We start from the raw sequence: 57,671 nt of genomic DNA, 5'->3' as shown, positions 1-57,671 counted from the left end.
TTGTCAGCTTAATGTCATCATTTACCTGCTGAATTAAGATCTTAGTTTTTCCTTTTCCTTTCGCACCTGCAATAATATCAATCATGTGAATATCCTCCTTTAGATATATTATTGGACTGTAGTCCTTTCTTTTGTAATGAGAAAGACTCGTGCCAACTCCCTTATATGTTATATTATAATTTATATCATATAAAAGCACAACCTTTAATTTGTTGTTTTTTCTAATAGTCTGGTCATTGACGAATACAAAGCCTCCTTTGTTTCTGCTCCAAGTACAACGGAGAAAAAACGCTCTCCTTTTTTATTCTTTGTCATCAATATCAGACAGGACTTCGCCATAGAGGTCGTTCCCGTCTTGCCACCATACATCACTACACCTTCCGGTACAGGGAATTCATTCAGAAGATAGTAGTTTGTACTCTGCATATACTCATTAATCTGTGTTTTCTTTGCTGTAGTATATGTCATTGTATAGTCCTTTGAAGATACTGTATCAACAAATTCTTCATGCTTCACTGCCTCTTTAAAGATTAGATAAAGATCGTACGCAGTCGTATAATGATCGTTATTGTGAAGTCCGTTTGGATTGACAAAATGTGTATGTGTCGCTCCTAATTCTTTGGCCCGCTCATTCATCATATCTATAAACTTGGCTTCAGAACCTGCTACATACTCAGCAAGTATTACTGCACAGTCATTTGCAGATTTGATCAGCATCGTATGGAAAACCTGGCTTACAGTGACGGTATCTCCCTTTGTAAGGGTACTGATCACTGCTCCGTCTTCTGTTAAATTAATGTCATGCTTTAACGTAATCTCGTCATCCATATTTCCATGCTCTAATGTCAGCAATGCAGTCATTACCTTTGTAATACTGGCCGGATATAACTTATCAAAACAATGATATGATTGTACAATCTCGTTCGCACTGTCATTAATCAATAAATCCGCATAATCATTGCTCTGATAATTCGGGTCTGTCGCTTCTGAATCAGACACTACTGCAAGTTCTGCTGCCATCCCCTCTAAATCTGAACCTGCCTCTTCTTTATTCTCTGCATAGTAAGATGCAAAAGAATCTGTGATCTTAAAAGGATTCCCACTGCATCCACTACACAACGCTGCTACTAACACAAAAATACTGATTGTGCATATTATTCTCTTTTTCATAGTCACTCTTTCTCTTTGTCTGTACTATCTGTACATTTCTCTCCACTCAAGGTCTCCTCTTTCAAGAGCCTTAACTAATAACTCTGCTGTTGCAAGATTCGTTGCAAGTGGAATATTGTGTACATCACATAAATGCATTACATTAAATATATCCGGCTCATGAAGCTGCTGATTCTGTGGGTCTCTCAGGAAAATAACCATATCGATGAGATTATGTTCAATCTGAGAAGCCATCTGCTGTTCTCCACCAAGTGGTCCTGCCAGATATTTGTGTATCGTGAGGTTCGTTACTTCCTCAATAAGTCTTCCTGTTGTTGCGGTTGCAAACAGTTCATGCTTATTAAGAATTCCTCGATAAGCAATACAAAAATTCTGCATTAATTTCTTCTTTCCATCATGTGCGATTAATCCAATATTCATATATTTTCCCCTCCTAGTAGTGTCTTTGTAATCCTATATTTAGCACAATCCCTATACCTGCCATATAACTTAACAATGATGTTAATCCATAACTTACAAATGGCAACGGCAATCCTGTATTCGGAAGTAATTCTGTTGCCACTCCGATATTAATAAATGACTGGAAACCAATCAGTGCAGCCATTCCTACTGCAATGAGCCGTCCACTCATATTCTTCGCGACATATGCCGTCTTAAAACATTCTATCATTATTATAGCCAATAATGCAATAACAATAACACTTCCGATAAACCCTGTTTCTTCTCCGACTACAGAAAAGATAAAGTCGGTCTGCTGTTCTGACACAAATCCCGTATCAGATACTGTAACATCTGCGATCGTATTATTATTCAGTCCCTTTCCATATAGTTTGCCTGAGCCGATTGCCATAACAGAATTATCCTGCTGATATGCGGTCGTAGACGAATATTTTGAAGGCTCTAAAAATGTCATAATTCTGGTAACCTGATAATCATGAAGTAATACCTGATTCGGTGTCTGTATGTACCAGATAAAAAGGAAGCCCAGCGGTATGATGATCGGTATGATTATTTTGAGACATTTTTTAATCAGTGTACCGGAAAGACCTCCTACAAAAATTACAGACATCAATATGAATGTAATATCTAACGTAGTTGAAAGGTTCGGTTCTATCACTACCAGGAAAAGAGGCAGCGCACACAATAGAGCAAGTTTAAAAAGTACTTTCCATTCCATGAAATCTTCTTCATGTTCCTGTATGTACACCGCCACAAATATTATCATAATAATTTTGGTCAATTCTGACGGCTGAAGTCTTGTAAAGCCAAGATTAATCCATCTCTGGGCACCATTTACTTTAACACCAACAAGTTTTACGAGAACAAGGAGCACAATATTAATCAGGTACAAAATCCTGCTGAAGCCACATACAAAATTAAAATTCACAACAGACAACAATAACATGATTCCTGCACAAAATATTAGTCCAATCAACTGTTTACTCGTATAGCTGCTGTCCGCACTATTGATAAACATCACTCCCATCCCGCTTAAAATAAGAACTGCGCTTATCAACACCCAATTATAATTTTTAAATTGGTATTTCTGTTTTAACATGTTTCTCCTCCTGCGTTCGCTATCTAGGAGATCTTAGTTCTTTGATCGGTATATTGGCATAAATTGCCGGAACATTTCCATGTCCTCCATCCGACTCTGTCTGGGTTATCTGAATATCCAGTCCTTCTGTATCAATCTCCATGTATTTTGAAATTACTTTTATTATGTCGTTTTTTATTAATTCCATCGTTTCCGGTGAACAGTTTGCTCTGTCAGATACCAGAACAAGCTTCAAACGGTCTTTCGCCGTACTGCCCGATGTTTTTTTTCTAAGAAAGCTATCCATGAACCCCATTAGATTCTCCCCCTTTAGTAACCACGTTTAAATAAATTTGCTATTTTTTTCAGTATGCCTTCTGTCTCAAACTCCATGATCGGAACTTCTTCTCCAAGCACCCTGTGACAAATATTAGCAAACGCTCTTCCAGCCTGTGTATCAGAACCAACAAGTGGTTCTCCTTCATTTGTTGCAATGACAATACTCTCATCATCCGGAACTACACCAATCAGATCAATAGCAAGAATATCAACGACATCTTCTACAGACATCATGTCTCCACGCTTCACCATATCCATGCGGATTCTATTGATAACTAATTCTATCTTTTTCAGCTCTTCCGCCTCTAAAAGTCCGATAATCCTGTCTGCATCACGAATGGCAGAAACTTCCGGAGTTGTTACGATGATAGCCCGGTCCGCACCTGCGATGGCATTCTTAAATCCCTGCTCAATACCAGCCGGACAATCAAGAAGAATATAATCAAACTCTGTTCTCAGCTCATCCACAAGCTTTTTCATCTGTTCTGGGCTTACAGAACTTTTATCTCTTGTCTGGGCAGAAGGCAAGAGGAAAAGATTAGAATATCTTTTATCTTTAATCAGTGCCTGTTTTAAGCGGCAGTTTCCCTCTACAACATCTACAAGATTATATACTATACGATTCTCTAATCCCATAACAACATCAAGATTACGAAGTCCTATATCTGTGTCGATCATAACCACTTTCTTATCCAGTTTTGCAAGTCCCGTTCCAATATTCGCTGTTGTCGTGGTCTTTCCAACTCCACCTTTTCCAGATGTAATAACAATTACCTCACTCATCTTTGTTCTCCTTTATCTCACTTAACTAATACTAATTTCACTGATCAACGACCTCGTAATCGTTTCAATAAAAATATTGTCATTCTCTACAAATGCCAGCTTCGCAAGCAATTCCTGCTGATTCTTTCTTCTGACATTCTTTTTTGTACTCTTCCCCCTCTGATCTGGTGAGCGGGCAATATAACTGCCAATCTGTATCTGCATTGGCTCCATCATAAGCGCTGCCACAAATGCGCTCTTATCATCCGGATATCCGGCATGTACTGTTCCTTTCAGACATCCTAACACCACAACATTGCCCCCCGCAATAATCTGTGCGCCTGGATTGATATCGCCAAGAATTACTATACTTCCATCTACTTCTATCTTCTGACCTGAACGCAATGTTCCACGATAAAACTGGCCATTCTTTCCCAGACGATTCTCCGGAAAAGATTCTTCCGTTTTATGTTCCTCTTTCTTTTCCTCTTCTTTAAGTTCCGATAACACTTTAGCAAACTGTGTCTCATATACTTTTGCGCCATCGATCACACAGCTTATATTAAGCCCACTGTTCTCAGCTATCGTATCTACCAGAAGATTCTGTTCTCCGGACGTGAGTTCCCGTCCTGTAAAACTTACCGCGATTGGCTTTTTTAAATCGAAAAAATGAGTAGATTCCTTAAACTTGTCCCCCACTTCCCGAAGAAGTTCTTCAAAAGGAAGTGTAGGATTCAGCACAATCTGAAATCCATATTTATTCCCTTTAATTATAACGGAACTTTTCATATCTCCTCCTGTTTGCTAGCATATACTCCGGGAATCTTTCGCGTCCGAACTTTTCAAGTCGAGCCGCCGCAGGAGTATATTAATCATTACTTCCATCTGAACCGCTAGGCAGTAATGCTGTAGTCGCCTTCTTTTCTGCCTTGCTGGCCTTTCCAAAATAGTACTTATAGATATCTCTGGCAATCTCTGCAGCATTGGCTGAAGTGTAACCATTTGGCACTACTACGGTCATGGTAATATCCGGATTGTCATACGGAGCATAAGATATGAATAATGCATGGTTCGGTCGCTTTTTGTTCTCCTGTGCTGTACCGGTCTTGCCAGCTACTTTCATTCCCTGTTTCTTATACAGGTACTTGATAGAGCTGTCCTTTCCGTTAACCACACCGATCATACCTTTCTTTATCAAATCAAATGTAGATGAGCTGATCTTCAGTTTTTCTTCTGTTTTCTTCTCATAAGAAGTCAATGTGTTTCCCTCTGCATCTGTGGTTTTCTCTAAAAGAGACAGATCCAACAGATTCTTGTGGTTTACAAGGGATGTCACATATCTTGAAATCTGACTTGGTGTATAACTGTGGGTACCCTGTCCTATTGCTGAACGAATCGCATCTTCATCTGAAATATGCGGCTCATATTCTGTGATTTCCACACCGGACTTTCGATTTAAGCCATACATTGATGCATACTTCTTTAACTTTGTTAAACCTCTCTGGCTGTTATAGGTTCCATTCACCGTACCAAGATTATATCCCATCTGATAAAAGAAGAAGTTACAGGATACAGCGATTGCTCCACTTACATTAAGTGAGCCATGCGCATTCGGATAAATCCAGCACTTCGCTGCCGGAGAAATCTTATCAAAAATCCCTGTACACTTTACATATGTAGAAGCTGTAGCTACGCCTTCCTCAAGAACTGCCGTAGATGAGATTGGTTTAAATGTTGAACCAGGCGCTGTCCTTGACTGCGTGGCCCTGTTTAACATCGGCGAAGATAAATCTGTATTAAGAGATGCATAGTATTCTGAATCAATTCCATTCGCAAGGCGATTATTATCATAGCTTGGATAGGAAACCATCGCCCTTACCTCTCCGGTATCAGGGTCTGTAATAATAACAGAACCGGAACATGGATCTAAGGCAAGCTGAGCTGGTGTAATTTCTATATTCTTTATCTTTTTGTACATGAAATTATAAGCAGACATTTTGCCTGTATACAAACTATTATAATCCTTATCTTTCTTTTTATCAAGAACTCCCTGATCATATAAAAGCAGACAAACTTTCCGTCCGCTCAGCGTTCCACTTTTGATCATATACTCATATAGAATTTTATCAAAGTCTTCCTCAGATTTCAATGCATCAACAATATAATTTATTAATTCGTCATATATTTCATCTGCATCATAATAATCTGACTTAATATTAAAGGAGCTGATATTAATCCACTCATTATTGATCGCATATTGAAGAAACTTTCGGAATGTGATTTTTTCCTCTTTCCAGTCAAGATAAACCTGATCATTCTCATCAATAGAAGAAGCAACAAGAATTCCGTCATTCTCTAACATTTTGTAAATATAATTTACATAATCCTGCTTCTCCTCGCTAAGATATTTACGAACTGTCGTTCCTGTTTTCAAATCTTTTCGAAGAGTGTTTAATACACTTTCCTGTTTCTTCTTATAAATTCTGTAAACATCTTTTTCATTACTTTTCGCATTTTTCTTTGCTAATCTGGAAATATTTATAATATTATTATCAAGAAGCGCATAATATACGTCCTTTATCGGAACTCGTTTGTCTGAGCCGGCAGTATCTGCTGTCGTTAGATGTGCAAGCAGAATTCCTGCAAGACGTCGTTCTAAAATATTATAGGCATACTTCTGCAAATCCGCATCGATCGTCAAATACACATTGTTACCTGCGGAAGCCTTTGTTGTCTTTACTGTCTTAATAATCTTACCAAGATTATCTACTAAAACATCTTTCTGTCCCTTCTTTCCCTGAAGAGTACTTTCCATCGTCTTTTCGATTCCAGTCTTACCGACAACATCGTTTGCCTCATACTTGCCATTGTCCGCATTCAATTCTTTTAATTCGCTTTCGGAAATCACTCCCGTATATCCCAAAATAGAAGAAAAATACTTTGCATCATTATATTTACGAAGAGAGTCTGCCTTAATGGAAACTCCCGGATATTCCTCCTCATGTTCCGAAATAGCAGCAATACTTTTATCGCTGATATTCGCTGCCACAGTAATCGGCGTTGTCTGTGAATAACGGTTCATAAATACATCATACCGCACCGACATGATCTTTAATGTATCCTCTGTAGAATAACTGTCCGAGATACCAAACATACTTCCCGTTCCCTGTGGACCACCTTTTCCGCTTCTCAGATATTCATACACTTCCTCCGGTGTAGAATTCAAATATTTCTCCGCTTTCTTTTTTTCATCACCGGACAAATTATCGATATTAGTAATTCCATAAATATCCTTTTTAAATCTTGTAAGCGCTGAACCAGACACTGTAAACTTCAGCTTTCCCTTGCTGTTTACTGTCATAGGAAGGCTGTAATTTATCGTATCACCATTCTGCTCTAAAACCTTCACCAGCTTATAGATTACCTCATTTCTAACTTCATTCTCTGTTACTTTCGGACCATTCTTTCCATTTTTAGCTGTTCTCTCCTGGGCAATCTTACTCGTTTTTTCTGAATTCTCCAACGTCACTGTATAAGCCAGCTGATTATAAGCCAGTATCTTTCCCTTGCAATCGTATATATTTCCTCTTGCACCACTGATTTCAATCGTCTTCTTTATCTTATAGTTAAAATTCGCCAGATGTTCATCACCCTGTATGATCTGTAATACGAAAAGTCGATAGATTAAAAGACAAAATAATGCTGTCAGCAGTACTCCCATAATGATAATACGGTTGGAAAGCAGCTCTATAATCTGATTCTTTGTTTTTGCCTTATCCGTCTCCTGCTTTTTTTTGAATTTAAACAAAATCTGCACCCCGCTTTTCATTCTTTTCCAACCAGTCGTTTATTCTCAATAAAATCTGATAAAATACAAGACCTACCGCTACGGTATAAACTATTTCCGGAAGAATAATATTTTTAAGATAATACACAATACGTAAATGATTATGTAACAATCCACAAAGAATATACATAATAACTCCATAGACCAGATCATTTACCCCGATCAGGACAAGTGGAAGAATATTGTCATCTGAATAATAGATTCGATGGAAAAATCCGTCTACAAAACCAAACATCATATATAAAAAAGCAAATCCACCGATTGTTGAGCCATAAAAAATATCCATCAAAAGCCCACTGAAAAATCCAACGATCATTCCCGGCTTCTGGCCTCGCATTACTGCTATTGAGGAAATAAAAATCAGTAATATATTCGGTGCGATTCCTGCTAGTTTAATCAACTCAAATACGGAAGTCTGCAATATAAAACAAATAAATACCAGTACTGCTGTCACTATTCCTCGTTTCATAATAAATCCCTTCTTACACAAATGGCGGAAAGAGAAATATCTGTACGATACCCTTATTTCCGCCTGATTTATCCTTTAATCTGCACTTTCACTATCTGCGGGAACTTCTTTTAGCTGTGTGATAACCAGCACATCTTCAAGATGCTGAAAATCTACAAACGGTGTCACTTTGGCAGACTGTGTCAAATTGGAGGAATCTGTAGAAATACTGCTGACTGTTCCTATCTTAATGCCTTCTAAATATTTTGAACTGATATGTGAAGTGATCAGTTCTTCCCCTTCTTTCATATCTGCATCTTTACTGATATAGGTCACATCGATCGTTCCATCTTTTTGAACAGATTCACTGTTTCCCTGTACGACACAGGTATCTCCAGTCTGAGATGACTTGGCACTTACGCTGCTGGTATCATTTATAATTGAACATACCTTTGCATAGGTCCGTCCGGTTTCCGTTACAATTCCGACCAGACCTCCATCTGCCAGTACATTCATATTTACCTTGATTCCATCTTTTGTACCTTTATTAATAATAAAAGTATTATACCAGTTGCCGCTTCCCTTGCTGATTACTCTCGCTCCCACTTTCTTATACTGGGAATATTCTTTATCCATCTTCAGAAGCTTTTGCAGACTATTCAATTCGTTTTCATTGGTACTTAAAGTTTCGTTTTCCTGCGTTAACTCTTTCACCTTCTGATTAAGCTTTGCATTCTCCTTTTTCAGTTCCTTCATACTCTTAAATGAGCCAACATGCTCTCCTACCCAGACTCCAAAAGAGTTAATCCCATCCTGCATTGGAATAACTACCGTTTCTGCGACTGCAGAAAGAGGTTTCACCACATCTTTTAATACTGTACTGACAGACAGAAGTAATATACAAAGAACTGTCAGCAAAATAAGCATCGTTTTAGGTGAAAACTCAAAATTATGACGATTTTTCATAGTACCACTCCCTGATTAATGGAAATCAGAATCCTGTAAATTATGAGCCAGTCTTTCATAATCCGGATTTTCCATAATCATTCCTAATCCTTTTACTACAGTAAGTTCCGGTTCTTCCATCTTCATAATGGAAAGTCCTGTCTCCTGCTGGATAAGAAGATCCAGATTCTTAATATGGGTAGATGCACCTGTCATACATATTCCATCATGCATGATGTCCATGGATAATTCCGGTGGTGTCTTCTCTAAAATGAACTTAATCGCATCAATAATAGATGAAAGGCTCTCTGACATTGCCTCAAAAATGAGATGATTTGTAACAGTTACCCTATTAGGAAGACCTGTGATCAGATTACGGCCCATTACGTCATACGTAATCTCTTCCTCTTCCTTGATACCGCTTGCCAGCTGCATCTTCAGGCGCTCTGCACTCTTCATACCAATTACAAGATTATGCTTTTTCTTAACAGTCTGCTGAATCGCCTCATCAAACTTGGTTCCTCCAATCTTCAACAGACGGCTCTGTACAATTCCACCAAGACTGATCAGACTGATTTCTGTTGTATCTGCACCGATATTAACAATCAGACGACCAGTCGCATCCATGACATCAAGACCTGCTCCAAGTGCATCCGCGATTGGTTTTTCAACAATACGAATCTTCTTTGTCTTTAAAGAAGAGCTTGCGATCAGATCAAAAAACGCTCTTTTCTCTACTTCTGTGATATCAGAAGGTACTGCAATGTAAAACTCTGCATTGCCGCCGGCAGCAAGTCCTTCTGCAAACTTCTTTCCATGCATTCCTTTAAAGTATAACTGAATCATGGTCTGCATAGCAGTAAAATCAGCAATAACACCGTTAACGATTGGCTGTTTTACTTCGATGTTCTTCGGAGCCTTCTCATACATTGAGTATGCTTCATCTCCCAAAGCTAATGGCTCTTTTTTCTTCACCATAGCGATCATGTTCTTCTGATGTAAAATTACTCCTGCAGCTTTCTGGTAAATCTTGATGGAATTTGTTCCCATATCAATTCCATATATTTTTTCAGACATTGGTATGTCTCCTTTCGTTAGCATTTATACATGAAACAAATGCGGTGTTGCCGCATTTATCTTTCCTCTTTGTCCGATATACCTGACATCAGGTACATTACATTAAGATCACGAGATTCAAGAATATGTCTATAATCTGTAATCCATGGTCACATCTATGACTCACATCATATTCTGTTCCCGCAAACTAGTATAGCACTTATCCCCTATAATGATGTGATCTGAAAGCGGAATTCCTAACAGTTCTCCCGCTTCTTTTATCTGTCTTGTGATAATGAGATCTTCCCGGCTCGGCTCCGGATATCCTGACGGATGATTATGAATCAGTATCATATATACTGCCTCACACCGAAGGGCTTCCACAAAAATATTTCTAACTGGAACCCAGGAACTGTTCGCCGTTCCCTTCGAAAGTAAAATCTCCTTCATCAGCCTGTGTCGTCCATCCAGAAGTAAAAGCATCACCTTTTCTACGGAAAGATGTCTCATATCTTCCATATAATAAGCTGCAATATAATCCGGCGAACTGAAATCACTTTCTTCTTTAATAGAAGCTCTCGCCAGTCTCTTAGACAACTCCAGTACACATAAAATCTCAATTGCCTTGACATTGCCTATACCGGGAATCTCTTTCAGCATCTCGATATCAAGATGATGCAGTCCTGCCAGTCCTTTATAAACCGGGTGTCTGTTCAAAAGCGAAAATGCAAGTTCCAGAGCAGTACAGCTTCGTGTTCCACAACGAATAATGACTGCTAACAGCTCTCCGTCTGTAAGACTCTCTGCGCCTGCTCTCAGACACTTCTCATACGGACGTTCTGTTTCCGGTCGTTCTTTCATCGTTACTTTCGCTGGTGATGACTGTATTGATGGCTGTCTTTCCATATTGGTCCCTCCTGTATTCTCTCCAGGCACGAACACACTGATTCGAAAAACATTTTACCATAAAAACAAACTTTTGTATATAGGGTACAAGGACAGCTTTCGTTAACTTTCTGTGTCATTTATTAAGATATCTTTAAGTTTTCCTGTCTCATATATTTTTTGTAAAGACATCATAATTCCATACTTTGCATGTTCCCAGGTAAGTCCCCCCTGAAAATAAACTGCATACGGCTCCTTCATTGGGCCATCTGCACTAAGTTCAATGGAAGAACCGGAAACAAAAGCGCCTGCCGCCATAATTACTTTGGCATCATATCCCGGCATATCCCATGGTTCCGGACGAACAAAGCTGTCTACTGGTGCAGCTGCCTGAATTCCTTCGCAGAACGCTACCATCAGCTCAGGATCATGGAACTCCACTTCCTGAATGATATCATGACGGCTTTCCTTACTGTCCGGAATCACTTTAAATCCAAGTTTCTCATAAATATTTGCTGCAAAAACCGCACCTTTTAACGCACCTTTTACAACGGTAGGAGCAAGGAAAAGTCCCTGTGTTAATGCAGGTGTCACGCCCAATGTAGCACCTACTTCCTTTCCAAGTCCCGGTGAAGTCAGACGGTATGCCGCTCTGTCAATACATTCTTTTGTTCCGCAAAGATATCCACCGATCGGTGCAAGTCCACCACCTGGATTTTTAATCAATGAACCAACAATAAGATCTGCTCCGACCTGAGATGGCTCACTAATTTCTACGAATTCTCCATAACAGTTATCAACCATGCAAAGTACATCCGGCTTTCTTTCTTTAATAAAATCAATCAATTCTCCGATTCTTTTTACAGAAAGTGTCGGACGGGATGCATACCCTTTTGAACGCTGTATTGTAACAAGCTTTGTCTTGTCATTTAATGCTTTTTCTATTCCTTCCCAGTCAAACTCTCCATCTGGAAGCAGATCTACCTGGCGATAACTAATGCCATATTCTGCAAGTGAACCATTGGATGGACGAATACCAATCACTTCTTCTAATGTATCATATGGCTTTCCTACCGGTGATAACAGCTCATCTCCCGGACGAAGCTGGCTCATGAGCGCAAGGGCAAGAGCATGTGTTCCACAGGTAATCTGTGGTCGCACCAAAGCATCCTCTGTTCCAAACACATCCGCATAAATCTTCTCTAGTGTTTCTCTTCCAATATCATTGTAACCATAACCGGTTGTCGGGGCAAAACAGGCTTCACTTAAATGATTCTTCTGCATGGCACGAAGCACCTTCATCTGGTTACATTCTGCTGTCTTATCTATCGATAAAAAGCGATCTTTTAATTCTTCTTCTACTTTCATGCAAAAGTCATATACTGGCTTCGCAATTCCCATCTGTGTATAATACTCTTCTAGTATTTTATCTCTTTGTTCCATTCCTGATTCCTTTCTCTTCTATTATATTTAAAACAGAATCAAGTAAATCTTTTTCCTGTTCATATTCTTTTTTATTCAGCCATATTACCTCTTTTTCTCTACGAAACCAGGTAAGCTGTCTCTTTGCAAAGTGTCTGGTATCTTTTTTAATCTTATCGACTGTATCCTCCAAAGTCATTCTGCCGTCAAAATAATCAAAAAACTCTTTATAACCGAGCCCCTGCATAGATACTAAATTCTTTGTATAACCTTCTTTTATGAGACTTTCAACTTCAAAAAGAAGACCCTCTTCCATCATGAGATCAACACGCCGGTTGATCCGATCATATAGTTCTTCCCTGTCATGATATAAAACAAAGTACGCAAAGTTATACGGAGATTCTTTCTGTCTTTGTTCCTCATTATGTTCTGACAATTTCTTTCCGGTTTCTTTATAATATTCTAATGCGCGGATCACTTTCTTTACATTGTTACAATGTGTGATCTTTGCATATTCCGGATCTTTTTTCTTAAGTATTTCGTAAAGATATTCTTTTCCTTTTTCCTTTGCAAGCTGTTCTAATTCTTTACGGTAACTTTCTTTGTCTTCATGCTGTGAAAAATCAATATCATACAGTAACGCCTGGATATAAAATCCTGTTCCACCAACAATGATCGGTATATGTCCTGCCGCATAAATCTTTTTCATGGCTTCTTTTGATTTTTCCACAAAAGCTACTACATTAAACTCCTCCGATGGATCCAATTCATCAATCAGATAATGTGGTACTCCCTGCATTTCTTCCGGACGAATCTTTGCCGTACCTATATCCATCCTCTTATATACCTGCATAGAATCTGCACTGATAATCTCCCCACCGATACTTTTGGCCAGTTCGATAGAAAGACTTGTTTTCCCGGCAGCTGTCGGTCCGGTTAATATAATAAGAGGTTTCTTTTCCTGTTGTTTCACGACCATCCCCCTCTACTGCACTCTCTTAAACTTCTTTTCCAGTTCATATTTTGTCATTGAAATAATTGTCGGACGACCATGTGGACACTGGTATGGATTATCCAGCTTCATAAGCTGTTCCATAAGACTGTCCATTTCCTCATAAGACATCGTTGTATTTCCTTTTACCGCTGCCTTACATGCCATTGATGCCAGCTTATCCGTAATCATTTCCATATTCATCTTACCACTGTTTTCTTCAATCTGATCAAAGATTTCAATAAACAGCTCCTGTGGATCAATTCCGAGCAGATTTGCCGGAACCCCACGAATACAATACTCGTTTCCGCCAAATTCTTCAATAAGAAATCCCAGTTTTTTAAAAGATTCTTCACACAGTTCAAATTTTTGCTGTTCTTTTATACTAAACGTAAGTATAATCGGCGGCGCAACCATCTGCTGGACAATTGTATTATTTTCGAGATCTTTTTTCAACTTTTCATACATCACTTTTTCATGAGCAGCATGCTGATCCACAAAAAACAATTTCTCATCATATTCTACCAGCCAGTACGTACGAAATACCTGCCCTATAATCCGGTGCTTTGGACGGGCTTCTTCAGAAAGAAGCGGAACATCCGCAAAACTCATCTGTGTACCTTTCGCATAGTTATCTGTTTCTTTTACAAGTTCAGCCTTTGTTTTTTCTACTTGAACCGGCTGCTGTAACTGTGGTTGTCCTGTATTAATTTCTGTATTGTTTTCAGATTTTTCAGGATCTATACTGCTTTTTTCCATTGTCTTTGGAATCACTTTATCAATTTCTTTTTGAATCGCAGTATTTTCTCCGACATGCAAACGGGCGATCCTTTCTTCAATCGAACTTCTTCGATTTGATATTTCTGATACATCCTCATCCTGAACACATCCCTGTCCATTCGGATTTAGCGCAGCATTTTGTACTCTGCCTTCTGCTTTTGAAAATGAGTCCTTTATTTTAGATTCATTATTTTCTTTTTTCTTTGCAATCTGCTTTATTTGTTCCGAAGAAAGAGAAGAAAACCGCTCTTCGATCGCTCTCCTCTTTTTTTCAAATGGTTCTGGAATCTTTCTCGCATTTTCCTTTACTTTTTGCTCATTACCAAGACCCACTTTGGGAATCAGCTCTTTTTTCACAAAACTACTCCGAACTGCACTCATAACAGAAGAATACAGTTCTTCTGCATTTCGAAAACGCATTTCCATCTTTGCCGGGTGAACATTCGCATCAAATGAATGAGGGTCCATTGAGATCATCAATGCTGTAAATGGAAATTTATGCACCATGGCATGTCCTTTATAGCCTTCTTCGATTGCTTTGCTGATAATATTATTTTTCAGATAACGTCCATTTACAAAATAGTTCTCATAATTTCGATTTCCGCGGGAAATAACCGGTTTTCCAATATAGCCATCAACTAGTATTCCATTTTCATTGCCTTTGACCGGCAAAAGATTCATTGCCACATCTCTTCCGAAAATATTATAGATAACATCTTTTAAATTTCCATTTCCTGATGTGGAAACTTTATTTTTATTATCACAGATAAACTTAAAAGAAATCGCTGGATGGCTTAAGGCAAGCCGCTGAATAAAAGATTCTACGTAACCTGCTTCTGTCATTTTTGACTTTAAAAACTTTCTTCTTGCCGGTGTATTAAAGAAAAGATCACGAATAATAAATGTTGTTCCTTCCGGACACCCAATCTCATCGCAGCTCTTTTCTTCGCCTCCTTCAATAACATAACGGATTCCGGAAATCCCTTCATCTGTTTTTGTGACAAGTTCCACCTTTGCAACCGCCGCAATACTTGATAATGCCTCGCCTCGAAATCCCAGTGAAGCCACCGTCTCAAGGTCATCTGCTGATCTGATCTTACTTGTTGCATGAGGAAGAAAAGCCTTACGAACCTGTTCTTTCTCAATGCCACATCCATTATCTGTTATTCGTATAAAATCAATGCCACCGCCTTTGATTTCCACTGTGACCGCTGTTGAACTGGCATCTACTGCATTCTCTACAAGCTCTTTTACAATAGAAGCAGGACGTTCTACTACTTCACCGGCTGCAATCTGATTAATCGTATCCTGATCAAGAACTTTTATTTCTGCCATGCTTTCTCCCTTCTGACAATTCTTCTCTCATGTCCTTTTAAAATGATATGTATGAAGTGATTTTATTTACATTTTTTCTGCAGTTCATAAAGCTGATTCATTGCCTCCATCGGAGTCATATTACTAATATCTAACTTTTTCAATGTTTCTTCCACTTCACTTTTCTTTGGCTGTTCTGCCACCATTCCCATCGTATCAAATAATGAAATCTGAACTGGCTCGGCTTCTTCTGTACGTTTCTTTCCAATATTTTTTGTATTCGCTGTAATATCAGATTCTTCTAATTCCGCCGCAATTTCTTTTGCTCTTTCTATAACAACTTCCGGCACACCGGCAAGCTTTGCCACCTGAATCCCGTAGCTTCTGTCCGCACTGCCTTTAATAATCTTTCGCAGGAAAATAATACTGTCTCCTTTTTCCTGCACTGCAATACAGTAATTATTTACGCCTGGAAGCTTGCCTTCTAATTCTGTCAGCTCGTGATAATGGGTCGCAAATAATGTCTTTGCTCCGGCTAAAGAAGAACCCGCTATATATTCCACAACCGCCCACGCAATAGAAAGACCGTCAAATGTACTCGTTCCTCTTCCAATTTCATCAAGAATCAACAGACTGTCTTTCGTTGCATGCCGTAAAATATTCGCAACTTCACTCATTTCCACCATAAATGTACTCTGTCCAGAAGCCAGATCATCCGATGCCCCTACTCTTGTAAAAATACGGTCTACCAGACCAATATTTGCAGACTTTGCCGGAACAAAAGAACCAATCTGTGCCATAAGAACAATCAAGGCTGTCTGTCTCATATACGTAGACTTTCCTGCCATATTTGGACCGGTAATAATATCGACACGATTCTTTTTATGATCAAGCAATGTATCATTCGCAACAAAAAGTTCACCGGACATCATTTTTTCCACAACTGGATGACGTCCATCTTTAATATCAATGACACCTCTTTGGTTAAGGGTCGGTCGTACATATTGATTTGCTTCCGCTACAAGTGCAAGAGAGGCAAAAACATCTGTCCATGCGATCACACTGGCTGTTTTCTGAATTCTCTCCATCTCAGATGCCAGTTTTTCACGAATTGCCACATATGTTTCATACTCCAAAGCATAAAGTTTATCCTCTGCCCCAAGAATTGTTCTTGCCAGTTCAGACAGTTCTTCTGTCGTATACCGTTCGGCATTCGCAAGAGTCTGACGGCGGATATAATAATCCGGCACCAGGTCTTTATAAGAATTCGTTACTTCTATATAATAGCCAAAAACTTTATTAAAACGCACTCGCAGATTTTTAATTCCTGTCTTTTCCCGCTCTCTCTCTTCTAATTCAGCAAGCCATGTCTTTCCATCCGTTTTCGCCTTCTTTAAATGGTCGATTTCTTCATCAAAACCTTCTTTGATAATTCCACCTTCCTTGATCGGAATCGGTGGGTCCTCCTCAATAGAAGACTCTAATAATTCATGAAGATCTTCTAATGTATCAAGGCTTTCTGCCATTTTTGCAAGAACACCTTTACTAAACTGCGCGAGAATATCTTTAATATATGGCAGATATTGAATAGAGGTCTTAAAAGAAATCAAATCTCTTGGGTTTGCCGTACGGTAGCTTACCTTCATTGTAAGACGTTCCAGATCATAAATAGAATTCATATACTCACGAAGTTCTTCTCTTGCCATAAGGTTATCTTTTAGCATTTCTACCGCATCTAACCTGTCCTGAATCGCCCCTTTATGAATTAATGGCTGCTCGATCATCTTACGAAGTGTTCTGGCACCCATCGCAGTCTTTGTTTTATCAAGCACCCATAAAAGACTTCCCTTTTTCCCTTTTTCTCTTAATGTCTCACACAGCTCTAAATTTCTTCTGGTAGAGCTGTCAATGACCATATAATTTTCTGTCGAATATACTTTTAATTCCATCAGATGAGCAAGAGAATTCTTCTGTGTTTCATGAAGATACTGTAATAATGCCCCACTCGCAATCATGCCAAATGGATAATCTGAGAGTCCGATTCCCTCTAAATTCACAAGAGCATACTGTTCTTTAATCAGCTTCTCGCACCGATCATTTTCAAAGTAATCACTGGAAACCGGTGAAATCACTGCGCCAACCTTATCTCTGATATAATCAAAATCCATACCGCAAATACAAAAGGCATCGTTACAAATAATCTCAGACGGCTGAAACTTATTCATTTCATCAAAAAGTGCGTCCTGATGTTCAACCTGTGTTGTCCGAAATTCTCCGGTAGATAAATCACACACACCAATTCCGAACAGGTCATCTTCACAGAACACACTCATAATGAAATTATTCTTTGATTCATCAAGGCTCTGCGTCATAACATTCGTTCCCGGTGTAACAACGCGGATAACATCTCTTTTTACGATTCCCTTCGCAGCCTTTGGATCTTCCACCTGCTCACAGATGGCAACACGAAATCCTTTCTCCACTAACTTGTTAATATAAGGCTCACAGGAATGGAAAGGCACCCCACACATAGGCGCCTTTTCTTCCTGACCACAGTTTTTCCCTGTCAGAGTAATCTCTAATTCTCTTGATGCAGTCAGTGCATCATCATAAAACATCTCATAGAAATCTCCTAAACGGTAAAACAATATACAGTCTTTATATTTATTCTTTATCTGGAAATACTGTTCCATCATCGGAGTCAGTTTAGCCATGGATGCTCAACCTCCCCAGATAATAAAATCCTTTCGACTCTTCCAGCACAACAGGAACAATCTTACCAATTAAAGAAGCATCTCCTTTAAAATGTACAACACTATTATTTGATAATCGTCCTGTAACCATAGAAGCATCCTTCTCGTCAATCTCTTCTACTAAAACAAGTTCTGTATTCCCAGCAAGCTTGCCATTCTGCTCTCTTGCTGTTTCATTTACCACTTTTAATAAGCGGTCAAATCTCTCATGCACCACTTCTTCTGAAACCTGATCCGGCATTTTTGCTGCCGGTGTTCCCGAACGCTTAGAATAAATAAAAGTAAATGCGCTGTCATACTTTGCTTTTCTTACAACATCAAGCGTCTCCTGAAAATCTTCCTCTGTCTCTCCCGGAAAACCTACAATAATATCTGTTGTAATCGCAATATCCGGAACAGCAGTACGAATCTTATCTACTAATGTAAGATAATGTTCCTTTGTGTACTTTCTGTTCATTAATTTTAAAATGCGGCTACTTCCAGACTGCACCGGCAAATGAAGATGTTTACAAATCTTCTTAGAATGTGCCATCACTTCAATAAGCTCATCTGATAAATCCTTTGGATGAGAAGTCATAAAACGAATCCTTTCGATTCCTTCTACTTCTTCTACCATAGTAAGAAGCTTGGCAAAACTAATCGGATTCTCAAGATTCTTTCCGTAAGAATTTACATTCTGTCCAAGAAGCATCACCTCTACAACACCTTCTGATGCCAGCTTCTTTACTTCTGCTACGATATCCTCTGGCTTTCTGCTTCGCTCTCTTCCTCTTACATAAGGAACAATACAGTAGCTGCAAAAATTATTACAGCCAAACATAATATTAACTCCAGCCTTAAATCCAAACTTACGGTCACTTGGCAGATCTTCGATAATCTGATCTGTTTTCTCCCAAACATCAAATACCCTCTTCCTTCCGGAAAGACATTCATATAAAAGTTCTGCAAGCTTAAAAATATTATGTGTCCCAAAAACAACATCAACAAACTTAAATGTTGTCTTCACCTTTTCCTGCTCCTCCGGTTCCTGCATCATGCATCCACACATGGCAATGACCATCTCCGGATTCTTCTTTTTATAATTTTTCAATGCTCCAAGTCTTCCATAAACACGTACATTCGCATTCTCACGCACAGTACATGTATTATAGTAAACAAAGTCCGCTTTTTCCGTATCCGCCTTCACGTAACCGATATCTTCAAGAATCCCGTTCAGCTTCTCTGAATCTTTAAAATTCATCTGGCATCCAAACGTCTGGTCATAAAATGTAAGCTTACGTCCAAGCTCCATTTCTTTTTCCTTTATGATTTCTCTACACTTTGCAATAAAATACCGCTGTCTCTCCGGTTCCTTTTCCGGTGCAGGCGCGGTTGTATCAATTAATTCATAGTTTATATTCATTATAACCTCCAAGGTGTGTAAAATTGATTTTTACGCAGATAAAATTATTATAGGATAACTCTTTTTATTTTTCAAGAAAAAAGTACTTGATTTTTATTTTTGTCTGTGTTATATTAGTCAAGTCGCAACGATATGGTCGATTGGTCAAGCGGCTAAGACGTCGCCCTCTCACGGCGAAAACAGGGGTTCGATTCCCCTATCGACTATTTATTAAAAATAAAATAAAAAAACACTTGATTTTCACTTTAAGATGTGATATACTAATTAAGTCGCAACGACATGGTCGATTGGTCAAGCGGCTAAGACGTCGCCCTCTCACGGCGAAAACAGGGGTTCGATTCCCCTATCGACTATTTATTTTAGAAAGGTTTGTCTGTTTAGACAGACCTTTTTTGTTTAATAAAAGAAAATGTCTACTTTTGTTGAATAGAATATTTTTCCTAGTTATCTTATGATACAGATTTTTTCCTGTATTATTTCTCAGAAACTATTATTTTTATCTCAGTCGAGAAGACTCCCACCTTTTTCAAGTGGTGAGTGGCTGCTCGACTTGAATTTCATAAAGGAGGGACTCTTCTATGGCTTTTTTCGACACTTTAAAACAAAATCTTATGACTACTGGCCAAACTACCGTAGACAAAGCAAAGACAACTGTTGAAATTTTAAAATTAAAAGATCAGATTCGCCAAGATAAACGAGAAATCCGCTCTGCCACTTATAAAATCGGGGAGATTTACCGGGAGTTACACTCGGAGGACTATGAAGAAGCTTATGAGGATTGTTTCCAAAAGATTGAGCGTTTAGAGCAGGCAATCGACTGGAAAGAGGATGCCCTAAAAAATCTAGAATAATAGACGAAACTATTCTTTACAAAGGATTTTTATTTATGAAAGAAAGACTGATTTTTCATGTTGACGTAAATAGTGCCTTTTTAAGCTGGGAAGCCGTTTACCAGCTTAAAAATGGTGCCAGTACAGATATACGAACAATCCCGGCAATCATTGGCGGAGATACTTCCCTACGAAAAGGTGTTGTCCTTGCCAAATCTCTTCCTGCCAAACATTTTGGCATCCACACAGGAGAACCGGTTACCGATGCATTAACAAAATGTCCTTCCTTGAAAAGCTTCCGTCCAAACTTTCCCCTCTATCGTGAATACTCTAATGCATTTATTACTATTTTAAAAAAATACGCCCCTGTGGTAGAACAGGTTTCTATCGATGAAGCTTATCTTGACATGAGCGGACTACATTACTTTTACTCTACCCCACTTGAAGCAGCCGCAAAAATCCAGACAGAAATCCGGGACACCCTGGGCTTTACTGTAAATATCGGCATTTCCTCCAATAAGCTTCTGGCAAAAATGGCATCTGATTTTGAAAAACCCGATAAAATCCACACACTGTTTCCACAGGAGATGGCAGAAAAAATGTGGCATCTGCCCGTTCGCACTCTTTTCTTCACAGGAAGAGCTGCCGCAAAAAAATTAAACCAACTTGGCATTTATACAATCGGTGACCTTGCGGGAAGTGATCCGAATTTTCTTCAGGCACATTTAAATTCTCAAGGCATCACTTTATGGAACTATGCAAACGGCCACGACGATTCTCCTGTAAAAGAAACTCCCGATGCGCCAAAAGGCTATGGAAACTCTATGACTCTAAGCAAAGATCTGACCTCTTTTTCTGAAGCCAGACCTGTTCTTTTAGAACTTTGCGAAACGGTTACTAAACGCCTTAGAGCAGATCACATTTATGCTCAGGTTATCGAAGTAGAGCTAAAAGACAAAAACTTCCGTCGAAAATCTCACCAGACCGTCCTTGACTATTCCACAAACACTACCGATGATTTCTACCAAATCAGTATAAAACTTTTTCAGGAATTATGGGACGGAACACCTATCCGTCTTCTCGGAGTTCGCGGAGGAAAGCTGACCTCTGATAAAATCGAACAGATTCAGCTCTTTACCGAGACTGCTTCCAGACAAAAAAGTCGTGAAAAAATGGCAAAATTAGATGCCGCACTCGACTCCATTCAGAAAAAATATGGCAAAGACTCTGTGAAACGAGGAAGCAGATGCTGAGTTGTAGATTTCGTGTAGACGAAAAAAGAAAAAATACTATATCCCATCTGCTCTGTAGTCGCTGTGCTTAAGATGCTCATCCGCTTCTTAAACACGCTCCCAAGCCGCATCTGGGATATAGTATTTTTTCTTTTTTCTGACTATCTAAATCCACAGTTGGTAAGAGTGGGAATTCTCCAGAAGGTTATGGCTTTCCGCTAAATTAAATTATCCCTTCTACTCTGTAGCCGCTGTATTTAAGATGTTTATCCGCTTCTTAAACACGCTCCCAAGCCGCATCTGGGATATATCATTTTTCTTTTTTCTGACTCTTCTCTACTATACCCAAAGTCCAGGAAGAACCGCATCTACTACTATAGATCCTTTATAATTGCTGTCTTTATCAAATCTTTTATCATTATAAATTATTTTTTCTGTACTCTTCCAGCATTTCATTTAATTTTTGACGGAATACATTATCACTTTCTTCTTTTACCTGAATATCTTCCATCAAAACACCTATTGGTGTTGTTGTTATATTTAAACCTTTCAAAGTAAATAGATGACTTTTTTCCGTTTTTCTCATTGTTTCGTATTTAAGTGATGACACACCATATGGTATCGTAAAATTTTCCGTTAATGTCTGGTTTCCATCGGCAAATGTCCAAAGACAAGCTAGCTTATGAGGCAACCCATTAACTTTTATATTCACCTTCTTTCCGCTATCTACTGATGCTATTTTTCGTCCATCAAGGACAATCTCACATCCAATTTTATTCAAACAAAATTGCTTTATACGTGAAACCTCAATTGTTCTTGACATCATCTTAAGTTTACTTTCGACAAATTCTCTTTCTTTTTCTGTTATTTGACTCATAAAATCCTCCCTTATAAAAATAATCATATTATAAAATGACAAAACGCCACTAAACAGCCTGTCATAAATATGTTAATTAGGATAGAAGATTCTTTTTCTTGCTGTCCCATTCCAAAAAGTAATCCGTTTGCTTCCCCAGCAAAAAAAATAATTCCACCTACCAATATTGAAATGATATATCCCAGCATCCAACCAAACATAGACAACCCAGTTGCCTTAGCAGTTCCCGCAGCAAAATGATGTATAAGTTTATAAAAAAAAGCTATTCTAACAACATCAAACACAAAAGATATAAGTACAATAACGGCATTATTTTTATATTTATATAATGCGAAATATAAATCCTGAATTATATTCTTAATCAAAAATAAAATACAAGTCACTCCCAGAATAGCCAACACAAATTTTGTAGATGCGTTAATAAAAACAATAGAAACTAGCAATATAAATGCTAATACTAACCCTAAATTAAAAAATATTATAATCATACTTCCTCCTTAAGTTTTCTTTAAAAATAGGTCAATTTCACCCTAAAGTCAATAGGTCAATATGCCATAATTCTTCAAAAAAGGAGTTCTTATGTCTCGTTTAAAAGAATTAAGAAAAGAAAAGGGATACACTCAGGTAAAAATGCAGTTATTAACAGGAATCGATCAAAGTGACTATTCCAAAATAGAAAATGGAAAACGCTATTATACGTTTGAACAATGCAGAAAAATTGCACTGGCATTAGAAACAAGCATGGATTATCTCGCTGAACTAACGGACGAGAAGAAACCTTACCCACGAATAGTAAAAAAATAATCCTAAATTCAGGTTAAAATAATTCCAGACAAAAAGCGATGATGATTAATTTTATAACGCTAAGAAAAAGGGCAGGATACTCTCTTCAGCTTATCCTGCCCTCATTCTTATCGTCTCACGCAATCCATTATAATCAAAGTCAACGTATAATTACTCTCTTTCCTCACTTTGGTTCCGTATAAAAGTTATAATTTGTCATACAGCTCCTTCTTCTCATCTGCCGAAGAGTCTCGCTTATTGATTGTCATAATCTTCTGGAGCTTCCCCCTGTCTTCTGCCTGGTTTGGAGTAGACAGAAAAATAAAAAGTATCTTATAGCAGATGTGACCTCGGAGCAAGGATTGAATGCGAGCCTTTATGCAAGCATTCAATGTGCAGCGACTACTGGCACAGATGCTATAAGATACTTTTTATTTTTCGTCCGTTACTCCAAGTCATGAAATACCGGTTTCATCTTCTCAAATGTGCAAAATTGTGTATACCCCAGTTTACGAAGTTCCTCTTTCGCCCAGTCAATATACGCACCAAGATGTTCTTTTTTATGGCTGTCACTTCCGATCGTGATAATTGTGCCACCAAGTTCCCGGTAAAGTTTTAATATATCCCTTGATGGTGTCATATCTGCAATTCCGTAGCGGTGATTGGAAGTGTTTACTTCTATTCCTTTTCCATCTGCAATGACCGTTTTTAAAATTTCTGTGATAATTGGTTTTACTTTTTCAAATGAATACGGTCCCTGCTCATCATAACGGACTATTAAATCCATATGTCCTAATACACTGTAATTGTGATAGTTTTGTACAACGGAAAGTAATTCTTTATAATACCCTTCATTATATTCCTGCTGTGTTCGCGTACTCTGGTATTCGTTTGTCCAAAATTCTTCATCACCTACCTGATGGATGGACAAGATAATGAAATCAAATGGATAACTTGCAAATAACTTCTCATATTCTGGAATGGTATGTGTCTGCACCCCAAACTCCAACCCGGCTTTTATTGAAATCTGCTTCTTATATTTTTCTTTCAGTTCTTCAATTAGTGAAAAATATTTTTTATATTCTACGTTAGTAAGCGCAACCCATTCCGGTTCGTCTTCCTCTCCCGCACGATATTCAATCCCTCTTGGGTCATCCCAGTCACGATACGGACCATAATCTACATGATCTGTAAAACAGATATCCTCTATTTCCAAAGAAATCGCATCTTTAACAACATCTTCCATCAGATAAACAGAATCATTACTAAACGCTGTGTGTACATGGTAATCTGCTAACATTTTTTCTCCTTTATCCAAATATTTTCTATAATTTTTGAAATATTGCAACGGTCTTCGATAAGCATATTTTAAAAAATGGCCTTTCTCATATCCTCTATTTCTTTTTGTAATTCCTGATATCTTCGCTGTCTTTTTATAATATTTGCCCGGTCTTTTCCGGAAATTTCTTCGGATTCTTCTATATTTCCCATCTTCTTTATAGATTGTTTTAAGTCTGCTGCTATTTGTTCTTTTTTTGCAATTTCTTTCTCTAAATATTCTATTAAGACTGGATTTTTCGTTTCGATTAAGTATCTGCCATACCGTTCGTAAATCTCTTCCATTTCTGTCTTCGCAACGGTCTGATTCTCCGGCATATCTGCTATTTCTTTCATATATTCGTGAATAGAAGGCTGTTTGTGCTTCATTCGCTGTGGCTGCGTCCATCCCGGTTCTGCCTTGATAATAACATAATATTTGCCATCTTCTTTTAAGAACCATTCCTTTTCGATCTGATAACGATATTCTTTTAAAATCTGGCGAACTTTAAACCATTCTGACTGGGGCTGTAAAATCAATTCCTTTCCTTCTATCAGAAATTCTGGTTTTGCTTTTAGTATTTTACATATTAAATCACCACCCATACCAGCAATAACTACCGTATCTGTTTCTCCTGGCTCTAGTGGAGCAAGTCCATTTCCAAGACGGGTTGCTATTTTACCGCTAAGCTTTTCTGCACGAATATGCTCCTTGGCTTTTTCAAGTGGTCCTTTATTCACATCCATGGCAATACCACCTGGTGACAAGTTATTCTTTACAAGATAAATCGGCACATAACCATGATCCGTTCCTATGTCTGCCACACGATTTCCTGGTGTTACCGCTTCTGCTACTGTTTTTAATCGTATTGAAAGTTCCATTTTAAATTGTCTGCCTCCTAAATTATATTCCTTAACCTATTTCTTGTTTCGTATGTATTACTTATCTATTTTCTCTGAATATTATACGGTATCTCTATCCCTTTTTTCAATGACAAAAGCAGGTATATTTATAAGACTTAAAATCCATATAAATATACCTGTCCTTTATTCTCTATTTCTTTATTCTATTCTCCCAAAAAATCTCTAAGCTTTCTACTTCTCGTTGGATGACGCAGCTTGCGCAGGGCCTTCGCCTCAATCTGGCGAATACGTTCTCTTGTCACTTGAAAGTCTCTTCCCACTTCTTCCAGGGTGTGTGGCTTTCCGTCTTCTAATCCAAAACGAAGTGCTAAAACCTTTTGCTCCCGATCAGACAAGGTATCCATAACTTCTTCAAGCTGTTCACGAAGTAATGTGTGGGCTGCTTCTTCTGACGGAACAGGCACATGTTCATCCTGAATAAAGTCTCCAAGGTGACTGTCTTCTTCCTCTCCAATTGGTGTTTCTAAAGAAACTGGTTCCTGTGAAATCTTAGAAACTTCAAGTATCCGCTCCACCGGAAGATTCATCGTAACCGCGATTTCTTCTGGGGTGGGTTCTCTTCCGTATTCCTGTAAAAGCCTCCTGCTCGTTCGATTAACCCGATTCATTGTCTCTACCATATGCACCGGAATCCGAATCGTCCTCGCCTGATCTGCAATCGCTCTCGTAATGGATTGCCTGATCCACCATGTAGCATATGTCGAAAATTTATATCCTTTACGATAATCAAACTTCTCTACGGCTTTAATTAGACCAAGATTTCCTTCCTGTATCAAATCAAGGAACTGCATTCCTCTTCCGGAATAGCGTTTGGCAATGCTTACGGTGAGGCGAAGATTCGCTTCAGACAATTTCTTTTTTGCTTCCTCGTCTCCCATTTCCATACGCTTGGCAAGCTCAATTTCCTCTTCAGAACTTAACAAAGGAATTCTTCCAATTTCTTTTAAATACATACGAACCGGATCTTCCGCACTTCCTCTTTCAGAGTGTAAAATCTCCGATTCATCCTCTCTTTTTCCTTCGTATTCCTTCTCCACTTCTTCTGGAAACACATCACTTTGTTCTATCTCATCAGAATCTATTTCAGACATGGTCAGTACATCGATTTTTCTTTCTTCAAGATAAGAAACAATCCCTTCTAACTGTGCCGGTGTCAGTGAACCCTTCTGAAAGACTTCTTTTATCTCCTGAAGTTCCACTACATTTTTCTGCTTCTTTGCTCTCTCAAGCAGACAATTCATCTGGCTGCCAAAAATCTGTTCTTTCCTGCCCAAAATAAACCCTCCAAATCATTATATATGTGCCCTCGGAATCTTCTTATAAAAGCAAGTGCATAAAATCAAGCGCAATGAATACTCCGCGAATACATTATACCTGTACTCTTAGTATAACCCGGTTTATGACCGGCTTATACTAAATTTCTGCATTTTATTTTTAAGTGATAAAAGTTCCTGCCAGCGCACAATATCACTGGTATGAACCATTTCATCCTCTATGCTTGCAAGCTTCACTTTACGCACCACATCTGAGAGCGCTTTATCTTCATCTTCGGAGGAAAGTCCGTATTTTAAATGTGTATTAAAAATTGCTGCGATTTCTTTTTGTTCTTCTGCGTCCGTAAAACGACTTAAGATTGCCGCAGGATTTATTTTCTCTTCGTTGTCTAACTGTTCAAACAACATAATTGCTACTGAATGATATAATGGCTCGATAAAATCATCGGCTCCGATATAAGCCCGGATATACTGATACATTTCCGGATGTTCTACAAGCCAGGTAAGCAGAAGTCTTTGCGGCTGGTTTTTATTACTTTTCTTTTTTTCCTGCCGCCGTTCTTCCGTTTCCGGCGGAGTCTTATACTGCTCATTTACCTTTTCATACTGATAGCCAAGCCCATAACGGTTGACCAGATTTTCAAGATCATTCTTTCTTATCATAAAACGATTCGCTGCGGATGCCAGATATGTCTGTCTCTCTAACGGCTCTTCAATCTGCGCCAGTTTCTTTGCTATTTCATGAATAAACTCTGTCCGGCTTTCCGGATCCTGCTGATTGTACTGTCCATATAAGACAAGCAACTCAAACATCCGGCCTGACTCAGCTTCCTCTATTCTTTTCTGATAACCTTCCTGTCCTTCTGCCTTAATCAATTCATCCGGATCTTTATACGGCTTCATTGACAACACCCGGCCACGAAGACCATTTTCCCGCAAAATCGGTAATGCCCTGAGTGCCGCTTTCACTCCAGCTCCATCACTGTCAAAGGATAAAATAACCTCATTGGTATACCTTTTTAAAAGCATTGCCTGATTCGGTGTAAATGCTGTTCCAAGAGGTGCGACCGCATTTGTAAATCCTGCCTGATGAAGGGAAATGACATCCATATATCCTTCACACAAAATAAGTGACTTACTTCTTGAACGTTTCGCATAATTTAACCCATATAAGTTCCTTCCTTTATCAAACAAAATAGTTTCTCTGGAATTTAGATACTTTGGTTCCCCCTCTCCCATCACACGACCACCAAATCCAATCACTCTTTGGTTAATGTCCATTATCGGAAAAATGACCCTGTTAAAAAACTTATCATAGTTCCCTTTGACCGTATCAATATTAACAAGAGAAGATTCCTTCATCTGATAATCCGAAAATCCCTTTGCTTTCAAATACTGATACAGATCATCTCGGTAAATATCTGCATAACCAAGGCCAAATTGATTGATCATCTCATCACTCAAGCCTCGATCCTTCAGATAAACAAGCGCCTGTGTTCCTCTCTTACTTTTTAAAAGATAATGAAAATAGACCGCCGCTTCTTTATTCATATCCCGTAGCGTTAACCTGGCATCTGCCTGCTGTTTTTCCTCTGCTGTCTGTTCCCTTTCCGGAAGTTCTACTCCTGCTCTTTTTGCCAGTTCCTGCAACGCCTCCACAAAGGAAAGACGGTTATATTCCATAAGAAATGTATAGACATTCCCACCCTGTCCACAGCCAAAACAATAATACATCTGCTTGTCCCTGCTAACAGAGAAGGATGGGGTCTTTTCATTATGGAAGGGGCAAAGTCCTACATAGTTTGAACCTCGCTTTTTTAATGAAACGTAAGAGGAAATCACATCGACTATATCATTTTTCTCTCTGACCTCATCAATCAGTTCTTCTTCATATCTCATCTTTTTTCCTCTTTTTATTATAAATATTATAATACCCACTTATCGCATATGTGGTACAATTCCTGAGATTTATCTATCTCCGGATAGTTACATTATATGTTGAGAATCCTAAATTATTATATTATTTATTTCGATTGATCTAATACTGCGATCGCATCTAACGATACTTTCATCAGTTCTCGCACTTCCTCTTCAGTAATTCCCATTCTTTCTGCAATTTCTGACGGTTTTGCTTCTCTTTCATATTCTCTGGCAAATGCTGTCGCAATATCATTCATCTCATTAACGCGGTTTGCCATCTTCACTGCTGAACGGGTGGACGCATTATATTCTTCTAATGTTTCTTCTAAATGCTTACGAATCATTTTCTCACAAAACATTTGAAAATCTCTGTCTATATCCGGTTCAAATTCATTCACCGCTACCATCAATCCAATATTACTTTCCTGAATCAGATCACTTAAAAGAAGACCTCTTCCTTCATATTCTTTCGCAATCTGTACTGCCTTGGAAAGATTCGCTTCTATAAGAAGATTTCTCGCATTATCATCTCCGCTTACAAGCTTTCTTGCAATAACCATTTCCTGCTCTCCGGATAATTGTTTTGCCTTTTCCATCTCTTTTAAATAAAAAGCAACAATCTCCGCATCCATCGGATCTTCTTTATTCGGAAGTTCTTCATCTCCGATTTCTTCTTCCTGTCTCTCAATACGATTTGTAATATAAATCTGATGAGATTCAAAATAATTACAGATAAAATCAAGCTGTTTCTCTTCCAACTTCATATCAGAAAAATACGCATTGATCTCCTCCATTGACAATTGATTTCCATTCGTTTCTCCAAGACGCTCTAATTCCTGGATTGCCTGTAAAAATTCTGTCTGACCTGCCATGACTTTTCTCCTTCTCTTTTGCGGTCTTTTTTATATTTATTTTTTCTTTTCCTTCGGTTTCTTATCCGCCGGAAATACTATATGCAGTTGTTTTCTTGCCTCATCTAAAACCTTCATGGTCTCCAAAGTAATCTCTTTTGACTTCTTCCATCCCATACCTGTTTTTATCATCTTAATAAATTCCTGTGTCTCATAATTCAATATATTATCCGACTGTTCAAAATGTATCGATTGCACTACGCCTTTTCTTACAATGCGTAAATCCTTTACATTTTCAATTTCCTGTACGAGCATAGAAGCATCTTCACCCTGAATCTGACTTGGCATTGCTGAGTCTGTAATCTTAGAATAAATCGCCTCTCCAATCATATCCGGATATTCCATGAGTATTGTTCCTGCCCCATCTACACCATTATGCAACTTAATCCCAGAAGCTTTGATTGCCTTAGGCGCTCCAAAAAGACGAATCATGCAAGATACAACGTAAACACCAATATCCATCAATGCCCCATTCGATAATTCTGGCTTAAATGCATTCTCCACAATTCCTCTTTTGTAATTATCATATCTTGAAGAATACTGACAGTACTGCAGCGTAGCCCTTCGAATCGTCCCAAGTGTCTCCATATACGGAATCATCTTCTGAAAAGACGGGGCATAAATAGAACGCATTCCCTCTAAAAGAATCAGGTTCTGCTTCTCCGCTTCTGCAAACATTTCCTGTGCTTCTTTTAAATTAGATGCCATTGGCTTTTCACAAAGTACATGCTTACCTGCTTTTAACAAAGTCATAACCTGCTCATAATGACAACCGTTCGGACTCGCCACATAAACTGCATCAATACAGTCACTGTTTGCAAAAGCCTCTAAATCATCAAAATATTGCAGCTGGCCCTTCTGAAAACCAAACTGTTTTGCTCTTTCCAATGTTCTTGAATATACCGCAGTCAGTTCAAAATCTTTTCCATAACGGTTTGCCTGCCAGAACTTCTCTGCAATCTTCCCCGTTCCAATCATTCCAAATCGAATCATATCTGTTTCCTTTCCTTCTTCCGTCCGTCCTTTTAAACGGTCATACCATGTCAGTTTCGCTGGATTCTCTCCCTGATTTCTAAGATAATCCTCTAACTCTGCCACCGTCCTTATTATATGATCTGCTCCGGCTTCTGTTAATTCCTGCTCTGTTCCATAACCATAAAGCACTCCGACAGATTCTAATCCACAAGCTTTCCCGCCCTCTATATCATGCCTTCTGTCACCAATCATGATGGCTTCTTTCGCTCTGATTTCACAGGTTTTTAGTATGTAAGAAATAACTTCTGCCTTTTTTGTACGTGAACCATCCAATTCACTTCCTCCTACAAAAGAAAAATAATCCTCCATACCAAAATGCTTCAGAACTTTCCTTGCAAAAACAGTTGGTTTTGATGTCGCTACAAGGAGAGTAAACCCTGCTTCTGTTAAATGCGCAAGCATCTCCGGAATACCCTCATAAACTTCATTTTCAAATATTCCCTTCGGCGCATAATATTCTCTGTAATATTGTATTGCCCTCTCCGCATCCTCTTTCGAAAACCCATAAAATTTCTGAAATGATTCTGCAAGCGGCGGTCCAATAAACGGAATCAGCTCTTTCAGATACCGTACATGAATCCCAAACTTCTCTAATGCATATTGAACAGAGGAGGTAATTCCCACCATCGGATCTGTCAGCGTTCCGTCCAGATCAAATAAAAGATATTGCTTCAATACGTTCCCTCTCCCTTCTTCATTATCACCTGTTTTTAATTATAAAAGAAAAATGGATAAAACACAATATTTATTGAGCTAACTTAACGAAAACGACAAGCAAGAAGTCGTTAAAAGAGGGGGATTATTTTTACACCACGATTGACAATACAACCTTTATAAAATATAATAATACAAATATATTTTTTAAAGGAGATGATGTCTTGGACCCCAGTTCCATACGCCAGATTATTATTCTGTTAATACTATTACTGCTTTCTGCTTTTTTTTCTTCTGCAGAAACAGCCCTTACTACGGTAAACAAACACCGGATGCGAGCGCTTGCCAATCAGGGCAACAAAAAAGCTGCCAGAGTGCTTTCTATGATAGAGAAACCAGAGAAGATGTTAAGTGCCATTTTAATTGGTAATAATATTGTAAACCTTACTGCTTCTTCTCTGACCACTACGCTGGCAATGAGTCTTGCCACACAGGCAGGTCTTGGAAAGAGCAGCAGCACTTTCGTTGGTATCGCAACAGGAATTCTTACCTTTCTTATTTTAATTTTCGGTGAGATTACTCCAAAAACAATCGCGACTATGAAGAATGAAAGCATGGCCCTTGTTTATTCCGGAATTATTTATACGATTACAACAATCCTTACTCCGGTAATCTATGTGGTTAATCTTTTCAGTGGGCTTTTATGCAGATTATTTGGAATTAAGCCCGGAAGTGGACAGACCATGACCGAGTTAGAACTCCGGACAATCGTGGATGTCAGTCAGGAAAGTGGCGTAATTGAAAAAGAAGAAAAAGAACTTATTAATAATGTATTCGATTTTGGTGATTCTGTAGCGAAGGATATCATGCTTCCGCGTATTGATGTTGCCTTTGCTTCTGTTGATATGTCCTATGATGAACTGGTTGAAATCTTTTTAGCAGAACAGTATTCCAGACTCCCAGTTTATGAAGAAAGCAAGGATAATGTTATTGGTATCCTTAATTTAAAGGATTTATTTTTTTACAGGGAAACTCACCGAAATGAAGTATTTGACATATATAAGGTGTTGAGAGAACCATTCTTTACTTATGAATATCAAAAGACTTCTACCTTAATGGAAGAGATGCGTAATAACTCTATCAGTTTTGCCATTGTTCTTGATGAATATGGCTCTACTGCCGGGCTCGTCACCTTAGAAGACCTTATCGAAGAGATCGTAGGTGATATTAAGGATGAATTTGATGATGCAGAAACAGATGCTATCCGCTGTATCGGTACCGATGAATACGAAATCGAAGGAAGTACTAAGCTTGACGATTTAAATGATGTTCTCGGTACAGAGATTGAATCGGACGATTACGATTCCATTGGAGGTCATATGATCGAACTTCTTGATCATCTTCCAAAAGAGGGGGAAACGGTTAAAGAGGGAAACTATCTCTATTCAATCAAAAAAATGGATAAAAACCGGGTGGAAATTGTTTATTTAAAGATTGAACGGCACACTTCTGAAAGCGAAGAAACGTCTTCTGAAGTGTAAGCAGTATTTACCACCCTGACATCCGGATAATCTCCACAAGGAATATTATCCGGATTTTCTTTATAATTTTTAGTTTTTCTATCAGAAAGGACAACAGCTATGATTACGGACAAACAACGACAGCGTGATTATGAGTACGAAGCAGATTATCAGTCCAAAAGCCGCTATACAACTGAACAATGGACAAATATTTTAAATTCAGGACAGCTTGATGAGAACAATATCTCTCTGCTCAAACAGATTTACTCTTCTTTTAATCATGCCGCAACACTTCTTCAGCTTTCTTTTGAAAGTAACCGCACTCAGGAAGATCTTCTTTCACAGCTTAATGCTGCCGGACAGCTTCTTGGTGAGGCAAACAGTATGAATCCTGAAGTCGATTATGAAGGGAATGAATATTGGTGGTATCTCTTTTTCTGGGGTAAAAATACGGATGCTAAAACTTTAGAGCTGAAAATGCATCCGGAATTAACAGAAGCCATCGGAGCATTATACCCAGAACTAGAAGAGGCATACTATGCCTTTATGAACGATGTGGAACGAAGCTTACAGATACGTTACAGTCAGGAAGATGCTGTATGGATTGCTGCTGCCGTTCTTCTTTACGAAAAGTATTACTGCAATCCCGGCATCAGTTCTGATGACATCCTACTGATGCAATACGAAGTACAGACCCGTTCTCAGAAAGTATATGGACAGGATGTCAATGCGAACACCATCACTCAGATTTGTAACGCCGATGAACGTGGACATCGCTTTAATTATTTGAGAGATATTTATAAATATTATCGTGTATCTTTTCCTGGAGAGTTTGAAGGAGAGAGGGAACGTCCTGACCCTGAAGAAGTGGATTATAATGCATACATCTACTCCATTCTTGGCTATATGAAGCTCACAAAGTTAACTGACTTTATCGAGCATGAATATGCACATCTTGTCGATGAATCTTATGTTGAACTGACCAACGCAAATGGGTTTGTTCGTATGGCTGCCTATTTGTCAAGACAAGGAGGAACTGTATTTTCTCCGGATGATACTTCTGACAAAGCGATTTCTCTTCGTGCAGATGGTGAAGATGCCGCTGAAACATTTCACAAAATAAGTGAAGCTATTTTAAAAGAATATCCAAATTTTATTTATGCGTCAAAAGCTGACTGGTATCTTCCGCAATCCAGTGTAATTGCTGGCATACTTCAGGATTCTTTATATATTCCATCCTATGCCGGGCACAATGCTTTTATCGGCATTCGTACTGTATTAGATGAGGATAAACTGAATATTGAAGTTTCCCTGAATCTTCCTTGTGTTTCTGATGAAGAAGTTATGCTTGATATCCATGATAAATGCAATATGCTTACTCTCATGACTGCGGCACCGTTTCAGGTAACACTTGTTCCGGCAGAAGCCTCGGATCTTGCTCCTTTCGGGGACAAGATAAAGGCATCTGTTCTCTATCATTATGATGACTTTAAAACCAGGTCTGAGGAAGATATCGTAGGACTCTTTTCTACTTCCTTAGAGATTTTTGCTTCCTACTATACCGATATCTGCCAGAACTACTACCCTGCCATCGAAAACAGTGAGGATATCACAGCTTCCGCTTCCTCAGAAGATCCTCTTGCTGCCGCACTTGGTTCAAAGCTAACCTATCGTCCTGCCTCCGATGTTCCAGGACCACAAGTTATTTATAAAGAGGGCGGAACACCTGCCTCCACCGATTTTATCACCAAAGCAATACAGGGTTACGGAACAACCTCTTCTTCCGATGAGAGAACTTACGAGAACGAATCCACTCAGGGTATTTCTTCTGACATTAGCTCTGATCACGAAGATGAAGTTTCTTCTTTCGTAAATAAGGCCGCTTTGGAAGCGGACGATGATGAAGTTCCTGCAAGAAAAACCGGCAATTACTCTACTGGCACTGCCTCTGTTACAGGCGCCGGAACCAACCGAATAACTGACAATAGAAACAGTAATGCCTCTGCATCTTCTACGTCTTCTGGAAGTTCTACGGGTGCCGGAATTCCCATCGCTGCATCTGTTTCTATCACTCCTGAGTCTGTCTGGCCTTATCCGGACAACGCGATTGCTTCCACACATCCGGACCGAAAAGATCAAAGCTTCCGCCTTTATCCAAAAAACACCTTAATTAAGGGGCCTGTAAAAACAGGAAAGTTCCATCAGGCAATTATGACTGCTGTAGGTATCATTGAGGGAAAAGATTCTAATATGATGAATATTGAGCCTGTTCCTGACGTACTCGAACATTATCAGCAATATGTTGATGAAGGCCGCATTTTACATATTTCTTATCCAGATATCAACAGTGATGGCTATGATGGCTTCATTGAACGAAAATGTGGTCCATTTACAGAAGACGGTATCTTCAAAAAATTTGCTAACCAATGTGCTGACGGACGATATGTTATTATGATGGAAGAAGTGGACTTAAACTGGATGCATCTTTTCAGAGAAACTGCCGTTCTCTTACGCGAAAACCGCCGGGAGGGAACCAGTAGTGAAACAGCTGTAACTTTGCCTCTTTCCAAAGAAAAGTTTCGTCTTCCTTCTAACCTTTACATTGTAGCCACCTGTGACTCTATTGTATGTGAAGATACAATTACCGGCGCAATTGATCACGACTTCTTTATCCGTCCTGTATCACCAGAACCGGAAATTCTTCATGGTATGCGTATTGAAGGAATATCCCTTCAGCGCCTTATGACAACACTTAATATGCGTCTTTCCTACTTTTTAGGCGCAGACTACCAATTAGGAGAAGGCTTTTTCCTTCAATCTCCGGATAAAGACTCCTTTATCTCTCTTTGCCGGATATTTAGAGAACAGCTTGTTCCTCTTTTAGAAAAATGGTTTGATGGCGATATCGAACGCATTCGTTATGTCTTAGGCGATAACGGCAAATCCCGCCCGGACACTATATTCTTTCAGGAAATTCCTTTCCGGGATGGTTTATTCAAAGGAGATATTCCTGATTCCTTTGATAAGGAGCGGCGGATTTATCGATGTAATGAAGAGGCTTTTTACAATCCAAAAAGTTACATAGATATTTACGAATAAATTTTATGATGTACAAAGGGGCTGTCGCACCAAAAACAGCCCTACCCTATGGCAGGGATTCATGCATTGCATGGAATCGCTGCCATATTTTTATGAACAAGCGTGGGACCTATGGCATAATCGCAGACGACTTGCGTTTTGATACTCAACTTTCGAACGTTTATGGAAACGCCATTCGCGCTAAACTCGCTGCCGCTCAGACAACGCGCTCGGTGGCGGGTTCGTTCTCAAGTTTCGTGACACAAAACCTGCAAAGCATCTGCTCTTTATACCATAGGCATCCACGCTTTTTTCATAAATCTTCGGAATCCGATTCCATTGCAAATACAAGAATCCCCGCCATTCGCCACGCCCGATGCCAAAAGCTGTTTTTGTTTCCCCTGTCTGTGGCAAAGCAAGCAGATTCTGCTGAAAATGCGCAAAAAAAGTCCGTCGCAGTTACGGTCGTTAGACCGTTACTGCGACGGAACCTTTTAATCATTTTATGTATGAAGATTAAAATACTCTTCGAATTGTTACGATAGAACGGTAAGCTGCACCTTTTGTAATCTTGATACCATCTCTTGGATTACTTGCATGGACAACTTTATTATTACCCATGTAGATTGCTACATGACCACTGTAGCAAATGATATCTCCCGGTTTTGCTTTACTTAAACTTCCTACTCTTCTTCCTACACGTCTCTGTGCATAAGAAGAATGTGGAAGAGACTTTCCAAAATGTCTGTAAACACTCATAACGAATCCAGAGCAGTCAGCACCACGAGTAAGACTTGTTCCACCCCATCTGTATGGATTACCAACAAACTTCAGTGCATAATTAACAACACTCTCTCCCTTAGTTACTGTAGTATCTGAGGCAGTTCCACCATTCTTTACAGAAATGTATCTTCCCTGTGTATAACCAACCATACCATTCACTTCTACTGCAACCCACTTGGAATTGTTAGAAAGAAGCTTTACTCTGTCTCCTTTATGTAAAACAGTAATTCGTTTTGACTTCATGCTCTTCTTTACACGAATATTTAACTTTTTAGTATTTACCTTTCCCTTTTTCACAAGGCTTGCCGCCTCAACCTGTGTCACATTATTCACTCCCGGTACAGCAGATATATTTAAAAGAAAAACAGCAGTAAGTAAACCAGCTGCGACACGTTTCATCTTGTTCAGCATGTTTTGACCTCCATATTTATAATCACGCATTACTTTAACTGAGGCTCATTATAAACGCTGAATGTGTCTAAAATGTGACTTTTGCAATATTTTTTAATAAAACCGTAATATACAACAAGAAAAGAATATATTTATTATTAAAATATTCGCATTTTACTGTACGTCAAAAAATAAATCATGACCTTTTGGACATAATCCAAACAAATTACCCTCTCGGATTAAGCATTTTATTTTTCAATTCATCCTCAAGCTGCATAAGTTTACTTTCTGCCTCTCTTCTTTTTTGGCGTCCCTCCTGCTGGATATGCATTACCTCGTCAATCGTACTCATAAGGCTTTCATTCGTTGCCACGAGTGTTTCCATATCAACGATACCTCTCTCACTTTCTTTAGCCGTCTCAACAGTAGCTACTTTCAGCTTCTCTGCATTCTTCTTCAAAAGGTCATTCGTAAGATCAGATACTTTACGCTGTGCTTCTGCTGCCGCTCTGGAATGTTCTACTCCAAGAGCGATAATCATCTGACTCTTCCAGAGAGGAATCGTATTCACCAAAGTAGACTGTATCTTTTCTGACATTTCCACATCACTTGACTGTACCATACGAATCTGTGGTGCCATCTGTAAAGATACCATTCTTGTAAGCTCCAGATCATGAATCTTTTTGTCAAAACGGTTGCACAATGCTTCGCGGTCATTAACCTCCTGTGCATCTTCCTGCCTTCCACTTAACTCTGCTTTTTTTCTTAATGCAGGAATGACCTCATTCTCTTCCTCTTCAAGTTTCTTCTTTCCTGCAAGAATATACATTGTCAGTTCACGAAAATATACTTTATTTAATTCATATAACTGATCAAGCATTGCACTGTCTTTTAAAAGCTGTACCTGATGCCCTTCCAGCTTCTCACAGATCTCATCGATATTGCCTTCTATCTTACTGTAACGAAGTTTCAATGTCTGAGCCTTGGAAATCTTTTTCTTAAAAAATCCCTTAATTCCCTTTTCTTCTTCTTCATCAAAACCTTTAAGCTCTACAACTACGCCGTTTAACAGTTCTCCAACTTCTCCAAGATCTTTAGAACGAACTTTTTCAAGCGTTCCTTCTGAAAATGCTGACATTTTTTTCTGTGTACCTGAGCCATACTGTAAAATAGCATTCGAATCATCTAATCGAATCTGCTTTACAAAAGACTCTACCTGTTTTTTCTCGTCATCAGTAAGATACTGTTCCTCCTCATACACCTTAGGAATCGGTTTTGCCTCCTCCACCGGAAGTTCTGGTGCTGTCTCCGGCTCTAATGTAAGAGTAGCTCCTTCTTTTAACATTTCTTCAATACTGCTCATCTCCATGCCCATATCCTGCTCCTCCTGCCGCTAAACATAAACGGCTTTTCCTTTCTGAAAATTTTTAAAACTTTAACATCGGTTCTGTCTTATCTGCATGCAGTTCATCTTCAGTTAATCCATCCTGCTTAAGCATTACTTCCAAAACCTGGATATCTGACGAAATATCCATTGCTACATTTTGAAACATTTCGTCAAATAACTTTTCCAAAGCCTGATTTATCGTATCTAAAGATTCTTCTATCTCTCTTTTTGATTTCTGAATATTCTCTCCCTGAATCGGCTGTTTTTCCATATCTTCATACACATTAAGAAGCTTCATCACCGATGGAAAATAATATTTAAACAACTTATCTGTCCGCGAAATGCTTTCCGGATGTTCAGAAGCACAGACAAAAATCCTTGCCGCAAGAACTTCCATATGCGAAATCTTTACTACTACATCCAGAGATTTTATTTGCGCTTTGATATCTGCCAATTGCTTTAAATAATCCTGCCCCTCTTTCTTTATTCTATAAATCTCTTTTTGCTCAAAAGAAGCATTCTCCATAGCCTCTTCTAACGCTCTTTTTCTTTCCTCTTCCTCTTCTCTGACTCTCTTCGCATTCATGGCATTCTCGTATTGGCTTTTCGATTCATCCGTAAGCAGCAAACAAGTTTCCCCTTCATCTAACTGCGCCCCGATAATCAGATCTTTCTTTGTCAGATAATGAAGATCCTTCATTATCTTCTTTCTGTTCCAGCGTACTTTACTCTCAATATCATCAATCATAACATACTGCTTTCCCATCCAGATTTGAGAATACTGTTTCACTCTTCTGGCTCTGCTGCTGCTAAAGATACCTTTTCCAAACAGTACCGCACTTATTACCGCAAATGGAACAAAAATCGCCGCCGAAGCAATCGCCAGATTCGTCGCCATCGCACCTACGAGGGTCGTAACTCCCAGCCCAATACCGGCTCCTCCAAAACCTGCAAGCCCTGCCACTCCTATCGCAATCTCTGCTGGTCCACTATACAGTCCCGGATTCTTCCTGAGCTTTCCTGATATGACTCTTCTTCCATGCCCCACATCTACATATGCCTGTTCATTCTGACCTCCATAAAATCTGTCAAACTGTCTTGCTGCACCCTCTTTTGCTTTATCAAACTGTCTTGTTGCACTTTCTCTGGCTTTATCCATCTGTCTGGATGCCTCTTCCTTTGCCTTGTCCATCTGCCTGGATGCTTCTTCCTTTGCCTTATCTACCTGCTTTAAAGCCTCCTCCTTTACATTACCTGCCTGTTTTAAAACTTCTGCAGTTGCCGTATCAATTGTTTTTTGAATCTTACTTCCCAGATCTTCAAAATCCGAAAAATCAAATTTATCTTCCTGATTACTCATAATATAATACTCCTACTTTGTATTTCCCTTACTATACCATAAATCCCTTCTTTTTTATAGCTCAGAATTTCTTACAGAGGAATTTTTCAGCTTACTCAGGAATATATTAAAAGAAAAATGGAGAAATCATTTGGCAATCAAAATTTATATCGATCAAGGACATAATCCGGAGGGAATCAATGCAGGTGCAGAAGGTTTTGGAATACGAGAACAGGATATCACCTACCAGGTGGGGCACTTTCTCTTTGATATTTTATCAGAAGACTATCGTTTTACGGCCCGCCTTTCCCGTCCAACACCACAAACCACCTTAGGTTACAGCAATACAAGCAGCTTAAAAGAACGGGTGACACAGGCAAACACCTGGAAAGCAGATTACTTTATCAGTATTCATGCAAATGCCAGCGAAAACCCAGATATTAACGGCACCGAAGCTTACGTTTCTTCTGCTAATTCTGCCGCATGGTACCTCGCCCAAAACATTGTATCCGAAATTGTGCGGAGAACAAGCACCAAATATAATGGTGTGTTCACCAGACCTTCTCTCTATGTCTTAAAAAATACAAAAATGCCGGCAGTTCTTGTGGAACTCGGATACATAACTAACTACGAAGATAATCAGCGAATGATTGATAACCCATATCAATTTGCATATGGAATCTATGTAGGAATACTCAATTACCTGGAACTCCCACAAAAAAATACTGATTTGTAGATTTGGTAGTAGACGAAAAAAGAAAAAAATAAGATATCCCATCTGCTCTGTAGTCGCTGTGTTTAAGATGCTCGTCCGCATCTTAAACACGCTCCCAAGCCGCATCTGGAATATCTTATTTTTTTCTTTTTTCTGGCTATCTAAATCTACAGTCTGGCGAGAATGGAGTTCTCCAGAAGGTTATGACTTTCCGGAGAATTAAAGCCTAAGGGATTGACGCATTCTTCTGGGAAAACCCCTTTTTTCCCACCCAAAATCCTAATTTCATCTGGCGCCAAAGAACAGAAAAGCAGAAACTTTATATAGAATAAAAATGTGATGTCGGAGCAATTAAAAATGCCTGTCAGGCATTTTCTATGCCGCGACTATCTTCACATTTTATTCTATATAAAGTTTCTGCTTTTCGTTTCTTTAGTTCATCAAATTAGGAATTATTACATTAATGATTGATATAATGCTTTGATATCTTCTTTACTTGCATCCTTTGGATTTCCAGGGGCACATGCATCATTGTAAGCAGAATCTACAAGGAAGTCTAAGTCTTCTTCTTTTACGATTTCTTTTAAGTCCTGAGGAATCTTTACATCTTTAGAAAGCTGAGCCACTGCATCTACTGCTGCTTTTCTGTATTCTTCCTGTGTCATATCTTCTACGCCTTCTACACCCATAGCAATAGCGATATCTTTATATTTTGTTCCTGTTGCATCTGCATTATATGCCATAACAGTAGGAAGAAGGATAGCATTGGCAACACCATGAGGTGTATCATATACAGCACCTAATGCATGAGCCATAGAATGAACGATACCAAGTCCTACGTTAGAGAATCCCATTCCGGCAATATACTGTCCAAGAGCCATGTCTTCTCTTCCCTTAGGATCATTTTCACAGGCAGCTCGAAGACTTCTTGAAATTACTTCGATTGCTTTAATATGGAACATATCTGTCATTTCCCATGCACCTTTTGTGATGTAACCTTCAATCGCATGTGTCAGAGCATCCATACCTGTTGATGCTGTAAGTCCATATGGCATACTGCTCATCATATCAGGGTCAACGATAGCAACGACAGGGATATCTTTTGGATCTACGCAAACAAATTTACGCTGTTTTTCATCATCTTTGATAACATAGTTAATTGTTACCTCTGCTGCTGTTCCTGCTGTTGTTGGTACTGCAATAATCGGTACTGTTGGTTTTGTAGTAGGGGCTACTCCTTCTAAGCTTCTTACATCTTCAAAATCAGGGTTATTAATGATTACTCCAATGGCTTTGGCTGTATCCATGGAAGATCCGCCACCGATTGCGATAAAGTAATCTGCTCCGGATTCTTTAAATGCAGCTACACCTGTCTGCACATTTTCGATTGTTGGGTTTGGTTTAATATTAGAATAAATCTCATATTCTAATTCAGCAGCTTCTAATACATCTGTTACTTTCTTTGTTACTCCAAACTTAATTAAATCCGGATCAGAACATACAAATGCTTTGGTGAGTCCATGTGCCTTTACTTCATCTGGTATAGACTGGATTGCTCCTGCTCCATGATAAGATGTCTGGTTAAGTGTAATACAGTTTGCCATGATTCCCTTCTCCTTTACTGAGTGTGCTTTATAATTTTTACTGTTATTATTATAACAGTTCTCCATTTAGCGGAAAAGATTCTTTTATGAAATAATACTGTAAATTTCCGTTTTCTATTTATTTTTTTGTGAATTTCAAACGTATTTTTTAGTACTACATTCTTGTTTTTATTATATATACTGATATTTTTTTGTCGTTTTATAGCAGAGCTGCCTTCTGATTAAATCCTCAATATTCCTTCAGGATTTAACAGCCCCCATCCCTGCCGGCTTTTTGCCATACCACAATCGAGCGCACTTTGCATCAGGCGTATTTTTACATCTCTGTTAGAAAGCCATGGTTCATTTGATAATAAAAGGGCTACGGTTCCTGATACAATCGGTGTTGCCATGGAAGTCCCACTTCTTCTTTTATAATTTTTCCCATGATTATCACAGCTTAAAATATTAATCGCCGGAGCAATAATATCCGGCTTGCAAACGCAGGTTCCCGGAACCGGTCCCTGTCCGGAATAATCTCCCCCTGCTTCTTTTCCTGTTCCCACAGTAATTACCTTACGGCTTGTGCCCGGACTTGTAATCGTATATGGTGCCGGTCCGTCATTTCCTGCTGCTACAACGACAACAAGTCCTGTGTTCCACAATTGCTCTACTTTTTTTACAAGTTCCTCTTCTTCCGGATTTTCTATATTTTTCACAGGCATACCGACAGAAATATTTACGATCCGAATTCCATATTTTTCATGATTTAAAAGAATCCATTCCATTCCTTTTAGCATATTTTTTATTTTACCGCTGCCATCTTTTTCAAGTACTTTTAACATCACTATTCCACTTTCCGGGGCTACTCCTATTCCGCTCCCATCTCCAAGCCTTCCTCCGGATGCGATAATGCCACTGACATGAGTCCCATGTCCGTTATCATCAAAAGGTCCCTTTCGATTTCTTATAAAATCCTGAAAATATACTATTTTGTTCCTTGGAATAAAGAAATCCGGATGTGCATAAATTCCTGTATCTAAAACAGCCGTAGTAATACCTTTTCCGGTAATACCACGGCTGTAAATTCTTCTCAACTCTAACAAATTTCCTACATTTGTCATTCCCATAGCCATGATTCCTTTTTTATCAGTATATGATAAAAAAAACTATATGATAAAAAAGAACATGTTATTCAACCCATGGGTTACTATTTCTTAGAGCTGGTTCTTTAATTCTTTTTAATACTTCAGGACCCTGCATCAGCAAAAATGCTTCAGAAGAAGAAGTTAATCCCTGTGTTTTTAACTCTTTCACGCAGTCCACACAAAATTCTTCTATGATCCATTCCATTTCTTTGTAATCTTTTTCCAGAGATAAAACAGACAATCTCTGCATCTTATCATACGCTGTCTTTCCAAGAATCGGCAAAGATAACAATCCCCGATGTACCCATTTATAATATGGTCTGTATGAATGATTCAATAAATACACGAGAGACATCGAAACGGACATAAATTCACTCAGGGCAAGACGAGAGGCTACATATTCCTTTCGTTTATTACAACGAGGAAAATTATATTGACCGCTCTGCGCCATTTTCATAAGGCGGGCAGCAATCTTCTTTAACCGGATATCTTCCGGATAGCCTTTTTGAAGTTCCTCGCGAATCTTTGTAAACTTTCCGTAATGATCAAAGAAAACTTCTCCATTAGTTACGGTTGAAAGTGCATTCTCCGGAATCTGTCTCCAATGAGAAAGTGTTTCCGGCACCCCTTCCGCTGCAATAAATTTTCTGTAAAAATCTTCAATAGAAAAAACACCGACTCTGCCATCTCCATACTGGCTTTCGATTCTTGCACCAAAGCCCTGGAAAGTTTTTGGAAGTGTATTGAGTCTTTGTTTTAACCGTTCTCCATAAATCGGCATATCTTCTTGCGGAATATAAATCTGGAAAGATGGTCCAAAATCATGATCTCTTGATATCTCATCATCAAATCCATAACACTCTGAACCTTCTCCAATTAGTCCTGCTGCCATACGCGGAAGGAAATTTGAAAATTCTCTTTCTAAAAGAGGATAACATACTTGATTAAAATACTCTCTGCACAAATCAAGTCCCTTTACAAATCCTTTTTCCGTATCTTTATCTATTGTATGGTTCCGTTCTTCAGAACCTTTCTCACAGTTCAGATTGCTTTCTGATGCACAGGCGGCAGAAGTCATACCCTTTAATGTTTCCTGTAAAATTTCATGATTTTTCTGCATCTTTTTTTCCTGCAGTTTCTCATGAATCATTTCCAGATTTTTCACACTGGTTTTATAGGCATCACTTGCCTCTCCGAGATGTTTTTTCGTAATTTCCACACTTTCAGTCATCACAGCTTTTGCCTTCTCATACTGTTCCTTTTCACAGTATAAAATTCCAAGAGAATTCAGCGCTGCTGCATAAAGAACCGTTCCTTCATAGTGCTGCTGTCTGTAAATCTCTATTTCTTGTTTTAAAGTATGTTCTGCCTTGAAAATCTCCCCTTCTTTCTTGTAAATATCAACAAGATTATGCAGGGTTGTTGCATAAGGAATGATATACTCCTCTTTGCCTTCTAAAATATGAAGGCTGTGTTCTAAACATTCCTTTGCTCTTTCAAGATTTCCCATCTCATAATAAAGAAGTCCCAAATTATTCATCGTTCCGGCATAAATAAAATGTTCTTCTCCAATTGTTATTTTATAGAGAGCCAGCGCCTGATAAAAAAGAGATTCGCTTTCCTGCCACTGTTTCATCATTCGAAGTAAATTGGCAAGATTAACAAGCGTTGTCGCATAATCGGGATGCTCTTTTCCCCGCACAATTTTTGCACAGACTACTGCTTTTCGTAAAATATATTCTGCCTTTTCATAAAGTCCAAGATTCCGAAGATGTCCTCCATAATTATTATAAATTTCCAGGGTTTTTAAATTATGCTCTCCATAAATCTCTTTTGAAAGTTCTAACGCTTCCTCATAAAGCGGAACCATTTCAAGATTCTCTTCGGCATCCTCCATCTGCACAAGCTTTTTTAAAAGTTCATTTAAGCGCTCTAGTTTCATAGGCATTCACTCTATCTTTTCAAACTGCTGCTGTCCTACATGACAGATTGGACAATGAGAAAGTGTTGTAAATGGTCTTCCTTCTCTGTTTTCATCAAAAATATATCCGCATACCTTACAACGATAGACTCCTCCAAGTCCATGATCTTCTACATGTGGATTACCTCCTGTCTTTTCTAACTCTTCAATTTTTTCTTTTAAACGCATCTTATGCATTTCTTCTAAAAGAGATCCCATATCTATACCTCCTGTAATAACTATTCAAAACAAAAATCCATCATAATCTATAATATTTATTTCCTTATGATCTAAAAACGAACTCACAACCTAAAGCTTTTACAAACTCTCTTAAAATTGCCGTATTTCCTGGCCATGCCGGAGAAGTAATAAGATTACAGTCCACCACTGCCTCATCCGGAGCAACTTCAATATAGTTTCCTCCTGCTAATTTCACCTCAGCTGCTAAAGCCGGATAGCAGGTAAGCTTTCTTCCACACACAACATCTGCTGCAGTCAGTACCTGCGCCGCATGACAAATTGCCGCTACCGGTTTCCCACTTCTTACAAAACATTTCACAAGAGAAATTACTTTATGATTCATCCTGATATATTCTGGAGAACGTCCGCCGGTAATAAATAATCCAACATAATCATCAAAATCTACTTCATCGAATGTTTTCGTTAATTTAAAAAGATGTCCCGGCTTTTCTGTATAAGTCTGGTCTCCTTCAAAATCATGAATTGCTGTTTTGATAAATTCGCCTTCTTTTTTATCCGGGCAAACAGCATCTACCTGATATCCGAGCATAGATAATGCCTGAAATGGCACCATAGTCTCATAATCTTCTGTAAAATCTCCTGCCAGTAACAATATTTTCTGCATGTCAATTCTCCCTTCTTATCTCCCGGTATACTGACACATTGACATATACAATTATCTCCCTGTGCCAGTTACACCCGTCTGAAATCATGCCATTGCCTTCTCTGCTTCTTCTAAAGAAGAATATCCATATGCCTGTACCATCTTCTGCATTGTAGCAAGATAACGGTTATATTCCGGATTATGTTCGATTGACAAAATAAAAAGTGCCAGTGTTTTTACAGAATACGTATAAAGCTCACACTTTAAATAATTTCTAACACTTACTGTTCCGTCTACACCGATTCCTTCTGCCGGTCTGCCATGCCTTCTGATATTCGGATATTTAATATCTGCTTCTTTCTCCCACTCCATGTAAATAGAAGTGATTTTTTCAGCCATCAACTGTTTCTCTTCTGAAATCTCCGGAAGCATCCCCTTAATGGACAGGAAATAGACTGGATCTGTCTCCTCCATCATATAGGCATATTTCTCCATGATAAGATTTCTCTCCTGTGCTTCCGCCTGCTCAATGTCATCATAATAACTTTCTAATACATTCATATCCCAGCCTTCAAACTGGCTAATACGCATAATCAGAAAAGTAGTCCAGTCATCCTGGCAGGATGCTCTGCCATTCACGTCCTGTACCTTTTGAAACATGAGCCATTCTTTTTCAATAATCTGTTTCTCTAGTTCTCTACGTTCCATATGCTCCTCCTTTACATACTATTTCAGTTTCATTTTAGCATTTTTGTATTGTTTTTTATGGGAGTATCACGTTCTTTCTATGGAAATATTCTGTTACCCCTTTTTGACTTTCATAATTTCCAATAATTGTTCCCGTATCTTCCCTGTAATTTTTCATACATCTGCTACAATGAATATAATAAAATGTACTGGAGGGAAAAGAGTATGCGTATCGGAATTTATAACCATCAGCATCTTAGAGGCGGCTGTCCTGTCTGTTCTCAGACTTATGTAAAAGGCATGATTGCCGATGGTATGAAATGCATGAATCGTGCAAAAGGTATTTACGGCGAAGACAACGAATTTGTTAACTATACGGATCTTGGTGACTATCCATCAGATAATCTTGAACGACCTGGCTTTAAACGCATGATGACAGATGTAGTAGCAGATAATCTTGATGTAATAGTTGTAATTACATTAGATAAAATTACAACAGATATTGACCTTTTATTAGAAACTTATAAAACAATCCGACAACATAATATAGAACTGATCACTGCCAACGATGGCAAAAAAGCAATGGAAATATTAGATAAGGCGTTGATAAAATGGGGAAAAAATTAAGCTTAAACGAAGAAAAATTTAAAGTGGCTTTCATTTTTCTTAATGAAGGTTGCAATCCAAAAAAAGACCGTTCTGTTATTGAATCTAAAAAAATCATTCTGTACTCTGTAGGTTGTGCAGATTATAGTCAGGCAGAAACCGTAGCACAGGAGATGTTAGAAAAAGGTTGCGCTGCTATTGATTTATGCGGTGCTTTCGGAAATGAAGGTGTTGCCCGTATCTGCAAAGCCGTTGATAGAAAAATACCAGTAGGTGCTGTCAATTTCGATTTTCATCCTGTTTTCCGAGATAAGAGCGGTGATGATCTGTTCCAAAAAGACTTCTGGTGCATTGGACTTTAATCATTTATTTAATTATTTATTTGTAGAAACTAAAGGGGCTGTCGTAAAAACAGCCCCTGATTCTATAGCAGAGATTCCTGTATGTTATACGGAATCCCTGCTATATTTTTATGAAATTATCCTGCCTGCGAAGTCAAAATTTGTGAATTTTTATGAAATGCTGACGGTGTCTGTCCTTCATATTTTTTAAATATTTTGCAAAAATATCCCGCTTCACTGTATCCAAGCAAGAAAGAAATATCTGAAATATTCATCTCGCTTGTTGCCATATAATATTTAGCCTGCAACAACTTACGAAGGTGAATATAATCTACCACACTGATCTTATAATATTTTTTAAAAATACGACTTAGATATCCACTGCTAATTCCTGCCTCTTCTGCTAATTCAGAGAGAGAAATCTCATTGTTCTTATTATTCTCTATATACTGGAATACCTTATTCATATGTGCATACTTCATTGTACAAAGCTGACGAAATACTTCTGTTATAATCTGAATCAGCCAGTAATAGCAAAGCGTACTCTTTGTCAGAACCTTGACTGTAATCTCATACTTTTGTAAATAATAATTTTTCTGAATATTATCCATTCCTGGTATCATATAAAACAGGCTGGATTCCAGCATGGACAGTTTACTTCTACGCTCTCTTCTGTCACATTCTTCAAACAAACATTCTACCAGTTCCTTTGCTGTATCATACGCCTTCTTATAATCTTTTTGCTCTATTGCTGCAAACAAGGCTTCCTGCTGAACATTTTCCTCTTCATTCTGCCCAAGACCATTCTGTTTCTTTACTAGTTCTAAAAGCTTCGTTCTAGATATGGGCTTATTTAAATATTCTTCCACTCCTGCATCCATTGAACGGCGAATCATGCGAAAATTACAATAATTTGATAAAATATACGTTACAATTTCCGGAAAGTGCTCTTTAATAAGACTGCAGACTGCAATACCATTCTCCATACCAAGAACCACATCACAAAATATAACCTGCGGATGATAGCGGCTTATGATTTCAAATGCTTCTTTACTATTTTCCGCAATTCCGACAAGCTGACAATCTTCCGTTTCCGTAATCATTTTTGAAAAAGCCTGTTGAAATAACGGTTCTTGATCAATCAATAAAATATTTACCATGGCTACCTCCTTACTTTATTTTCTGAAATGGGATTTTCACCGTTACTACATTCGGATCTACAGTTATTTCAAAATCTTTACCAAATTCTTTTGCATATCTCTTTCTGGTATCCGCTTCCTGCATCTGAACAAAATTACTATCTGTAATATCTGCTCCAAAATGTCCCATTGATAAACCGGAACTTTCTAACTGCAATACAATCTGGCAATACTCTTCTTTTTTCTCCGCATCAATATATACAGTTCCTCTAAAATGTCCTGAAAAGACACCAAAATCAACCAATTGTTCTACAAATGGGAAAAGTCCGACAATCGGAATCTTTTGCTTTTCCACTTCTTCCTGACAATACACACGATATTCTAACCGATCATCATATTGTTGTCTTAAAACATCCAGATATAATTCAATCTGCTTTAACTCTTCTGATAATGAAATAATCTCTGATGTATTATCCAGATAATATCGTAACACTCCTGCCATTTCCGCTATAATATTTTCCGTTCTATTTGCATTTTCAATGATAGAAAAACTAGAAATCGTTGTTAAAAGATTAAGCATAAACTGTTTCGTCAGCTTCCCTTTTAATACCTCATATTCAAGCCTGTTCACCTTATCTTCTAACAATTTATTCTTTTTACGAATATCTGAAAGATGTACTTCTTTATGCTCTAATGCACCTAACCGAATTGCTACCGTTTCCTTTTCTCCCATTTCTTTAAATAAAAGGAATACCATATCCGCAATTGCTGCAATCCGTTTTTCTGTAAAAGCAGGAATACTCTGATATTCTTTTTGTTCGCCTAGTTTTTCTAAAAACTGTTTTCGTTCTTTCTCGTTATCTCCCAATTCACTCTCTTTTAATGCTTTTTCTTCACATCGAATCGGACCTCCAACCATTGCTCCAATGTACTGGTTGTTTACAATAATCGGAATTGCCATATGTACAAGCCCATTTGGACAGGTAAAAATATGTGTACAGTTTTTAATCGCACTCTTCGCTGCAGCAAATGCCCTGCTAATCTGACATTCACTACACTTTTCATCTTCCTTCTTTCTTTCCTTACAAAACTTTTCTTCCTTTTCTCCCTTTGTAACTGGCTCTCCTTTATAATCAATAATAAAAAAAGAAACTCCTGTTGCTTCTGCCAGCTTATTCTGCATTTCTTCTAGAAACTGTTTTCCAAATAAGCCGATCAGACTAACTTCCTTTTTCCCTCTGCCACTCTTCTTCTCTACTTCCATATTCACCTCCAAAGGGATATTTAAATTGTAAAAATAAAGACAAAAATTTTTACTTTCTTTACACCAAACCCTACTTTATATATATTTTATCATTTTTACCCAAAAAATAAACTGTTTTTTTTGTGCTATTTCTCAATCATAGGAAAATATATTGCATTTACATGTAATTTTCTTGATTATTTATTTGTGATAGCGAGAACAAAATCCAACAAGTAATTACCCCTCTTGTAATATGAGACAGACGAAAAACGAGAAGTCCGTATCTAAGAGATACAGATTTCTCGTTTTTCTGGTTGTTTATGCCTCATAGCCAGGCCATTAGGATAATTTTTGTTGTGGATTTTACTTTCCTGTTTTTATCAAAGACAGAACCCCCGAAGAGAACCAATACCCTATATTTGTGGCCTTAGAGCGAGGATTGAATGTGAGCCGTATAGCGAACATTCAACCCACAGCGATAGAGTCACAAATATAGGGTATTGGTTCTCTTCAGGGGTTCGTCTGTCTTAACAAAACCTCAAACGAATCAGTCCTTATGAATTAATGCCATAAATGCTAAATCTTTGCATGATGATGCATTCTCGATTGCGTGACACTGTCCTGGAAGGATTGTACATACATCTCCAGGGCCTACTTTTGTGCGGCTTCCGTCATCGTCCACAAAGATTCCCTCTCCCTCTAAAATATAATATGGCTCTGTCTCTCCAACATGACGATGCCAGCCTACGCTGGAATTTGGTTTTAATACAACTTTAGCATACAGTTTTCCATGTCCGTATAAATCTTTTTCCGGAACGATTTCGTGTACCTCTGCACAACCTTTTCCCCCACCAAGTTCCTGTTTCTGAACGATATTTGCTTTTCTTACCATTTTAAAAATCCTCCTTCTAAAATTATAATAGTAATATTCACAACCACTTTGCAAACCTGCATCTACATCATAATGCTTTTACCTGCATAGTTACTTACTTCTATCATATAATTATATTTTAACTATTAATTATCATTTATGCAAGATGAATATTCTCTACTTTCTTCAAAAGCATTGGCTCCTTTTGCTTCATGTACTCCTGCCGTCAAGACCACACTCAACAAATTCCCCTGATTTAATTATCTACTGTAGCCAACACATAGGGAGTAAGAAGCGGAATATATAGCATCTGTGACTTTAGAGCAAACTCTTAATGCGGTCGTGCATTAAGAGTGCAGTGATACGGAACAAATGCTATATATTCCGCTTCTTACTCCCGTCTGTCACTCAGTAAATTAAATTAGGGGACTGTCACCTTGTGACAGTCCCCTTTATGTGGATCAAGCTTATTATTGTTTTTTATAATCTATTTGTGAGAGTGTTGAGACCGATTACTCAGAACAATTATGCGCTTGAATGACCCCAAGTAGTATACTTTTTATCCGAACTTCTATTGTAAAAGTAATACTCACAATGTTCTGAACAGATAATAAATTATTAAAAAGTGTAATGATTGTTGTATTTAAATGTTTAACGGTTTTTACAGATTTCTTCCGCCATACGGGCAACTGCTTTTTCCTGGAGAACAGTAACCTTATCTAACCGTTCCCATGGGAGATCAAGTTCTGTTCTTCCGAAGTGTCCATATGCTGCGACTGGCTTATATGTAACCTTAGTGAGAGATAGGTTATTGATAATACCTGCCACACTGAAATCAAATACTTCTTTTATAGTGTCTTCAATAATTTCTTTTGGTAATTCTTCTGTACCAAAAGTATCTATCTTTATAGATACTGGCTGTGGCACACCGATTGCATATGCGAGATTCACCTCACACTTTTTGCAAAATCCGGCAGCTACCACATTCTTTGCGGCATATCTTGCCATATAAGCTGCGGAACGGTCAACCTTTGTCGGGTCCTTACCTGAGAATGCTCCGCCACCATGTCTGGCGATTCCACCATAAGTATCTACAATAATCTTTCTTCCGGTAAGACCTACATCTCCGGCAGGACCACCTACTACGAATCGTCCTGTAGGATTAATATGTATCTTTACATCCGGTAAAAGTAATTCTTTCGGAATTACTTCTTTTATAACATGCTCCTCAATATCCATTCGAAGCTTTTGTACAGAAACTTCTGCATTATGTTGTGCAGAAATTACAACATCTGTAATTCCAAGGATTTCCCCCTGGTTATTATATGCTACTGTAACCTGTGACTTTCCATCTGGATAGAGGTATGGAAGGAGTCCTTCTTTTCTTACCTGCGTAAGTCGTTTGCTGAGTTTATGTGCCAGTGAGATAGACAGTGGCATAAGTTCCTCTGTATCATCACAGGCATATCCATACATCATTCCCTGATCTCCCGCTCCAATGGTTCCGTTACACTGGGTAACGCCCTGTGCGATATCAGGTGACTGTACACCGATGTTAGTAAGAATTAGACATTCGTTTCCGTCTATTCCTTTTTCTTTACTGTCATAACCTATTTCACAGATAATCTCTCTTGCCTTATTTTTAACATCAACCTTTGCGAAAGAAGCAACTTCTCCAGCAATGAAGACAGTGTCTTCAGAAGCCATTGTCTCCAGTGCCACATGGGCAGATGGATCTTCTTTTAAATAGGCATCCAGCAAAGCGTCGGAAATCATATCGCACATTTTATCCGGATGTCCCTCTGTAACAGATTCAGAAGTTAATAATGTTATGTCTTTATTCATCTTGACCTCCTGTACCTTTCGGTATGTATAAGGGATACCTCGGATTGCCTGTATCGATCAGCCTCCGATTTTACAGGTTAATCCTTCTTTTTCTACTATTGCTTTTAATTCTTCCATGAATTCGTTTTCCGGTTTCTTTACTCCGGCAAGCTCATATTCCTTGCCAAGCATTCCGTATTTATTACTTCCAAGATCATGATAAGGCAAAAGATGTAACTCATTTACATTATGAAGATAGGTAGTAAACTTCGCAATTGCCGCAATTACATTCGGGCTTGCGTTAAATCCCGGAATAACCGGAACACGAATGATCATCTTTTTAGCAAGACTGGAAATCAGTAATGCATTCTTTAGTATCGCCTCGTTATTTACTCCAGTATACTCTTTGTGTACTTCCGGGTCAATATGTTTGATATCCATCATAACAACATCGAGCCAAGGAATAATCTTTTCGATTACTTCCGGCGAAGCCATACCGGTTGTTTCAATCGCAGTAGTCCAGCCGAATGCCTTACAAGCCTTTAACAGCTCTAAAAGAAATTCATGCTGTACCATCGCTTCACCTCCGGAGACGGTAATTCCGCCTCCGGACTTTCTGTAAATAACGCGGTCTTTGTAAAGTTCTCCCATCAGTTCCTCTACTGTCATCCATTTACCGGACATTTCAAGGGCTCTGTGATAGCAGACATCAATACATTTACCACATGCAATACATTTTGTATGATCAATTTTTCCTGGAAAGTTCAAATTAGAAGCACCAGTTGGACACACAACCTCACAATTTCCACAGCCAACACAATTCTGTGCTTTAAACATAACGACTGGTTTTAATTCCTGCGATTCGGGGTTACAACACCATTTGCAGCGAAGAGGACAGCCATTTAAAAAGGCAATCGTTCTTACACCCGGACCGTCATTTACAGAGAATCTCTGTATATTAAAGACAAGCCCTTTTTTACTTGTATCGCAGCTTGGTTCCATATTACTCATAGGTACTTCCTCCAGATTATTTCAAAAATTTATTATTTTAGAAACTCTGTTCTGTACGAGCAATGATATCATCCTGAACTTCTTTAGCAAGTACTGTCCAATGAGCGGAGTATCCAGCTACACGTACTACTAAGTCTTTGTAGTTTTCTGGATGTGCCTGAGCATCAAGTAATGTCTCTTTATCGATTACGTTAAACTGTACATGCATACCCTTCTTATCGAAGTAGTTACGAACAACTGCTGCGAAGTTCAGAAGTCCCTGATCACCTGCTACTGCAGAAGGTAAGAATTTCTGGTTGTATAATGTACCATTGGAGATATTTAACTGGTCAAGTTTAGCTACGGAGTTACCTGCAGCTGTAGGTCCCTTAACGTCATGACCCTGACGAGGGGAAACACCATCTGCAAGAGGTGCGTTGCTGTAACGTCCATCTGGAAGAGCCTGTACATCTTTACCAAATAATACGTTAGCAGATACTGGGTAACATCCTGCCTGATACTGGCCTCCACGTGGGTTTTTGTATTTCTCAACTTCGTGAGAGTAAACCTGTGTAGCTTTACGAGCGCACATATCAACTTCATCAATATCGTTACCGAAGCAAGGTGTTGCATCGAGGATATGTCTGATTCTGTCGTATTCAGCTCTCTGAGAATCACTACAGCAGCTTCCACAAGCTGCAGATTTTGTATCAACGCTCATGCTTAAGTTAGATCCTTTTTCTGCAAGAATTTTCTGAACAACAGCATTAATGATGGATTCCATGTTATCCTCTGCGGATACGGAAACACTTTCCATAGCTGCTGCAGCGGAATCAGCGGAATCTGTACTTAATCTTACGAATGGTCCATCGTAACATCCAGCACCAAGTTCAGCACCGAAGTTATTTTCCATAGCATCGTAAATCTGCTGCATTGTTAAGTCTTTATCTTCAAATACATGTTTCTTGATACAGTAGATAGCATCACCTGTATCTACGTTACCAAATGCCTGAGGTCCTGTGAAGTTGTAGATTGCTCCACCTTCCATAACTGTTTTACCTCTTCCAATACAGTCATCAACTAATGCGGACATGAATGGTAATGGTGCTCTTTCTTTATGAGCGATATCAACAGCATTATCTGCCTCAACTAATTTAGATACAAAGTACTCGATCTGAGTCTCGTATGATTCATATAAATCATCCATGGACTTCCATTCTGGCATAGGTTTTGTAACAGGTCCTAACTGTTTGCCATCACGATTCTTACCACCATGAATAGCGATATCAAATACCTTAGCAACGTTAAAGAATGCTGCATCATGCCATCCGTCTGTCTTGTGTGGACACTGAGGCTCTACACAACCGATGATACAGTAATTACGAGCATCTGCAAGAGTTAATCCTCTGTTACATAATGCAGGAATGATTGCTTCATCATTGTACATAGCTGGAACACCAGTACCAAGTCTTGCAAGTTCACAAGCTCTTAATAAGAATTCATCCGGTGTCTGGTTATGAATACGAACGGAGAATGATGGTGCAGGTAATCTAACATGTGCTGCTGCATCCATACACATATAAGAAACTGGGTTTGTAGCATCAAGACCATCTTCTGTCTGTCCACCAACACCAAAGTTCTGGAATACTGCGTATCCTGCGAATGCCTGATCAGATACATCATCACGAGTTTTGTTTACATGGTTTAATAATACAAAGAGACAGTCAAGTAATTCCTGAGCGAATTCTTTAGAAATGTTCTTGTCTGCTTCTAAATATGGCCACATATACTGGTCAAAACGTCCTGGAGAAATGGAATGTCCATTCGCTTCGATCTGTACTAATGCCTGTACAAACCAGAAAGACTGACAAGCTTCATAGAAGTTTGTAGCTCCGCTTTCAGGAACACGATCACAGTTCTTGGAAATCTGAAGTAATTCAGCTTTTCTCACTGGATCTGTACATGTAGCTGCCATCTCAGCCGCTTTTTTGCTGTATCTCTTTGCAAAATTGATTGCTGCATTGTAAGAAATAATAACTGCTTCATAGAATGCTCTCTTCTGCAGATATTCCGGATCATTTACATCAAGTTTGTTCATTGCTTCAACTACTTCTGCAATAACACCCTTGAAACCGATTTTTAATACTTTACCGTAATCAACACACACGTGTCCAATGCCACCAAAGTAGTAGTTACCAACTGTGAATACTCCACCAGCCTGGCAGTCAAGACAATCCTGGCTCATGTAGGAAGTAGCTAATTCGCTGGTAGTTTTACCCTTCCAGTATTTAAATACTTCGTGAAGGATATCTGCTGTTTCTTCAGTAATTACGAATGGGTCACACATACGAGTTGCCATTGTCTTAAACTCTTTTTCTACCCAGTCAAATGAGAACTCTGGGCAAAGGTTTGTAGAACGAGGTTTTACGGAAAGAGCACCTACGATTAATTCGTTATCACGAATTACAACTGGAAGATTATTAAAAATCTTTTCGTTAGCTTTTGCTCTTCTCATAACTGCTGGCATACCTTCTGTCTCTTTGTAAGACTCTGTAATAAGTACGGCTCTATATGGCTCTACTTCAGGTACTGCGTTAACAACTTCTGCTTTTAAGGCTTTGATACGTGCGGTTGGTTCTGTAAATCCTTTTGCAATCATTACAATTTTCCTCCTTCTTACTGACACATAAAAATGTGCAATGAAAATGTTTGAGAGATGATAACTCAAAAAATTATCCTATAAATCCTGTAAATCAACCACTACTGAGCTTTCATCTGTCTTGCATTATACAGTAAAAAATAATCAATAATTAGGAATATCCGTGTCAGTATGTGGCAATTATCAATCGGATATTTTTTACATTTATACAGTTTGCACAACAAAAAGAAACGTTGCTGTCACATTTTATTGCAACAGCAACGAATTACATCTGTCGATATGAAACAAATTGGTATCATTGCCAAGAAAATATAGGCAAGAATTTCTCATTTCGCACCGTTTTTTTAGTTGGAAAATTTAATCCTCATTTTTGAACTATTTTGCACTCTTTTTTCTTACTCACTCTTATATGTGGTGTGTAAAAGTGTTTCAGATAAAAGACTCAATGGTTCTTTGAAAAATTCATTATATATCATTCCAATTTCCGGATTATCCATGGAATTTCTGTATTGCGCCCGTTCATCAGCCTGGTATAATGATGCGATTCTCTTTTTTCTTACAGCATCTGATACCGGAACACTTCCACAATCTGGCTGTCCTGCTCCACTGATACAGCCTCCCGGACATGTCATAACTTCTACAAAATGATATCCACTCATATCTTCTGCCAAAAATTCTTCCGCAGCCGCTGTTCCATACAGAATACAAACTCTGAGATTCTTTCCTGCAATCGTCACTTCCGCTTCTTTTCGGTTATTTAATCCTCTTACCGGACGAAGCTGATAAAAATCTGCCGGTGCCTCTTTCCCTTCTAGAACTCTGTAAACTGTTCGAAGTGCTGCCTCCATTACACCACCGGTATTTCCGAAAATCATTCCGGCTCCAGTTCCTTCTCCTAATACACTGTCATACTTTGAAGGAGTGATTTTCTCTAAATCCATTCCTTCCTCTTTACACCACTGTACCAGCTCTTTTGTTGTAATAACATAATCATTGTCACGCATTTCTTCTATATTAAGAAGCTTTCCCGCATCACATAACTCTTCTCTTGCTATTTCTGCCTTTTTCGCTGTACAAGGTGTCACTGCTACAGAAATAATCTTTTCCGGATCAATATGTTTTTTATGTGCAAAATATGTTTTAATTACTGCTCCCT

49 protein-coding genes and 2 tRNA genes (1 of these 51 running past the window's edge) are annotated in these 57,671 nt (G+C 38.6%); 10 read left to right on the top strand and 41 right to left on the bottom strand.

Features of this window, described 5'->3' with window-relative positions; translation table 11 throughout:
- From FYJ25_RS03390 to miaB, 17 genes are all read right to left on the bottom strand, one after another.
- Positions 1-85, bottom strand: the 5' portion of a protein-coding gene (locus tag FYJ25_RS03390; protein ID WP_021907125.1) for a hypothetical protein. It extends 332 nt beyond the left edge of the window; the window shows 85 of its 417 coding nt (coding positions 1-85); it begins with the start codon at positions 83-85; the stop codon falls past the left edge of the window.
- 119 nt (positions 86-204) lie between these two features.
- Positions 205-1,170, bottom strand: coding sequence for a D-alanyl-D-alanine carboxypeptidase family protein (locus FYJ25_RS03385; protein WP_096240748.1), 966 nt, complete (start codon positions 1,168-1,170; stop codon positions 205-207).
- Positions 1,171-1,194: 24 nt separating this feature from the next.
- Positions 1,195-1,590 (bottom strand): methylglyoxal synthase, encoded by a 396-nt coding sequence (gene mgsA / locus FYJ25_RS03380; RefSeq protein WP_021907127.1) that lies wholly within the window; start codon positions 1,588-1,590, stop codon positions 1,195-1,197.
- 13 nt (positions 1,591-1,603) lie between these two features.
- Positions 1,604-2,728 carry an FtsW/RodA/SpoVE family cell cycle protein gene (locus tag FYJ25_RS03375; protein WP_096240749.1) on the bottom strand — a complete coding sequence of 375 codons (1,125 nt, stop codon included), beginning with the start codon at positions 2,726-2,728 and terminating at the stop codon, positions 1,604-1,606.
- A gap of 19 nt (positions 2,729-2,747) precedes the next feature.
- Positions 2,748-3,023 (bottom strand): cell division topological specificity factor MinE, encoded by a 276-nt coding sequence (gene minE / locus FYJ25_RS03370; protein WP_021907129.1) that lies wholly within the window; start codon positions 3,021-3,023, stop codon positions 2,748-2,750.
- A gap of 14 nt (positions 3,024-3,037) precedes the next feature.
- Positions 3,038-3,829 carry a septum site-determining protein MinD gene (gene minD, locus FYJ25_RS03365; protein ID WP_021907130.1) on the bottom strand — a complete coding sequence of 264 codons (792 nt, stop codon included), beginning with the start codon at positions 3,827-3,829 and terminating at the stop codon, positions 3,038-3,040.
- A gap of 21 nt (positions 3,830-3,850) precedes the next feature.
- Entirely contained in the window at positions 3,851-4,597 is a 747-nt protein-coding gene (minC, locus tag FYJ25_RS03360; RefSeq protein WP_021907131.1) for a septum site-determining protein MinC, read from the bottom strand.
- Positions 4,598-4,676: 79 nt separating this feature from the next.
- A complete protein-coding gene (locus FYJ25_RS03355; RefSeq protein WP_334296207.1) occupies positions 4,677-7,625 on the bottom strand; it encodes a penicillin-binding transpeptidase domain-containing protein in 2,949 nt (982 codons plus the stop codon).
- Positions 7,609-8,124, bottom strand: coding sequence for a rod shape-determining protein MreD (gene mreD / locus FYJ25_RS03350; protein ID WP_021907133.1), 516 nt, complete (start codon positions 8,122-8,124; stop codon positions 7,609-7,611). The genes FYJ25_RS03355 and mreD overlap by 17 nt, the downstream gene beginning before the upstream one ends.
- A 75-nt stretch (positions 8,125-8,199) precedes the next feature.
- Positions 8,200-9,069 (bottom strand): rod shape-determining protein MreC, encoded by an 870-nt coding sequence (gene mreC, locus FYJ25_RS03345; RefSeq protein WP_096240750.1) that lies wholly within the window; start codon positions 9,067-9,069, stop codon positions 8,200-8,202.
- A gap of 15 nt (positions 9,070-9,084) precedes the next feature.
- Positions 9,085-10,125 carry a rod shape-determining protein gene (locus tag FYJ25_RS03340; RefSeq protein WP_021907135.1) on the bottom strand — a complete coding sequence of 347 codons (1,041 nt, stop codon included), beginning with the start codon at positions 10,123-10,125 and terminating at the stop codon, positions 9,085-9,087.
- Positions 10,126-10,287: 162 nt separating this feature from the next.
- On the bottom strand, positions 10,288-11,010 hold the full coding sequence (gene radC / locus FYJ25_RS03335) for a RadC family protein (protein ID WP_096240752.1): 723 nt from the start codon (positions 11,008-11,010) through the stop codon (positions 10,288-10,290).
- 102 nt (positions 11,011-11,112) lie between these two features.
- Positions 11,113-12,432 carry a methionine gamma-lyase family protein gene (locus tag FYJ25_RS03330; RefSeq protein ID WP_154580533.1) on the bottom strand — a complete coding sequence of 440 codons (1,320 nt, stop codon included), beginning with the start codon at positions 12,430-12,432 and terminating at the stop codon, positions 11,113-11,115.
- Positions 12,416-13,390, bottom strand: coding sequence for a tRNA (adenosine(37)-N6)-dimethylallyltransferase MiaA (gene miaA / locus FYJ25_RS03325; RefSeq protein ID WP_154580532.1), 975 nt, complete (start codon positions 13,388-13,390; stop codon positions 12,416-12,418). The genes FYJ25_RS03330 and miaA overlap by 17 nt, the downstream gene beginning before the upstream one ends.
- A gap of 6 nt (positions 13,391-13,396) precedes the next feature.
- Positions 13,397-15,517 carry a DNA mismatch repair endonuclease MutL gene (gene mutL, locus FYJ25_RS03320; RefSeq protein WP_096240755.1) on the bottom strand — a complete coding sequence of 707 codons (2,121 nt, stop codon included), beginning with the start codon at positions 15,515-15,517 and terminating at the stop codon, positions 13,397-13,399.
- Positions 15,518-15,579: 62 nt separating this feature from the next.
- A complete protein-coding gene (gene mutS / locus FYJ25_RS03315; RefSeq protein WP_096240756.1) occupies positions 15,580-18,210 on the bottom strand; it encodes a DNA mismatch repair protein MutS in 2,631 nt (876 codons plus the stop codon).
- Entirely contained in the window at positions 18,203-19,651 is a 1,449-nt protein-coding gene (gene miaB / locus FYJ25_RS03310; RefSeq protein ID WP_021907141.1) for a tRNA (N6-isopentenyl adenosine(37)-C2)-methylthiotransferase MiaB, read from the bottom strand. Before miaB ends, mutS begins: the two co-directional genes overlap by 8 nt.
- Before the next feature lie 134 nt (positions 19,652-19,785).
- On the opposite strand from miaB, the gene FYJ25_RS03305 reads away from it, so the two are divergent.
- The 4 genes from FYJ25_RS03305 to FYJ25_RS03290 all read left to right on the top strand — a co-directional run bounded on the left by FYJ25_RS03305 (position 19,786) and on the right by FYJ25_RS03290 (position 21,734).
- Positions 19,786-19,857: transfer RNA gene (locus FYJ25_RS03305), tRNA-Glu, on the top strand.
- Positions 19,858-19,932: 75 nt separating this feature from the next.
- A tRNA-Glu gene (locus FYJ25_RS03300) sits at positions 19,933-20,004 on the top strand.
- 225 nt (positions 20,005-20,229) lie between these two features.
- Complete coding sequence (locus tag FYJ25_RS03295) at positions 20,230-20,502, top strand: hypothetical protein (RefSeq protein WP_096240757.1); 273 nt, start codon at positions 20,230-20,232, stop codon at positions 20,500-20,502.
- 35 nt (positions 20,503-20,537) lie between these two features.
- On the top strand, positions 20,538-21,734 hold the full coding sequence (locus tag FYJ25_RS03290; RefSeq protein WP_096240758.1) for a DNA polymerase Y family protein: 1,197 nt from the start codon (positions 20,538-20,540) through the stop codon (positions 21,732-21,734).
- A 397-nt stretch (positions 21,735-22,131) separates the two neighbouring features.
- Here FYJ25_RS03290 and FYJ25_RS03285 read toward each other — a convergent pair whose 3' ends face one another.
- A complete protein-coding gene (locus FYJ25_RS03285) occupies positions 22,132-22,590 on the bottom strand; it encodes a hypothetical protein (RefSeq protein WP_096240759.1) in 459 nt (152 codons plus the stop codon).
- Positions 22,591-22,613: 23 nt separating this feature from the next.
- Entirely contained in the window at positions 22,614-23,078 is a 465-nt protein-coding gene (locus FYJ25_RS03280; RefSeq protein WP_096240760.1) for a hypothetical protein, read from the bottom strand.
- Positions 23,079-23,169: 91 nt separating this feature from the next.
- Here FYJ25_RS03280 and FYJ25_RS03275 point away from each other — a divergent pair, with 91 nt between their 5' ends.
- Positions 23,170-23,394, top strand: coding sequence for a helix-turn-helix domain-containing protein (locus FYJ25_RS03275; protein WP_096240761.1), 225 nt, complete (start codon positions 23,170-23,172; stop codon positions 23,392-23,394).
- Positions 23,395-23,818: 424 nt separating this feature from the next.
- On the opposite strand, the gene FYJ25_RS03270 is transcribed toward FYJ25_RS03275, so the two are convergent.
- The 6 genes from FYJ25_RS03270 to FYJ25_RS14825 all read right to left on the bottom strand — a co-directional run bounded on the left by FYJ25_RS03270 (position 23,819) and on the right by FYJ25_RS14825 (position 31,429).
- Positions 23,819-24,673 carry a histidinol-phosphatase HisJ family protein gene (locus FYJ25_RS03270; RefSeq protein ID WP_096240762.1) on the bottom strand — a complete coding sequence of 285 codons (855 nt, stop codon included), beginning with the start codon at positions 24,671-24,673 and terminating at the stop codon, positions 23,819-23,821.
- Between the two features lie 68 nt (positions 24,674-24,741).
- Positions 24,742-25,572: a tRNA (adenine(22)-N(1))-methyltransferase gene (locus tag FYJ25_RS03265; RefSeq protein WP_096240763.1), complete on the bottom strand. Its 831-nt coding sequence runs from the start codon at positions 25,570-25,572 to the stop codon at positions 24,742-24,744.
- A 185-nt stretch (positions 25,573-25,757) separates the two neighbouring features.
- Entirely contained in the window at positions 25,758-26,855 is a 1,098-nt protein-coding gene (gene rpoD, locus FYJ25_RS03260; RefSeq protein ID WP_154580578.1) for an RNA polymerase sigma factor RpoD, read from the bottom strand.
- Between the two features lie 156 nt (positions 26,856-27,011).
- Complete coding sequence (gene dnaG / locus FYJ25_RS03255) at positions 27,012-28,787, bottom strand: DNA primase (RefSeq protein ID WP_096240819.1); 1,776 nt, start codon at positions 28,785-28,787, stop codon at positions 27,012-27,014.
- A 125-nt stretch (positions 28,788-28,912) separates the two neighbouring features.
- Positions 28,913-29,680: a sigma-70 domain-containing protein gene (locus FYJ25_RS03250; RefSeq protein WP_096240820.1), complete on the bottom strand. Its 768-nt coding sequence runs from the start codon at positions 29,678-29,680 to the stop codon at positions 28,913-28,915.
- A 36-nt stretch (positions 29,681-29,716) separates the two neighbouring features.
- Positions 29,717-31,429 (bottom strand): HAD hydrolase-like protein, encoded by a 1,713-nt coding sequence (locus FYJ25_RS14825; protein WP_096240821.1) that lies wholly within the window; start codon positions 31,427-31,429, stop codon positions 29,717-29,719.
- A gap of 203 nt (positions 31,430-31,632) precedes the next feature.
- Between FYJ25_RS14825 and FYJ25_RS03240 the strand changes: the two genes are divergently transcribed.
- Complete coding sequence (locus tag FYJ25_RS03240) at positions 31,633-32,949, top strand: HlyC/CorC family transporter (RefSeq protein WP_154580531.1); 1,317 nt, start codon at positions 31,633-31,635, stop codon at positions 32,947-32,949.
- A gap of 99 nt (positions 32,950-33,048) precedes the next feature.
- Positions 33,049-36,027, top strand: a complete 2,979-nt coding sequence (locus tag FYJ25_RS03235) for a 5-methylcytosine-specific restriction endonuclease subunit McrB (protein ID WP_096240823.1) — start codon at positions 33,049-33,051, stop codon at positions 36,025-36,027.
- Positions 36,028-36,522: 495 nt separating this feature from the next.
- Here the strand turns inward: FYJ25_RS03235 and FYJ25_RS03230 are convergent, their stop codons facing one another.
- The 3 genes from FYJ25_RS03230 to FYJ25_RS03220 form a co-directional block, all read right to left on the bottom strand.
- On the bottom strand, positions 36,523-37,200 hold the full coding sequence (locus FYJ25_RS03230; RefSeq protein WP_162290859.1) for a C40 family peptidase: 678 nt from the start codon (positions 37,198-37,200) through the stop codon (positions 36,523-36,525).
- 205 nt (positions 37,201-37,405) lie between these two features.
- Complete coding sequence (locus tag FYJ25_RS03225; RefSeq protein ID WP_021906947.1) at positions 37,406-38,554, bottom strand: toxic anion resistance protein; 1,149 nt, start codon at positions 38,552-38,554, stop codon at positions 37,406-37,408.
- A gap of 52 nt (positions 38,555-38,606) precedes the next feature.
- On the bottom strand, positions 38,607-39,926 hold the full coding sequence (locus FYJ25_RS03220; RefSeq protein ID WP_096240825.1) for a 5-bromo-4-chloroindolyl phosphate hydrolysis family protein: 1,320 nt from the start codon (positions 39,924-39,926) through the stop codon (positions 38,607-38,609).
- A gap of 130 nt (positions 39,927-40,056) precedes the next feature.
- On the opposite strand from FYJ25_RS03220, the gene FYJ25_RS03215 reads away from it, so the two are divergent.
- Positions 40,057-40,641 (top strand): N-acetylmuramoyl-L-alanine amidase family protein, encoded by a 585-nt coding sequence (locus FYJ25_RS03215; protein WP_021906949.1) that lies wholly within the window; start codon positions 40,057-40,059, stop codon positions 40,639-40,641.
- Positions 40,642-41,075: 434 nt separating this feature from the next.
- On the opposite strand, the gene fucO is transcribed toward FYJ25_RS03215, so the two are convergent.
- From fucO to FYJ25_RS03185, 6 genes are all read right to left on the bottom strand, one after another.
- On the bottom strand, positions 41,076-42,224 hold the full coding sequence (gene fucO, locus FYJ25_RS03210; RefSeq protein ID WP_021907248.1) for a lactaldehyde reductase: 1,149 nt from the start codon (positions 42,222-42,224) through the stop codon (positions 41,076-41,078).
- A gap of 221 nt (positions 42,225-42,445) precedes the next feature.
- Positions 42,446-43,333, bottom strand: a complete 888-nt coding sequence (locus tag FYJ25_RS03205) for a S8 family peptidase (protein ID WP_021907247.1) — start codon at positions 43,331-43,333, stop codon at positions 42,446-42,448.
- A gap of 61 nt (positions 43,334-43,394) precedes the next feature.
- Positions 43,395-45,293: a tetratricopeptide repeat protein gene (locus FYJ25_RS03200; RefSeq protein WP_162290860.1), complete on the bottom strand. Its 1,899-nt coding sequence runs from the start codon at positions 45,291-45,293 to the stop codon at positions 43,395-43,397.
- A 6-nt stretch (positions 45,294-45,299) separates the two neighbouring features.
- Positions 45,300-45,530, bottom strand: a complete 231-nt coding sequence (locus FYJ25_RS14435; protein WP_096240827.1) for a rubredoxin-like domain-containing protein — start codon at positions 45,528-45,530, stop codon at positions 45,300-45,302.
- Between the two features lie 64 nt (positions 45,531-45,594).
- Positions 45,595-46,176 carry a DJ-1/PfpI family protein gene (locus tag FYJ25_RS03190; RefSeq protein WP_021907244.1) on the bottom strand — a complete coding sequence of 194 codons (582 nt, stop codon included), beginning with the start codon at positions 46,174-46,176 and terminating at the stop codon, positions 45,595-45,597.
- A gap of 84 nt (positions 46,177-46,260) precedes the next feature.
- Entirely contained in the window at positions 46,261-46,863 is a 603-nt protein-coding gene (locus FYJ25_RS03185) for a DUF4125 family protein (RefSeq protein WP_021907243.1), read from the bottom strand.
- 204 nt (positions 46,864-47,067) lie between these two features.
- Between FYJ25_RS03185 and FYJ25_RS03180 the strand changes: the two genes are divergently transcribed.
- Together FYJ25_RS03180 and FYJ25_RS03175 are read left to right on the top strand one after the other, a co-directional pair.
- Positions 47,068-47,469 carry a recombinase family protein gene (locus FYJ25_RS03180; RefSeq protein WP_157908589.1) on the top strand — a complete coding sequence of 134 codons (402 nt, stop codon included), beginning with the start codon at positions 47,068-47,070 and terminating at the stop codon, positions 47,467-47,469.
- Positions 47,454-47,810 (top strand): DUF6506 family protein, encoded by a 357-nt coding sequence (locus tag FYJ25_RS03175; protein ID WP_021907241.1) that lies wholly within the window; start codon positions 47,454-47,456, stop codon positions 47,808-47,810. The genes FYJ25_RS03180 and FYJ25_RS03175 overlap by 16 nt, the downstream gene beginning before the upstream one ends.
- 116 nt (positions 47,811-47,926) lie before the next feature.
- Here the strand turns inward: FYJ25_RS03175 and FYJ25_RS03170 are convergent, their stop codons facing one another.
- The 7 genes from FYJ25_RS03170 to FYJ25_RS03140 form a co-directional block, all read right to left on the bottom strand.
- Complete coding sequence (locus tag FYJ25_RS03170) at positions 47,927-48,949, bottom strand: helix-turn-helix domain-containing protein (protein ID WP_021907239.1); 1,023 nt, start codon at positions 48,947-48,949, stop codon at positions 47,927-47,929.
- Positions 48,950-48,959: 10 nt separating this feature from the next.
- Positions 48,960-50,192 (bottom strand): PocR ligand-binding domain-containing protein, encoded by a 1,233-nt coding sequence (locus tag FYJ25_RS03165; RefSeq protein WP_154580529.1) that lies wholly within the window; start codon positions 50,190-50,192, stop codon positions 48,960-48,962.
- Positions 50,193-50,718: 526 nt separating this feature from the next.
- Positions 50,719-51,063 (bottom strand): cupin domain-containing protein, encoded by a 345-nt coding sequence (locus FYJ25_RS03160; RefSeq protein WP_021907237.1) that lies wholly within the window; start codon positions 51,061-51,063, stop codon positions 50,719-50,721.
- A 630-nt stretch (positions 51,064-51,693) separates the two neighbouring features.
- Positions 51,694-52,887: a methionine adenosyltransferase gene (gene metK, locus FYJ25_RS03155; protein WP_096240830.1), complete on the bottom strand. Its 1,194-nt coding sequence runs from the start codon at positions 52,885-52,887 to the stop codon at positions 51,694-51,696.
- Positions 52,888-52,944: 57 nt separating this feature from the next.
- Positions 52,945-53,877, bottom strand: a complete 933-nt coding sequence (locus FYJ25_RS03150) for a glycyl-radical enzyme activating protein (RefSeq protein ID WP_330399994.1) — start codon at positions 53,875-53,877, stop codon at positions 52,945-52,947.
- Positions 53,878-53,914: 37 nt separating this feature from the next.
- Positions 53,915-56,515, bottom strand: a complete 2,601-nt coding sequence (locus tag FYJ25_RS03145) for a glycyl radical protein (protein WP_096240831.1) — start codon at positions 56,513-56,515, stop codon at positions 53,915-53,917.
- 395 nt (positions 56,516-56,910) lie between these two features.
- A partial coding sequence (locus FYJ25_RS03140; RefSeq protein ID WP_205677376.1) for a [Fe-Fe] hydrogenase large subunit C-terminal domain-containing protein occupies positions 56,911-57,671 on the bottom strand: 761 nt, incomplete at its 5' end.

Source organism: Anaerobutyricum soehngenii (assembly GCF_009697165.1).
Lineage (GTDB): Bacteria > Bacillota > Clostridia > Lachnospirales > Lachnospiraceae > Anaerobutyricum > Anaerobutyricum soehngenii.
The sequence above is the reverse complement of the archived record's forward strand: the minus strand, read 5'-3'. Positions and strand labels throughout refer to the sequence as shown.

What these genes read in the sequence shown, in the direction of transcription:
- FYJ25_RS03295 (WP_096240757.1), top strand. Translation starts at nt 20,230, where the DNA reads ATGGCTTTTTTCGACACTTTAAAACAAAATCTTATGACTACTGGCCAA.
- FYJ25_RS03225 (WP_021906947.1), bottom strand. Translation starts at nt 38,554, where the DNA reads ATGGGCATGGAGATGAGCAGTATTGAAGAAATGTTAAAAGAAGGAGCT.
- fucO (WP_021907248.1), bottom strand. Translation starts at nt 42,224, where the DNA reads ATGGCAAACTGTATTACACTTAACCAGACATCTTATCATGGAGCAGGA.
- dnaG (WP_096240819.1), bottom strand. Translation starts at nt 28,787, where the DNA reads ATGAGATATGAAGAAGAACTGATTGATGAGGTCAGAGAGAAAAATGAT.
- FYJ25_RS03340 (WP_021907135.1), bottom strand. Translation starts at nt 10,125, where the DNA reads ATGTCTGAAAAAATATATGGAATTGATATGGGAACAAATTCCATCAAG.
- metK (WP_096240830.1), bottom strand. Translation starts at nt 52,887, where the DNA reads ATGAATAAAGACATAACATTATTAACTTCTGAATCTGTTACAGAGGGA.
- minC (WP_021907131.1), bottom strand. Translation starts at nt 4,597, where the DNA reads ATGAAAAGTTCCGTTATAATTAAAGGGAATAAATATGGATTTCAGATT.
- FYJ25_RS03290 (WP_096240758.1), top strand. Translation starts at nt 20,538, where the DNA reads ATGAAAGAAAGACTGATTTTTCATGTTGACGTAAATAGTGCCTTTTTA.
- mutS (WP_096240756.1), bottom strand. Translation starts at nt 18,210, where the DNA reads ATGGCTAAACTGACTCCGATGATGGAACAGTATTTCCAGATAAAGAAT.
- FYJ25_RS03200 (WP_162290860.1), bottom strand. Translation starts at nt 45,293, where the DNA reads ATGAAACTAGAGCGCTTAAATGAACTTTTAAAAAAGCTTGTGCAGATG.
- FYJ25_RS03265 (WP_096240763.1), bottom strand. Translation starts at nt 25,572, where the DNA reads ATGGAACTTTCAATACGATTAAAAACAGTAGCAGAAGCGGTAACACCA.
- FYJ25_RS03175 (WP_021907241.1), top strand. Translation starts at nt 47,454, where the DNA reads ATGGGGAAAAAATTAAGCTTAAACGAAGAAAAATTTAAAGTGGCTTTC.
- mutL (WP_096240755.1), bottom strand. Translation starts at nt 15,517, where the DNA reads ATGGCAGAAATAAAAGTTCTTGATCAGGATACGATTAATCAGATTGCA.
- radC (WP_096240752.1), bottom strand. Translation starts at nt 11,010, where the DNA reads ATGGAAAGACAGCCATCAATACAGTCATCACCAGCGAAAGTAACGATG.
- miaB (WP_021907141.1), bottom strand. Translation starts at nt 19,651, where the DNA reads ATGAATATAAACTATGAATTAATTGATACAACCGCGCCTGCACCGGAA.
- mreD (WP_021907133.1), bottom strand. Translation starts at nt 8,124, where the DNA reads ATGAAACGAGGAATAGTGACAGCAGTACTGGTATTTATTTGTTTTATA.
- FYJ25_RS03170 (WP_021907239.1), bottom strand. Translation starts at nt 48,949, where the DNA reads ATGGTAAATATTTTATTGATTGATCAAGAACCGTTATTTCAACAGGCT.
- FYJ25_RS03275 (WP_096240761.1), top strand. Translation starts at nt 23,170, where the DNA reads ATGTCTCGTTTAAAAGAATTAAGAAAAGAAAAGGGATACACTCAGGTA.
- FYJ25_RS03270 (WP_096240762.1), bottom strand. Translation starts at nt 24,673, where the DNA reads ATGTTAGCAGATTACCATGTACACACAGCGTTTAGTAATGATTCTGTT.
- FYJ25_RS03205 (WP_021907247.1), bottom strand. Translation starts at nt 43,333, where the DNA reads ATGGGAATGACAAATGTAGGAAATTTGTTAGAGTTGAGAAGAATTTAC.
- FYJ25_RS03385 (WP_096240748.1), bottom strand. Translation starts at nt 1,170, where the DNA reads ATGAAAAAGAGAATAATATGCACAATCAGTATTTTTGTGTTAGTAGCA.
- FYJ25_RS03280 (WP_096240760.1), bottom strand. Translation starts at nt 23,078, where the DNA reads ATGATTATAATATTTTTTAATTTAGGGTTAGTATTAGCATTTATATTG.
- rpoD (WP_154580578.1), bottom strand. Translation starts at nt 26,855, where the DNA reads ATGAATTGTCTGCTTGAGAGAGCAAAGAAGCAGAAAAATGTAGTGGAA.
- FYJ25_RS03165 (WP_154580529.1), bottom strand. Translation starts at nt 50,192, where the DNA reads ATGGAAGTAGAGAAGAAGAGTGGCAGAGGGAAAAAGGAAGTTAGTCTG.
- FYJ25_RS03180 (WP_157908589.1), top strand. Translation starts at nt 47,068, where the DNA reads ATGCGTATCGGAATTTATAACCATCAGCATCTTAGAGGCGGCTGTCCT.
- FYJ25_RS03230 (WP_162290859.1), bottom strand. Translation starts at nt 37,200, where the DNA reads ATGCTGAACAAGATGAAACGTGTCGCAGCTGGTTTACTTACTGCTGTT.
- FYJ25_RS03285 (WP_096240759.1), bottom strand. Translation starts at nt 22,590, where the DNA reads ATGAGTCAAATAACAGAAAAAGAAAGAGAATTTGTCGAAAGTAAACTT.
- FYJ25_RS03160 (WP_021907237.1), bottom strand. Translation starts at nt 51,063, where the DNA reads ATGGTAAGAAAAGCAAATATCGTTCAGAAACAGGAACTTGGTGGGGGA.
- miaA (WP_154580532.1), bottom strand. Translation starts at nt 13,390, where the DNA reads ATGGTCGTGAAACAACAGGAAAAGAAACCTCTTATTATATTAACCGGA.
- FYJ25_RS03375 (WP_096240749.1), bottom strand. Translation starts at nt 2,728, where the DNA reads ATGTTAAAACAGAAATACCAATTTAAAAATTATAATTGGGTGTTGATA.
- FYJ25_RS03190 (WP_021907244.1), bottom strand. Translation starts at nt 46,176, where the DNA reads ATGCAGAAAATATTGTTACTGGCAGGAGATTTTACAGAAGATTATGAG.
- FYJ25_RS03235 (WP_096240823.1), top strand. Translation starts at nt 33,049, where the DNA reads ATGATTACGGACAAACAACGACAGCGTGATTATGAGTACGAAGCAGAT.
- FYJ25_RS03250 (WP_096240820.1), bottom strand. Translation starts at nt 29,680, where the DNA reads ATGGCAGGTCAGACAGAATTTTTACAGGCAATCCAGGAATTAGAGCGT.
- mreC (WP_096240750.1), bottom strand. Translation starts at nt 9,069, where the DNA reads ATGAAAAATCGTCATAATTTTGAGTTTTCACCTAAAACGATGCTTATT.
- mgsA (WP_021907127.1), bottom strand. Translation starts at nt 1,590, where the DNA reads ATGAATATTGGATTAATCGCACATGATGGAAAGAAGAAATTAATGCAG.
- FYJ25_RS03150 (WP_330399994.1), bottom strand. Translation starts at nt 53,877, where the DNA reads ATGAGTAATATGGAACCAAGCTGCGATACAAGTAAAAAAGGGCTTGTC.
- minE (WP_021907129.1), bottom strand. Translation starts at nt 3,023, where the DNA reads ATGGGGTTCATGGATAGCTTTCTTAGAAAAAAAACATCGGGCAGTACG.
- FYJ25_RS03185 (WP_021907243.1), bottom strand. Translation starts at nt 46,863, where the DNA reads ATGGAACGTAGAGAACTAGAGAAACAGATTATTGAAAAAGAATGGCTC.
- FYJ25_RS03330 (WP_154580533.1), bottom strand. Translation starts at nt 12,432, where the DNA reads ATGGAACAAAGAGATAAAATACTAGAAGAGTATTATACACAGATGGGA.
- FYJ25_RS03220 (WP_096240825.1), bottom strand. Translation starts at nt 39,926, where the DNA reads ATGAGTAATCAGGAAGATAAATTTGATTTTTCGGATTTTGAAGATCTG.
- FYJ25_RS03145 (WP_096240831.1), bottom strand. Translation starts at nt 56,515, where the DNA reads ATGATTGCAAAAGGATTTACAGAACCAACCGCACGTATCAAAGCCTTA.
- FYJ25_RS14435 (WP_096240827.1), bottom strand. Translation starts at nt 45,530, where the DNA reads ATGGGATCTCTTTTAGAAGAAATGCATAAGATGCGTTTAAAAGAAAAA.
- minD (WP_021907130.1), bottom strand. Translation starts at nt 3,829, where the DNA reads ATGAGTGAGGTAATTGTTATTACATCTGGAAAAGGTGGAGTTGGAAAG.